This is a genomic window from Streptomyces alboflavus, assembly GCF_000716675.1.
In the GTDB taxonomy this organism is placed as follows: Bacteria; Actinomycetota; Actinomycetes; order Streptomycetales; family Streptomycetaceae; genus Streptomyces; species Streptomyces alboflavus.
Map to the genome: position 1 here is coordinate 1 of NZ_JNXT01000013.1, position 57,671 is coordinate 57,671.

At 72.3% G+C, this 57,671-nt stretch carries 38 protein-coding genes and 1 tRNA gene (1 of these 39 running past the window's edge); 20 read left to right on the forward strand and 19 right to left on the reverse strand.

The annotated features are described in order from the left end of the window. Positions 1-42: 42 nt before the first annotated feature. Both OO63_RS11875 and OO63_RS11880 read right to left on the reverse strand, forming a co-directional pair. The gene (locus OO63_RS11875) at positions 43-2,109 is read right to left on the reverse strand and encodes a YfjP family GTPase (protein WP_078619086.1); all 2,067 of its coding nucleotides are present in this window, start codon (positions 2,107-2,109) and stop codon (positions 43-45) included. Further along, positions 2,106-3,821, reverse strand: coding sequence for an ATP-binding protein (locus OO63_RS11880; RefSeq protein WP_428835926.1), 1,716 nt, complete (start codon positions 3,819-3,821; stop codon positions 2,106-2,108). Before OO63_RS11880 ends, OO63_RS11875 begins: the two co-directional genes overlap by 4 nt. A gap of 288 nt (positions 3,822-4,109) precedes the next feature. On the opposite strand from OO63_RS11880, the gene OO63_RS11885 reads away from it, so the two are divergent. After that, positions 4,110-4,182, forward strand: a tRNA-Arg gene (locus OO63_RS11885). Positions 4,183-4,402: 220 nt separating this feature from the next. Here OO63_RS11885 and OO63_RS11890 read toward each other — a convergent pair. After that, positions 4,403-6,286, reverse strand: coding sequence for a toll/interleukin-1 receptor domain-containing protein (locus OO63_RS11890; RefSeq protein ID WP_030359920.1), 1,884 nt, complete (start codon positions 6,284-6,286; stop codon positions 4,403-4,405). A 38-nt stretch (positions 6,287-6,324) separates the two neighbouring features. Between OO63_RS11890 and OO63_RS11895 the strand changes: the two genes are divergently transcribed. The 3 genes from OO63_RS11895 (at position 6,325) to OO63_RS11905 (ending at position 11,626) form a co-directional block, all read left to right on the forward strand. After that, complete coding sequence (locus OO63_RS11895; protein ID WP_063750395.1) at positions 6,325-6,999, forward strand: hypothetical protein; 675 nt, start codon at positions 6,325-6,327, stop codon at positions 6,997-6,999. Positions 7,000-7,285: 286 nt separating this feature from the next. Continuing rightward, a complete protein-coding gene (locus OO63_RS11900; protein WP_033264054.1) occupies positions 7,286-9,016 on the forward strand; it encodes a hypothetical protein in 1,731 nt (576 codons plus the stop codon). Positions 9,017-9,139: 123 nt separating this feature from the next. After that, entirely contained in the window at positions 9,140-11,626 is a 2,487-nt protein-coding gene (locus tag OO63_RS11905; protein ID WP_106983409.1) for an NB-ARC domain-containing protein, read from the forward strand. Positions 11,627-11,756: 130 nt separating this feature from the next. Here OO63_RS11905 and OO63_RS11910 read toward each other — a convergent pair whose 3' ends face one another. The 4 genes from OO63_RS11910 to OO63_RS11925 form a co-directional block, all read right to left on the reverse strand. Beyond that, positions 11,757-12,617 (reverse strand): hypothetical protein, encoded by an 861-nt coding sequence (locus OO63_RS11910; protein WP_030359924.1) that lies wholly within the window; start codon positions 12,615-12,617, stop codon positions 11,757-11,759. Continuing rightward, positions 12,614-17,854: a caspase family protein gene (locus OO63_RS11915; protein ID WP_051810775.1), complete on the reverse strand. Its 5,241-nt coding sequence runs from the start codon at positions 17,852-17,854 to the stop codon at positions 12,614-12,616. Before OO63_RS11915 ends, OO63_RS11910 begins: the two co-directional genes overlap by 4 nt. Positions 17,855-17,978: 124 nt before the next feature. After that, positions 17,979-18,458, reverse strand: coding sequence for a hypothetical protein (locus tag OO63_RS11920; RefSeq protein WP_234311259.1), 480 nt, complete (start codon positions 18,456-18,458; stop codon positions 17,979-17,981). A 168-nt stretch (positions 18,459-18,626) separates the two neighbouring features. Next, a complete protein-coding gene (locus tag OO63_RS11925; RefSeq protein WP_030359927.1) occupies positions 18,627-20,543 on the reverse strand; it encodes an AMP-dependent synthetase/ligase in 1,917 nt (638 codons plus the stop codon). Positions 20,544-20,819: 276 nt separating this feature from the next. Between OO63_RS11925 and OO63_RS11930 the strand changes: the two genes are divergently transcribed. Then, entirely contained in the window at positions 20,820-21,578 is a 759-nt protein-coding gene (locus OO63_RS11930) for a class I SAM-dependent methyltransferase (RefSeq protein WP_030359928.1), read from the forward strand. A 77-nt stretch (positions 21,579-21,655) separates the two neighbouring features. Beyond that, the gene (locus OO63_RS11935) at positions 21,656-23,443 is read left to right on the forward strand and encodes an arabinofuranosyltransferase AftB family protein (RefSeq protein ID WP_030359929.1); all 1,788 of its coding nucleotides are present in this window, start codon (positions 21,656-21,658) and stop codon (positions 23,441-23,443) included. Between the two features lie 172 nt (positions 23,444-23,615). Here the strand turns inward: OO63_RS11935 and OO63_RS11940 are convergent, their stop codons facing one another. The 3 genes from OO63_RS11940 to OO63_RS11950 form a co-directional block, all read right to left on the reverse strand. Then, a complete protein-coding gene (locus OO63_RS11940; RefSeq protein WP_030359930.1) occupies positions 23,616-25,196 on the reverse strand; it encodes a vWA domain-containing protein in 1,581 nt (526 codons plus the stop codon). Between the two features lie 335 nt (positions 25,197-25,531). Beyond that, a complete protein-coding gene (locus OO63_RS11945) occupies positions 25,532-26,479 on the reverse strand; it encodes an ABC transporter permease (protein WP_234311260.1) in 948 nt (315 codons plus the stop codon). Next, on the reverse strand, positions 26,476-29,193 hold the full coding sequence (locus OO63_RS11950) for an alpha/beta fold hydrolase (RefSeq protein ID WP_031192599.1): 2,718 nt from the start codon (positions 29,191-29,193) through the stop codon (positions 26,476-26,478). Before OO63_RS11950 ends, OO63_RS11945 begins: the two co-directional genes overlap by 4 nt. Before the next feature lie 157 nt (positions 29,194-29,350). Between OO63_RS11950 and OO63_RS11955 the strand changes: the two genes are divergently transcribed. Next, a complete protein-coding gene (locus OO63_RS11955; RefSeq protein WP_030359933.1) occupies positions 29,351-30,577 on the forward strand; it encodes a threonine synthase in 1,227 nt (408 codons plus the stop codon). Positions 30,578-30,593: 16 nt separating this feature from the next. On the opposite strand, the gene OO63_RS11960 is transcribed toward OO63_RS11955, so the two are convergent. The 6 genes from OO63_RS11960 to iolC all read right to left on the reverse strand — a co-directional run bounded on the left by OO63_RS11960 (position 30,594) and on the right by iolC (position 38,608). Then, complete coding sequence (locus OO63_RS11960; RefSeq protein WP_030359934.1) at positions 30,594-32,033, reverse strand: APC family permease; 1,440 nt, start codon at positions 32,031-32,033, stop codon at positions 30,594-30,596. Between the two features lie 320 nt (positions 32,034-32,353). Beyond that, the gene (gene mmsA, locus OO63_RS11965; protein WP_030359935.1) at positions 32,354-33,856 is read right to left on the reverse strand and encodes a CoA-acylating methylmalonate-semialdehyde dehydrogenase; all 1,503 of its coding nucleotides are present in this window, start codon (positions 33,854-33,856) and stop codon (positions 32,354-32,356) included. Between the two features lie 23 nt (positions 33,857-33,879). After that, complete coding sequence (gene iolD / locus OO63_RS11970) at positions 33,880-35,787, reverse strand: 3D-(3,5/4)-trihydroxycyclohexane-1,2-dione acylhydrolase (decyclizing) (protein ID WP_051810776.1); 1,908 nt, start codon at positions 35,785-35,787, stop codon at positions 33,880-33,882. After that, the gene (gene iolB / locus OO63_RS11975) at positions 35,784-36,587 is read right to left on the reverse strand and encodes a 5-deoxy-glucuronate isomerase (RefSeq protein WP_030359937.1); all 804 of its coding nucleotides are present in this window, start codon (positions 36,585-36,587) and stop codon (positions 35,784-35,786) included. Before iolB ends, iolD begins: the two co-directional genes overlap by 4 nt. Before the next feature lie 31 nt (positions 36,588-36,618). Next, complete coding sequence (locus tag OO63_RS11980) at positions 36,619-37,494, reverse strand: Cgl0159 family (beta/alpha)8-fold protein (RefSeq protein ID WP_087884174.1); 876 nt, start codon at positions 37,492-37,494, stop codon at positions 36,619-36,621. Between the two features lie 139 nt (positions 37,495-37,633). Continuing rightward, positions 37,634-38,608, reverse strand: coding sequence for a 5-dehydro-2-deoxygluconokinase (gene iolC, locus OO63_RS11985; protein ID WP_267885478.1), 975 nt, complete (start codon positions 38,606-38,608; stop codon positions 37,634-37,636). Positions 38,609-38,744: 136 nt separating this feature from the next. On the opposite strand from iolC, the gene OO63_RS11990 reads away from it, so the two are divergent. From OO63_RS11990 to OO63_RS12010, 5 genes are all read left to right on the forward strand, one after another. Further along, positions 38,745-39,668: a sugar phosphate isomerase/epimerase family protein gene (locus OO63_RS11990; RefSeq protein WP_078619087.1), complete on the forward strand. Its 924-nt coding sequence runs from the start codon at positions 38,745-38,747 to the stop codon at positions 39,666-39,668. A gap of 111 nt (positions 39,669-39,779) precedes the next feature. After that, positions 39,780-40,787 (forward strand): helix-turn-helix domain-containing protein, encoded by a 1,008-nt coding sequence (locus OO63_RS11995; protein WP_030359941.1) that lies wholly within the window; start codon positions 39,780-39,782, stop codon positions 40,785-40,787. 292 nt (positions 40,788-41,079) lie between these two features. Then, a complete protein-coding gene (locus OO63_RS12000; protein ID WP_030359942.1) occupies positions 41,080-41,280 on the forward strand; it encodes a helix-turn-helix transcriptional regulator in 201 nt (66 codons plus the stop codon). 137 nt (positions 41,281-41,417) lie between these two features. Continuing rightward, positions 41,418-41,663, forward strand: a complete 246-nt coding sequence (locus OO63_RS12005; RefSeq protein WP_030359943.1) for a heavy-metal-associated domain-containing protein — start codon at positions 41,418-41,420, stop codon at positions 41,661-41,663. A gap of 78 nt (positions 41,664-41,741) precedes the next feature. Then, on the forward strand, positions 41,742-44,006 hold the full coding sequence (locus tag OO63_RS12010; protein WP_030359944.1) for a heavy metal translocating P-type ATPase: 2,265 nt from the start codon (positions 41,742-41,744) through the stop codon (positions 44,004-44,006). A 627-nt stretch (positions 44,007-44,633) separates the two neighbouring features. Here the strand turns inward: OO63_RS12010 and OO63_RS12015 are convergent. Both OO63_RS12015 and recD2 read right to left on the reverse strand, forming a co-directional pair. Continuing rightward, positions 44,634-45,932 (reverse strand): citrate synthase, encoded by a 1,299-nt coding sequence (locus OO63_RS12015; RefSeq protein WP_030359945.1) that lies wholly within the window; start codon positions 45,930-45,932, stop codon positions 44,634-44,636. Positions 45,933-46,160: 228 nt separating this feature from the next. Then, on the reverse strand, positions 46,161-48,416 hold the full coding sequence (gene recD2, locus OO63_RS12020; protein WP_234311261.1) for an SF1B family DNA helicase RecD2: 2,256 nt from the start codon (positions 48,414-48,416) through the stop codon (positions 46,161-46,163). 379 nt (positions 48,417-48,795) lie between these two features. Here recD2 and OO63_RS12025 point away from each other — a divergent pair, with 379 nt between their 5' ends. From OO63_RS12025 to OO63_RS12060, 8 genes are all read left to right on the forward strand, one after another. Continuing rightward, the gene (locus OO63_RS12025; protein WP_234311262.1) at positions 48,796-49,881 is read left to right on the forward strand and encodes a LacI family DNA-binding transcriptional regulator; all 1,086 of its coding nucleotides are present in this window, start codon (positions 48,796-48,798) and stop codon (positions 49,879-49,881) included. After that, positions 49,878-51,557, forward strand: coding sequence for a sugar ABC transporter ATP-binding protein (locus OO63_RS12030; protein WP_051810779.1), 1,680 nt, complete (start codon positions 49,878-49,880; stop codon positions 51,555-51,557). The genes OO63_RS12025 and OO63_RS12030 overlap by 4 nt, the downstream gene beginning before the upstream one ends. Continuing rightward, a complete protein-coding gene (locus OO63_RS12035; RefSeq protein ID WP_030359949.1) occupies positions 51,544-53,517 on the forward strand; it encodes an ABC transporter permease/substrate-binding protein in 1,974 nt (657 codons plus the stop codon). Before OO63_RS12030 ends, OO63_RS12035 begins: the two co-directional genes overlap by 14 nt. A 60-nt stretch (positions 53,518-53,577) precedes the next feature. Next, complete coding sequence (locus OO63_RS12040) at positions 53,578-54,486, forward strand: ribokinase (RefSeq protein ID WP_030359950.1); 909 nt, start codon at positions 53,578-53,580, stop codon at positions 54,484-54,486. Further along, positions 54,483-54,878, forward strand: coding sequence for a D-ribose pyranase (gene rbsD / locus OO63_RS12045; RefSeq protein WP_030359951.1), 396 nt, complete (start codon positions 54,483-54,485; stop codon positions 54,876-54,878). The genes OO63_RS12040 and rbsD overlap by 4 nt, the downstream gene beginning before the upstream one ends. 306 nt (positions 54,879-55,184) lie before the next feature. Beyond that, a complete protein-coding gene (locus OO63_RS12050) occupies positions 55,185-55,718 on the forward strand; it encodes a DUF937 domain-containing protein (protein ID WP_033264055.1) in 534 nt (177 codons plus the stop codon). Between the two features lie 43 nt (positions 55,719-55,761). Continuing rightward, positions 55,762-56,676 (forward strand): DNA-processing protein DprA, encoded by a 915-nt coding sequence (locus OO63_RS12055; protein ID WP_033264056.1) that lies wholly within the window; start codon positions 55,762-55,764, stop codon positions 56,674-56,676. A 161-nt stretch (positions 56,677-56,837) separates the two neighbouring features. Continuing rightward, the gene (locus OO63_RS12060; protein WP_030359954.1) at positions 56,838-57,461 is read left to right on the forward strand and encodes a hypothetical protein; all 624 of its coding nucleotides are present in this window, start codon (positions 56,838-56,840) and stop codon (positions 57,459-57,461) included. A gap of 2 nt (positions 57,462-57,463) precedes the next feature. On the opposite strand, the gene OO63_RS12065 is transcribed toward OO63_RS12060, so the two are convergent. Further along, positions 57,464-57,671, reverse strand: the final stretch of a protein-coding gene (locus OO63_RS12065) for a UvrD-helicase domain-containing protein (RefSeq protein WP_051810780.1). The gene runs 1,727 nt beyond the window's last position; 208 of the gene's 1,935 nt are visible here — the last part of the coding sequence; its start codon lies off the right edge, out of view; its stop codon occupies positions 57,464-57,466.

Below are 57,671 nucleotides of genomic sequence, written 5' to 3' on the forward strand. Positions count from 1 at the left end.
CCGCCTGCCCCACCCGCCTCGCCCGCGCCCCCCCTCCCGCCCTCACCCCCGCTGAGCCACCCGCACGTACTGCTCCCGCACCTCCCGGTACCGCAACAGCTCCGCCGCCACCGGATCGAGCACCCGCGCCCGCCCGCACCCCGCGGCCGCCTCCCGCAGCCGCCGCTCGGCCTCGAAGCCGTACCGCCGGGCCGGACCGCGCGCCGCCATCCCGCTGGCCCACTCCACGCACGGCCCGCCGACGATGCCCAGGGCCATCAGGAGCACCGGCACGCCCAGGTTCGGCTCCGCGACGCCGACGATCTGCCCCACCAGCCACAGCCCGCCGACGACTTGGAGCAGCGTCATGGCCGCCTGCGCGAGGACGGCCACCGGCCACCAGCCGGGCCGCGGCGGCCGCCCGTCCGGCAGTGCCGCCCGCAGCGCCAGCTCGTCGAGCGCCTCGGGCAGCCCCTGGGCCCCGCGCGCCGCCGCCTCCCGCACGGCCTGCCCCCACGGCGTGGGCAGCCCGGTGGCCGCCTCGTCCGCGACGGTCCGCACGGCGTGCTCCACGCGCGCGCGTGCCGTCGACTCCTCGTCCGCGGGGGGCGCCACGGTGTGCCTGCCCGTGCTGTGCGGGAAGCGCTGCGCCTCGTACCAGCGCCACAGCCGCAGCCACGGCGAGGAGCACGCCCGGCCCGCATGCCTGCGCCAGGCCCGCTCGGCGGCCTGGCCGGCGGCCGCCGCGCCGACGGCCTCCCCGAGCCGTTCGGAGAACTCCTCGCGCGCCTCCTCGCTCAGCCCGATCGCGCCCCGCGCGGACGCCGACCCCGCCCCGGCCGCGTACACCGGCCGCAGGTGTGCCGCCGCCGCGTCCAGGTCCGCCTCGATGCGTCGCGCCGCGGCTCCCCGTTCGCGGGTGAACTGGCCGAGGGCCTCCCGCAGATCGCCGACACCCTCTCCGGTGAGGGCGGAGAGGGCGAGCACCGTGGCGCCCGGTTCGCCGTGCTCGCCGAGCGCGATGCCGTCCTCGTCGAGGAGCCGCCGCAGATCGTCGAGCACCTGGTCGGCGGCGTCTCCGGGGAGCCGGTCCACTTGGTTGAGCACGACGAACATGACCTCGGCGTGCCCGGCGAGCGGTCGCAGGTAGCGCTCGTGCAGCATCGCGTCCGCGTACTTCTCGGGGTCGACGACCCAGATGACCGCGTCGACGAGCCCGAGGATCCGGTCGACGTGCTCGCGGTGGTCCCCCGCGGCCGAGTCGTGGTCGGGCAGGTCCACGAGGACGAGGCCCTGGAGGGTCTGCGCGTCGGCCCCCTGGAGCGGCCGCCTGCGCAGCCTCCCGGGGATGCCGAGCCGGTCGAGCAGCCCCGCGGCGCCGTCCGTCCAGCTGCACCCGATGGGTGCGGCGGTGGTCGGTCTGCGTACGCCCGTCTCCGAGATCATCACGCCCGCCAGGGCGTTGAAGAGGGTCGACTTGCCGCTGCCCGTGGCGCCCGCGAGGGCGACGACGGTGTGCCGGTCGGAGAGCCGGCGCCGCGCCGCGGCCTCGTCGAGCACGCGCCCGGCCTCGGCGAGCGTCGCGCTGTCGAGCCGCGTACGGGACAGGCCGATCAGCTCACGCAACGCGTCGAGACGCCCCCGCAGCGGTCCTTCGTAGACGACGGTGGTGTCCTGCGCGGGGGCGCTGTTCTCGTACGGCACGCTCGGGGTGCGGGTGTCGTACGCGGCTGCGTCCCCGTACGCGGACGGCCTCCCCGGGGACGCGATCGAGGGCGAACCGGAGGCCACCGATCCGGCGAGCACCTCGGCCACCGTCCGGGAGGGCCCGTTCGCCGGGGACGTGCCGGGCACCACGCGCCGCGCGATGAGCCCGTCGTCCCAGACGCCGTCGCCCTCGCGCGCGTGGTCGCCGTTTTCGTCGCTCTGACCGGCGTGTTCGGCACGCCCCGCGCCCGGGGCGCTCTCGGCACTGTCGACGCCGCCCGCAGTGGCATCCGTACCGTCAGCACTGTCGACGGTGTCTGCGCTGCCAGCGCTTTCCGTACGTTCCGCGTGTTCCGTGCGTTCCGTGCGTTCCAGATCGCCGGTGTGATCGGTGTGGCCCGTGACGGCGGTCACCGCGGTCACCTCTCCTTCTGCAGTACGGACAGCGCGGCGATGAGTTCGGCCTGGGGTTCCGGGTTGACGTCGAGTGCGTCGAGGGGGGCGAGGCGCCGCTCGCGCTCCGTGCCGAGGACCTTGTCCAGGTAGTCGGTGAGCAGTCGGCCGCCGCGGTCGCGCAGGCGCAGCGCCCCGTGGGCACCGATGCGCTCGGCCAGAGTCTCTCCGGCGGTGCGTGCCCGCCGCCCGCCGAGCAGGGCGGTGGCGAGCAGGGCAGCGACGACTTCGGCGTCGGGCAGGGTGTTCTTCTCGGCGCGGTCGAGGGCGCGGACCTCTTCCTCGGCGTACTCCTCCAGTTCGCGCCGCCAGCGGCGGACGGCCATGCCGATGCGGTGCTCGGGGCTGTCGCCGTCTTCGTAGGGGGCCCTTTCGTACCGTCCACCGCTGCGGGCGAGCGCGGGGGCCCGGGCGGCGGGCTCGCGCCGCCACGCGTCGTCGATGTGTTCGTCGGCGGCGGTGACCGCGCACAGCAGGAGCGCTTCGAGGCTTTCGGCGATGGCGTCGAGGAGCTCTCCGGGGCCGCAGTCGAGCGGGTAGGCGCGCCAGCGCTTCAGGGCGTCCCCGGCGAGCGCGGCGCCTGCCTGGAGGCGGGTGCGCACGCGCGTGTGCTCGCTCTCGTAGGCCTCGTCGACGGCAGACGTGAGGCGCAGGGCGGCGGCGTACTGGGCGGCGACGGCACCGGCGAGTTCCGGCATCCGGGAGTTCAGCGAACCGAGGACTCCGTAGGCGGTGCGTTCGATGGCCTGTCTACGGGAGGCGGGTTCCTGGGCGCGGTGGGCGAGCCAGCTGCGCAGGGGTTCCACGGCGGTGGCGGGCAGGAGTCCACCGCCGCCCGCGGACTCGGGCAGTTCGGGGACGGTGAAGCGGGGTACGTCGCCGAGGCCGGCCTTGGCGAGGAGGGCGCCGTACTGCCGCGACACCTCGCCGACGACCTGGTGGGGGACGCGGTCGAGGACGGTGACGAGGGTGGCGTCCTGTTCCTTGGCGGTACGCAGCAGGTGCCAGGGCACGGCGTCGGCGTACCGGGAGGCCGTGGTCACCATGACCCACACGTCGGCCGCGCAGATCAGCTCGGCGGCGAGCACGCGGTTGTCGGCGACGAGGGAGTCGATGTCGGGGGCGTCGAGGAGGGCGAGGCCGCAGGGCAGGGTGTCGGCGGTCTCGACGCGCAGGACGCGCTCGCTCTCGCCGCCCGCCCCCCGGCCCGGCCCGTCACCGCCCGCCCCCCGGCCCGCCCCGTCGTCGCCCGCACCGCCCTGCCGGGGCGCCCACGCGCGCGTGAGGTGCGGCAGGACACGCATCCCGGCGAACCAGTGCTGGTCCTCCGGGTGGCACACCAGGACGGGCGTGCGGGTCGTGGGCCGCAGGACGCCCGCCTCGCTGACCTGACGGCCCACCAGAGAGTTCACGAGCGTGGACTTGCCGGCGCCGGTGGAGCCGCCCACAACGGCCAGCAAGGGTGCTTCGGGGGCCCGTAGCCGGGGCACCAGATAGTCGTCGAGCTGTGCGAGAAGCTCGTCCCGGTTGGCCCGCGCGCGTGGCGCCCCCGCGAGGGGGAGCGGAAAGCGTGCGGCGGCGACACGCTCACGCAGGGCGGAGAGTGCGTCAAGCAGTTGAGGCCGTACGTCCAAGGTCACCACATGCGAAGAATGCCCAATTTTGGCGCCTTTCTGAAGCATATGGGCACCCCTGCGCGCCGATCGGACACCCGCGACGGAAGGGACGACTGGGGCGCAGGCATAACGAGTGCACAACACCCGGGGCGACAGACGCCAAAAGCGATGCGAGATTCGCACCTGCCTGCGATTATCAGGACCGCTTCACCGAACCTCCACATCGCCTGGCGGAGGTGAAGCACCAGGGACAAGCCACCAGGAGCCCTATCCTTGTCCCCGGTCCATGGTCCACGGCCCCCGGCAAGGCCACGGACCACCCACACCGGGCTCCAGGCCACCGGCCACCACCCGGCCCCCGTAGCTCAGTGGATAGAGCAGGTGCCTTCTAAGCACTTGGCCGCAGGTTCGAGTCCTGCCGGGGGCGCTCCAGATCATGCGGCGTCGGCCCTCCGCCCCGGAGGGCATGTCGGCCAGGGGGATGCCGGCCCAGGGGATGCCAGCGAGTACGGCGGAGCGACAGGGCTCCGCTCACGTCGGCAGATGGACGTACCGCGCCTTCACTCACCCTGGCCACACCGCTGAGCGGTTCGACTGCCGGGGCGGGTCCACGTTCCGTGGTGACGCGCCTCGCGCACGGCGAAGGCTCAACCCGTCGCCGACAGGCCGAAGTCCGCGCCCGAGATCGCGGCGAGCGCGCTCGCCAGGTCCTGGAGGGGGCGCCGCAGGTCGTCCAGGGCGGCGCGCAGGGCCGGGGCGTGGTCCCAGGCGCGTTCGTGGTCGAGTGCGCTGACGTCCGGTCGGCGTTGCGCCTCCCAGTTCAGGAGTCGCGGATGCCAGTCGGTGGTGAAGGGGCGCAGCACCTCGTTGAGCAGGCGGTCCGCGAGGGACTGCACCGAATCGGGGGCGTCCGCCGACGACTGCAGGCCGATGCTGTAGCGGCGGAGGGTGTCGCGGGTGAAGGCGAACAGGCTGTGCAAGGAGGTGAGGGCCTCGCGGAGGCTGCCGCTGTCGATCGGCAGTTGCTGCACGCCGATCCGGCTGACCAGCTCGACCTGCAGGTCGAACGCCGCCATCCGTTCCGCCTCGCTGACGGCCATCGGCGCGACCTCCCTCCGTCCGCCGGGAACCGGCACGCCCAGGTCGGGTGCCGCTCCCAGCGTAGTGCCGCCGGCGCCGAGGATGGAGAGCACAGTACGGCGCAGCGTCTCCGCGCGAGCGGCGTCGGTTTCGTGGTGCCGCCAGGCGTGGTCGGTCACCGGATGCAGCCGGTAGCCGTCCGGCGCGGGTTCCAGCAGGCCCCGAGCAGTGAGCTCGGCCAAGCCGACGGCGGCACGGCGGCGGGCGACGGCCGGCGGCAGCCCGTCGGCCGCGGTGAACGCGGCGGCCACGTCGTCCTCGGCCACCGGCAGCGGAAAGCGCGCGCCCGCGCAGCGCAGCGCTTCGCGGGCCTCGGCGGGGGCAGTCAGTACGTCACGTACGTACTCGGCGGTGATGTCATCGCCGGCCAGGACGTCCAGCAGCGAGCGGCCCGGCTCGTACAGTCTGGCCAGCAGGCCGGCGCGGTCCTCCCCGGCCCGTACCGCGCGGCCGAGCAGCCGAAGCGCTCCGGGGTGCCCTTCGACGCCGTGGGCCAGCTCCTCGTCCCCCACGAGTTCGGCGGCGGCCTCCTGCGGCAGAGGGCCCAGGTCGAGGTGTTCGCCGAGCCCCTCGTACGAACGGCTCCGGGTGAGCAGCAGGGTGCGTACGGACGGGTGCGCGGCGGTGAGCTCCGCCACCGTGCGGGGTGTCAGGCCGCAGGGCACGTCGTCCACGACGTACAGGCAGGGGCCGTCTCCGAGGTGCCGGCTGTCCGGCGGGTGGGGCGCCGGTGTCCGCGCCCAGTGCACGCCGCCGGGGAAGGCGGCCCCGAAGCGGAGGGCGTATTCCTGGGCGAGGCGGGTCTTGCCGATGCCCGGCATCCCGCGCAGCTGTACCGGCCGGGCCATGGTGCGGCCGGTGACCAGCGGCGCCTCCTGCTCGTGCAACGCGGAGTGCAGACGCCACAGTTCGGGGAGCCTGCCGGTGAACTCCCCCATGACGGGCGGCATCGTTCCGTGCACCCTGGGCGGTGCGGCCTCCAGCGGCATGGGCCCTGTCACCTGCCGCAGATGCCGGATCACGTCCGAGGCGAGGTCCGCCGCTCGACCGTGCCGCGTGTCGCGCAGTTCCACCGGGTGAATGTGGCCGGTGCCCGGCTCGGGGTTGACCACCAGGACGCGTCGGCGCGGGTCGCCTTCGCTGAGCCCGGCGAGGAACGCCGCGGTCAGCTCCCACTGGCAGGCGGGACGTTCCGGGTAGCCGGAGGAGTAGTACGCCAGCAGGACACGGGAGTCGGCGAGCGCGCGCCGGATGGAATCGCTGATGCCGGCGAAGCCCGCGACGGCGGACTCGTCGACGAACACCTTCAGGCCGGCCGCGGTGAGCGCCTCGTGCAGCGGCCGGACCCGGTCGGCGTCCCTGCGGCTGTAGCTAAGGAAGATGTCCCACACGGTCCTCTACCCTACTGTGGGGACTCGGGGAGGCGATCATGGCGCAGTCCGGCGAGACGCCACGGCGGGGGCGCACCGCACCGTCACAGGTGACGGCGACGCTGACGATTCCGTTCGTCGGCGAGGTGACGGGCCTGTGGGAGCCCGCGGACGCGGAGCGCACGGCCGCGTGGCAGCTGTACTTCCAACTGGCCAGTCGGGTGGCGGTGGTCCCGCTGGAGCGGGACGAGGGGGTGCTGCGCGAGGCGCTGAGTTCTCTCTACTCGCTCTACGACGTCACCCGCGGCATCCTTCACGAGCACGGTCCCGCGGTCGCCCCTCCCGTACCGCCCGGCCGACTCACGTTCGGCGTCCTCGCCATGGTGACCCTCAACCGGGTGCTGCGGCCGCTGCTGACGGTGTGGCACCCCAAACTCTCGGCGTACGAAGCGCTGCGGCCGGACGACCAGGACCCGGTGACGTACGAGCGGGCGTGGCCCGAAGCCGACGAGCTGCGCCGCCAACTGGACGCCACCCGTGAGGCGCTGCGCTCCCTCGCCCGCACCCTCCAGCAGGTCGCGGGCGTGGGCGACCTGATCGACCTGCCGGTACCTCGGCCTCCGCAGCTGCCGCCGCAGTTGCCGCCGCAGCTGCGACCGGGCTCGGGCGAGGGGGGCTCTGACGGCACCCCCCCCCGGCTGACGGGGGGTCATCTGCTTGAGCTTGCGGCCTGAGCCGTGGAGGGGGCGGTGCCTCGTCCGACACGCTCCAGATCCCTTCCGAGCCCAGCCGGACCTCCGTGTTCACCTCGGCTCACCCCTTACGGTTGTCACGGACATCCGTGTCCACAGCCACAGCTGAAGGGTTGCGAGACAGCTTGAAGTGCGCTATCGACCATAAACCGCGAACCGCGAACCGCGAACCGCGAACCGCGAACCGCGAACCGCGAACCGCGAACCGCGAACCGCGAACCGCGAACCGCGAACCGCGTAACCAGCGCCCGACGCTCGGGAGGTCGGGATGGCTGCTGCGCGCTTCGCTGACATCCCGTTCCTGCGGGTTCCCGTAGGCGAGGACGCCCATCGCTGGCGTACCTTCCCCGGTGAGCGCACCCTCGTCGTCGCAGCCCGCACGCTCACCTCGACCATCCGCGTCCTGGAGGTACTGCCCGCCCTGCTGCGCGGCGATGCCCGGATCACCGTGGTCTTCGCGCACGACCCCGGTTCCGCCTTCGGCGACGGCTCGATCGATCTCCTGCACGACGCGGGCTGCCGCGTCATGCCCTGGGAGCAACTTCCCCAGGTCGAGCCCGACTTGATTCTGAGCGCCAGCGAGCACATCGACCTTCCGGCTGGGCGCTGCCCGGTCCTGGTCCTCCCCCACGGGGTCGGCTTCCAGAAGTACGTTCCGGACTCCCGCGCCCCGCGCGACCGCCTCTCCGGCGTCGTACCGGACGAACTGCTCGAAGCGGGGCGGGCCTGGATGGCCGTCTCCCACCCCGATCAGGAACGGCAGCTCATCGCCGCCCACCCGAAGACCGCCGGACGCACGCTGCTCGTCGGTGACCCCTGCCTCGACGAGCTGCTCGTGAGCGAGGACCGGCGGGAAGACTACCGGCTCGCTCTGGACGTCCAGGGCAACCAGCGCTTGGTGATGATCAGTTCGACGTGGGGACCGACCTCGCTCATCGCCGAGAACCCCGAACTGCCCGCACGACTCCTCAGCCAGCTTCCTTGGGACACCCACCGAGTCGGCCTGATTCTGCACCCGAACGTCTGGTCGGCGCACGGAGCATGGCACATCCGGACGCTGCAGGCCGCCGCCCTCGACGCGGGCCTGCTGCTCATGCCACCCGTGCACGACTGGCGGCCCGCGCTCGTCGCCGCGGACGCGGTGATCGGCGACCACGGATCAGTCACCCTCTACGGAGCCGCGCTCGGCAGGCCCGTGGCCCTGGCCGCGCACGGGAGCGAGGCCGTGCCCGGCACCGCGAGCGCCGATCTGGCCCGGCTCGCGCCGCGGCTCGACACCGACGGCCGGCTCTTGGCACAGATCGACGACCTCGTACAGGCCCATGCGGGGCGTCGTGATCAGTACGCGGAGGTAGCGGCCCGCGCCGTCGAGCGACCGGGTGAGTCGGTCGCCCGCTTGCGTGCGGCCGTCTACGACCTGCTCGGCCTCTCGCTTCCACCGACCCACGCGCCGCGCCCTCGCGTCCTCGCCGCTCCGGCCAATCCCGCGGGTCCGGTCACCTCGTGGATCGTCGGCACCCGCCTCCGCGCCGAGGCCACTGCCCGCGCCCCTCTCACCATCGACGTCACCCGCTTCCCCTCCGCTGTCACCCGGGACCGGCCCGAGACCGAACGATCCTTCTGGCACCTCGCGGTCGAACCAGCCGAGGAACGCGACCGAGGCCTGACCGAGAGCGCCTCCGTCCTGCTCGGCCCCACTCCCGCCCCGGACCTCGCCACCGCACGGCACTGGGCCCGCGACACCTTGGCATGCTGGCCCGGCAGCCTCCTCGCCGTGAGAGCACTGCGCTCCGGGGTGTGCCTGGTGGAACTCCGCGACGGGAACGCCGTGGAAGTGTCCTCCACCGACGCGCCCGTCACCGATCCCGCACTGGCCGCCTCCGCCGTCTACGCCTGCCTGCGTGCCGATGTCCCTCCGTACGAGATCGAAGTGGCGCTGCGCCTCGACGGTACGGACGCCCATGAGAAGCGGCTGCATCTGTGTACTGTCACGCCCTGAAACCCACCGCCCCGACGTTCTTCAGCGACCTGCCATCAGTGCGACCGTGATCCCTTTACGGTGGTCATCGGCACAAGAGGCACGAGTGGTTCGGCAGCTCCGCCGGTATGCGAAGGGGGCCCCGTGGGGATCGAGGTTGCGGCACTCGCCGCGTCGGGTGCGACGAGCACGGTGATCGGACTTGCCGTGACCGAGGCGTGGACCCAGGTGCGCACTCGCCTCACACGCCTGTTCAGCCGACGTCGTCCCGAGGGTGCTCCGACCGATGACGACGAGCAACTTCGTGCCGCGATCGAGCAGTTGGCGGCATCGCTGCAGTCGGACAGCGCGCACGCCGTCGGTGACTGTGCCGATCAGCTGCGGCGGCGGCTGCGCCACTCCTTGCGGCAGGGTTCCGAGACCGCTCGGGAACTGGTGGATCTCTTAGGCGAAATGAGCGACGTGAGCGGCTCGGAAGGCGAACCCCTCTCGGGGGACGCCAGATCGCAGGGAGCGGTGCCCCCGGCGCCCCCCTCCGCCGACTCCTCGATCACCTACCACGTGCCCGAAGCCCTCCGGTGCCAAGGGCCGCCCTCACAAGTACCGGCCCTCCGCCATCGCTTCATCAACCGCTCGGCCGAACTGGCCGTTCTGGACAGGCAGCTCGACCGCGACACCGAGCCCTCACACGTGGACGTGCGTGTCCTCGCCGGCCCGCCAGGAGTCGGGAAGTCGGCGCTGGCCCACTACTGGGCGCACGCACACCAGACACGCGAGCGCTTCTCCGATGGTCGGCTCTACGTGGACTTCGCGGCGCTCCGCCGTCACACGGACGCGGGCGCGGACGTCACGGAAGCCGTCGGCCACTGTCTGCGGTCCCTCGGAGTGGCCGATGCGCTGCTGCCCCCGTCTCTCGGCGAACGCACCGCACTCTTCCGTGACCGGACCTCCGGCCTGCGCCTCCTGCTCGTACTCGACGACGTGTCAGCCCCCGCGCAGGTGCGGGCCCTGATCCCGAACGGTCCGGGCAGCGCCGTACTCGCGACGAGCACGTCCAGGCTGGGCGAACTCTCCCTCGACGGCGCCCACCCCTTGCCCCTCGAACCGCTCACCGAGGCCGCCGGACTCCTGCTCCTGACCGACCGCTGCGGCGAGGAGCGAGTGAACGCCGATCCCGAAGCGGCCAAGAAGGTGGTCAGCCTGTGTTCCGGCCTGCCTGTCGCGCTGCAGGTGGCCGCGGCCCGGCTGGTGAACGATCCCCGCCTCACGCTGGGCGCTCTCGCCGCGGAACTCCAGGACGACGGACGGCGACTGTCCGCGCTCAGCGTGGGCGGCGAGTCTCCGGTGTCCGCGGTCCTCGACTCCGCCTACCGGCAGCTGCCGGACGACCTGGCCCACGGCTACCGACTCCTCGGCTGGATCCCCGGCCCGTCCTTCGACGCGGCAACCGCTGCGGCTGCCCTCGGCCGGGACCTGGAATCGGCCCAGGTGCTGCTCGACGTCCTTGATGACATGAGCCTGCTGGAGCTCACGGAGGATCGTCGTTACCGGTTCCACGGACTCGTCCGTCTTCACGCACGCGACCGCGCGGATGCCGAGGAGCAGTCCGGCACCCGGCTCACGGTGACGGAGCGCGTACTGACCCACTACCTGGTCCTGACGGCACTCGCGGATCACTCGGTGCGTGCGGACCGCCTGCGCGTCGCCGATCTGCGCGGCGTGACGGCAGGACGACCGGATCCGTTCGCCGCGCAGTACGGGCCACGCCCGCTGGACTGGCTGGAGGCCGAGCGGGCGAACATCATGGCCGTCCTGCGCGCGGCGGACGCCCCCTCGCTGCACACCCCCGGCTGGCAGCTGGCCGAGAGTTTCACCGTCCTGTTCCTGCACCACCGGCACCTGGGCGACTGGCGCGAATCCCTGGAACTGGGTGCGCGCTACGCCGCCGCCGCGGTGTCTCCGGCCGCTGAGGCGCGGCTGCGCAGCCTGCTCTCCCGCCCGCTGCTGGACATCGGCGAACACGACCGGGCCCACCGGGAGCTGTCGTCGGCGATCTCCTGCGCGGAGATCGCCGACGAGCCGGTGCTGCTCGCCTCGGTCCTTGAGTTCTCCGGCCGGTACTGGGACCGCTTCGACCCGGACCGGGCCGTAGCGGCGTACCGGCGTTCCATGGAACTCAACACGCGGGGCCGGGAGCCACGCGGAGCGGCCATCGCCGCGTTCTTCCTCGGCCGTGCCCTGGACGCACGCGGCGACCACGACCAGGCCCTCGGCACTCTTCGCCAGGCCCGCGCGGATCTGCTCTCCCTGCCCGCACCCGACCGTCGCATGGCCGCCCGGGCCACCGCCGCGCTCGGACGAGCCCTCGACAACCTGGGCCGAACCGGCGAAGCCGTGCCGACCCTGCGCGAGGCGGCGCGCACGCTGGAGCAGCTCGAGGCGTACGCCTACGCGGCCGAGGCCCTCCTCGACCTCGTCACCATCGCCGAACGTCCCGGCCACGACCGCTCCACCCTGCGGGACGACCTGACGAGGGCCGTCACCATCCATGCGGACATGGGAAGCCCGCTGACGGAGAGCCTGCGGGAGCGTCTGCGCTCTTTGGAGGGTCCGAGGCCGAATACGGACTGACACAGCCTCTGACGGCTTCATATCGGCGGCTGCACGTGACATCGCGGCGTTCGGCAGAAGGTTGGCATCCGCGTCCACGGCGACTGCCGAAAAGTCTCTGGGCGGTCGTGCGCCGGATGTTGGTCCTCCCTCACCCGTCCCCTGTCTTCAGCAGTCCGGCGATGGCCTGCCCGGTGTCTCGGGCCGTGAGATATGGACGCACGTCATGCGCCTTCGTTCCGTTGTGAACGGAGATGTCCCTGACGCGTGGACCGAACCTGGGAGCGAGCTCTTTCACCGGACACACGGCGTCGCCCTTGTCGGCGATGTTGGCCCACCGTGTCACGGGCGCCGGCCAGCGGGCGTGACCGTCGGCCGGTGGTGGGACGAGGCGGTCGAAGACGAGGTTACGGATGGCCAAGGGGGATCCCAGCGTCACGAGTGCCAGATCGTTCCATTGCGGATGGGCACAGAGCGCCTCATAGGCGACGATCGTGCCGAGCGAGTGCGCCACGATCAGCCGGGTCTCCGAGGTCACCTTCTCGGCCAGGCGGCGTTGGACGCCGAGACGTATCTCGGGCTGGGTGAAGTACATGCGTACCTGCCTGGCGCTGAAGATCAGCATGCGTTCGCTCAGTCCGGCGAAGAAGGAGGAGTGGCTGAGCGCGTTCAAGGCCCGCTGCACCAGGGCGGGGGTGCGCAGTCGCGCCGGTGCGTCCGGGCCCGGCACTCGGTCTTCTTGCGCCGCCGCAGCCTGCCACCACTCCAGGAGCAGGTCGCGTTCGAGGCCGTCCCGCACATCGGACGCGTCCAGGTCGGGGATACCGATTCCCCGGTGCCCCGAGGGCCGGAAGAGGTCCCCGTAGAAGGCCATGGAGACCTGGTGCGACGCGATGCGTTCACCTGATCCCAGGGTGATGCCGTCGCTGAGTGCCGGATACCAGTCGGCGAGCAGTGAGTCCGGGCCTTTGAACTGCTGGGCTATGCCGTGGACAAGGACTATACGTGTCATGGGGAATCCTGTTTCTGGCTGCCGGTGGCACCGCTGGTGTTGAGGCGCAGCGCGACCAGCCCCATATCGGTCGCGACGCAGACCTGGCCCTCCTCGACCGCGATCCCTTTGATCGCGCTCCCGATATCCAGTTCGGCGGTCCAGTCGCCGGCGACCAGGTCCCAGATCCGCAACAACCCATAGCCATCCGCAGCGACCATGGCCGCAGTGCCGTCGATATCCGTCATGCGGATCGCGTGGACCACCGAAGGGAAGGGCCGGAGGTCCACACCGATGTCGCTGCCGTCGGCCAAGTCCCAGAACCGCAGTCGTCCGCTTCCCGCTCCGGAGATGATGACGTCGCGATCCAGACGGCCGAGTTCCACCCCGCTCGCTCCCATTTCGTGGCCGCCGAGCGGCTCACAGAACGTGGCACCTGTGTCCAAGTCCCACACGCGCACGGTCCCGTCACGCGAGGCACTCGCCACCACATCGACGCCCCCGACCGTGCCCGAGCACATCGACATGACGTCGGCCGTGTGGCCGGACATCGGAGGACAAACAGGAGCCTGGGTGTGCAGGTCCCAGGCATGCAGGGAGTTGTCGCCCGCCACCGAAACCACCACTGTTCGGTCGCCGATCGTGTGCACGCAAGCCCTCCAGGACGCACCAGAACGCTTGGCGAGCAGTCGCTGGGTTTCCAGGCTTCGTACTTCCGCCTCCATCCAACCTCCGCGCACGACCACGTTGTCGTTCCGCCAGCGACCTGTAGCCGCATACTGGATCGACTGATGGCCCGATGTCAGATGCGCGGCCACCTGACGTCCGTCCTTCAAGTCGTGTGTACGAACAACGCCGTCGGTACTCCCCGTGACGACGACGGTCCTGTCGGCCGTGCCCTGAAGGATGTCGACCGACACCAGACTCCGCACACCGCCGCACAGAGCCTCGCCGATCGGACGCATTGCGCCCACGTCCCAGATCCGCACATCACGGGAGTTGGCAACGGCCACAACCGGGGAGCCGTCGAGTCGGCCGAACACCGGCGCGGCCCGATCGAAATGCGCACGCATTCTCGTGAATCCCACCAGAGGCGGCCCCAGTGCTTCGGCCGTCTCCAGGTCCCACAGTCGTACTGTGTCGTCGGACGCCATGGAAGCCACCACATTTCTGCGGTCGACCCGCCCGAGGGTGGCGACGAACACGAACGAAATGTGGCCGCGGAACGGCCCGCCGATCGCGGCGCGCGTCATTACGTCGTGCACGAAGACGTTGTTGCCTTCGAGCGCGCTCAGGACGACGGGACGAGCCCCCTGGAACGACACCCCCACAGCTCGCGCCGACGGGGTGAGATCCTCAACGTTGAAGTGCCCTTGCCGCCGCGCCTCACACGCGTTCTCACGGCCCTGCACCCGCCAGACGTAGGCGTGGTCCAATGCGGTGGACAGGACGATGTCCAGGTCCTTTCCCGACGAGCGCACAGCGAGATGCTCAACGCCGCCGAGATGGCCTACCAGCGGTTGACCAACGAGGTCCCCGGAGGCCACGTCCCACACCCTGACGGTGCCGTCCTCACTGCCGCTCACCAGGACCGGTTCCCCGTCCAACTGGCCGAAAGCCAGGCAACGCACCGCGTTGGTGTGACCGGTGAGCGGCTCCCCCAGCGCCGCGCCGAGGAACGGATCCCACAGCCGAACCGTCGTGTCGGAGCCCGCCGTCGCCACCACCGTCCGTCCTTGCACGGCAACGCAGGCGACAGCCAGAACGCTGTCCGAGTGCCCCTCCATCGGACTGCTGACCTGCTTGCGTGTGCGCAGGTCCCACAGCCGGGCGGTGCCGTCCTCGCTTCCGGTGACCAGCATGGAGTTGCCCTGGTGCTCGAACAGCGCGAGGGAACACACCGGGCGGGCATGTTCCGCCTGGGGCTGGTCCGCTGTCAGGTCCCAAATCCGCGCCGTACGGTCCAGGCTGACCGTGACCGCCAGTGAGGCGTCTTCCCGACTGGTGAGGGCCACAGACTTGATGGCCTCGACATGCCCTCGGAGTGGGTGACCGAGTTGCTCAAGCGTATGTAGGTCCCAGAGGCGCGCGTCCCACCGGCCGCTCGTCAACACCACCGGCCTGCCGTCGAACTCTCCCATCACTGCCGATCTGACGCCGCTCATCGCGTGGTAGACGTGCGCCATGACCGGCTCGCCGATCTGCCGACGCTCCCTCAGGTCCCAGCGGCTGAGCATGCCGGTCGCGTCTCCGACCAGGGCCACGGTCCGGCCCTGCAACCGGGCCAGGCAAACAGCAGTGACCGCCCCCGCAGGGCCGATGAGCGGGCTGCCGTCGAGCCGAGCGGTGCCGCCGGTAAGCACATCGCTCAAGTCCCAGACGTGGACAGATTTGTCGTCGCCACCGGTGATCGCGACGGGGCGCCCGTCCAGCTCTCCCAGATCGGCGTCCCAGACCGTGCGCCTGTGGGCGCTGAGGTCGCCGCCGAGCTGGCGGCGGGTGACGAGGTCCCAGATGCGGGCGGTGCCGTCGGCGCTCGCCGTGATGACCACGGGCCGCTGGTCGATGGCGCTGATGACGATGCTCTCGACCTGGTTGGTGTGCCCGGTGAGCGCCGCCCCGTACTCCTGCCCGGCGGAGAGGTCCCAGATCCGTACGGTGCCGTCCTGCGCCCCCGTGAGAGCGACGGTGTAGTCCTCGAGGTCACCGATGGCGACGGCGTTCACGGCGGTACCCACCGGCAGCGGCTCACCGATCTGCCGCTGCGAGGCGAGGTCCCACACCCGGGCCGTCCCGTCTCCACTGCCGGTCACCGCGATGGGGCGACCGTCGAGATCGCCCACGGCCACACAGCCGATCCCCTTGGTGTGGCCACTGAGCAACCGATGCACACCACTGGTGGACCACCACGCCCAGGACGCCGACCAGGGAAGCCCGACACCGAGTTCCCCGACGCGGTCCGCGAGGCTGTCCGCCTCACAACGGCGGGCGGAGAGCTGCAGGTCCGCGGCGCGCTGTCCCAAGGGCCGGTCGATCGTCAGCCGGTGCGCCACCTGCTCGTACGCGCCACGGATGCGGCGCGGCGCCTCGCCCTCGATCGAGGCGAACGCCCGTAACAGCGAAAGGGGTTCACTGGCGAGCAGAAATCCAGGGTCCTCGATGAATCGGTCGAGCACCCCCGCGGCTGCCGCGTGCGTGGCCAGGTGTTGACCTACGTAGGGCGGGGCCGCGAACCAGTCGAGCGTCCCGCTCGGCGCGCGGGGTACCAGTGAGGCCAGCGCGTCGACGACCGAGTGCTGAATGTCCTCGGGCGGGCGGTCCGTGGTCGCCCGCAGATGCTCGGCGAGCGCCTTGTGGTAGAGCCGGTACGCCGAACGCCGGTCGTCGTCGATGACTTCGGCGATGTACGCCTCGGCGACATCCAGCGCCCAGGAGACGTCCTCCTCCGTACAGGGCACCCCGGAGATCACTGAGCTCAGAACCGTCCAGACGCGGCCCCGCGGCAGCCCCTTGCCTTCGGAGAAAGCCAGGGCCAGCAGCATGCGCCGCACCCGGGGCTCGTCCGGGCCGAACCGTGCCAGATAGTCGTCGAAGGCCTCGCCGACCTCGCTCGGCAGTTCCTGCGCCCATCCGGGGCACGTCACGTCCACGGCGACCCGGTCCGAGCGCAGGGTGCGGGCGGTGGTCCTGGCGTAGAGGTACACCCCTGCCGCCTTCTCGGCCACGCCTGCGGCGACCGTTCCGGCGAGGTCGGGCCGGTCCCGGTACGGAGTGGGTACGCCGGGTTCCTCCGTGGCGAGCAGGACCCGGGTGACGTATCCGGCGACGTCGGCCGTGCCCGCGCGGTACTCGGGCCGGTCCAGGTCGATGCAGGTGAACGTGGGACCGAGTGGGGCGACCAACTCGTGGCGGGTGCCGACCAGGAGCCGTACGCCCTGGATCTCCGACATGGGGCGCAGCAGTTCCCGGGTGATCCGGCGTGGCTCGCCATGGCCCCCGGCGTCGGCAGCCGTGTCCGACCCGGCCTCGTCCACGGCGTCGACGACGATCACCAGGGGTGCGCCCTGCCGACCACGCCTGGTGAGTTCCTGGAGCAGTGCGGCCGCGCCGTCCGCCTTCGTGCCGAGGGCGACGGCGATGCGCTCGACCACCTCTTCGAGGCGCTTGTGGCGGGCGTGCACGGCCGCCGTCACGCAGCTTTCGGGGACGACGGTCTCCGGGTCGATCAGCGCGAGGTCGAGTTTCTCGCGGTACCGCACGTCCGAGAGAGCGACGATCCGGCCCAGGACCGCCGATTTGCCGCACCCGGGGCTGCCGGTGACGACGCGGCCTCTGCCGTCGCCGTTCCCCTCGGTCAGCCATCTGACCAGTTCGGACAGGACGGTGACGCGTCCGCTGAAGTACAGCCCCTGTTCGGACTCGAACTCCACTCCGCGAGACCGGGGGCCGAAGTGCTCCGCGAGGTCGCGTTCCGCCACCCGGCGCTGGACTTCGAGGTCCGTGCCGACGGGCGGAAGTTCCTCCCGGTAGCCGGAGTTGCGCAGGAAGGGGGCGAGTCCGGTGACCAGCCCGCTGGCCAGTTCGGCGCGCTGGCCCCTGCCGTCGGCGTCGAAGCGTTCGTTGACGGCCTTCACCAGCTCGGTGAGGTCGAGGAACTGCTGGCGCTGTCCCGTGCGCCCGGTCGTCGTCTCCACGGCCTCAGGCAGGGCCGCCACGAACGCCCCGTCTTCGGCTATGTCCTTGCGGCGGGCGGAGGCCAGGAACCACAGTCCCGTGGACGCGTCACCGGCTACGTTCCGGTACGCGATGGCCTGCAGCGCGACCGCTGACGCCTCGGCGCTGCCCGCACCCGCCGCGCAGGTGTCAAGGATCAGCAGGAGGTGCCGCAGGCCTCCACGACACAGGATCCGCACCAGATCCTCGGTCGCCAGAGCCGTGGTGGCGAGGTCCTCGTCGTGTGAGTCCCAGCAGAGGAGATAGTGCCGGTCCCGCTCCTCCACGGAGCCGTGACCCGCGAAATAGACCACGACCACGTCGTCGGCGGCCAGGTCGGTGTCCGCCGACCAGTGCCGCAGCTTCTGCCGGATCTGTTCGGCGCCGTCGTACTCCCCGAGGCCGGGCAGCTCCGCCTGGTAGCCGAAGCCGCTGAACAGCTCCGACATCGCACGGATGTCGTTCGGCACGGACCGCAGTTGTTCATCCTCGGGGAGGTGGCGGTATCGGCCGCTCCCCAACCCGATGAAGAATCTCCGGCCCACCCAACCACCCCGTAGACACGCATCAGTTGCTCGCCGTCAGCTCACGAAAACTCTAGCGACACGATCGCGTACTGGGTGGCGTATGCGGCGAGAGGCCGGCTTCGTCGCGCAGCCGCGCGGCAGCTCAGCCCGCGCTCCCCGGGCCGGTCCTCCGCAGCCGCCCCGACGCCACCCACTGCACCCCCGCGAACCCCGCGACCACCAACGCCTGCAGGACCGCCCACACCGTCCCCGCAGTCGTGGCCGACAGGGCGTCCGTGGACGCGAGGGTGAGGCTGAGGAGGGTCCAGAGGAGGTTCACGGTGATGATCGCCGTGAGGGCGGGGCGGTTGATCCGGGGGCGGGTGGCCGTGAACTGGACGGCTGCCGCGTAGAGCAGGAGGAAGGCGCCCAAGGGGTGGAGGAGTGCCGCTTCGACGCCGAGGAAGGAGTCGAGGAGCTGGGCCAGGGCCAGGTACGCGAGGCCGTTGGAGCCGGTGACGGCCGCGTCCAGTTTCAGGGACAGGCGGGCCAGGGAGTCCTCTCTCCCCGCCCACGCCGTGTCGCGTCCCGCCTGCGCCTCGTCCGTCGTCGTGAAGGGTCCGGAGTGCTTCGCCGATGTCATCTTCCGCTTCCTCCCGCTCGTCTTCCCGGTCGTCCTCCCGGCCTGTTTCCGGCCTGTTCCGGGTGGCTCCAGACTCGTTCGGCGGGTGGAGTGCGGCAATTACCTGTGAGGTAAGCCCGGCCGCGCGGACGCGACCGGGCTTGCGGGCGGCGACCCATCGAACAGGCCCTAGTCGTACAGCTTCTCGATCTCCTTCGCGTACGCCGCCGCCACCGCCGACCGCTTGATCTTCAGGGACGGTGTGAGCAGGCCGTTCGCCTCGGTGAACTCGCCCTCGGCGACCACGAAGCGGCGGATGGACTCCGCGCGGGAGACCGCCTCGTTGGTGTAGTCCACCGCTTTCTGGAGGTCCGCGATCAGCTGCGGGTCGTGGCACAGCTCGGACAGGGGCGTGTCCTTGGGGCGCTTGCGCACGGTCAGCCAGTGGGCGACGGCTTCCGGTTCGAGGGTGATGAGCGCGGCCACGTAGGGGCGGTTGTCGCCGACGACGAGGCACTGGCCGACCAGGGGGCGGCCGCGCAGGCGGTCCTCCAGGACGGCGGGTGAGACGTTCTTGCCTCCGGAGGTGACGATGAGGTCCTTCTTGCGGCCGGTGATGGTGAGGTAGCCGTCGTCGTCGAGCGACCCGAGGTCCCCGGTCGCCAGCCAGTCGTCGCCGAGGACGGCGTCGGTGGCTTCCTTGTTGTTCCAGTACGAGCTGAAGACGATGCCGCCCTTGATGAGGACCTCGCCGTCGTCCGCGATGCGGATCGCGGTGCCGGGCACGGGCGTGCCGACGGTGCCCGGGCGCGGGCCGAGCGGCGGCACGATGGTCGCGGCCGCGGTGGTCTCGGTGAGGCCGTAGCCCTCGTAGATGAGGATCCCGGCGGCGTAGAAGAAGAGGTTGAGGCGTTTGTCGAGGGGCGAGCCGCCGCTGATCGCGTAGCGGAGGCGGCCGCCGACCTCCTTGCGGACGCGGCGGTAGACGAGGAGTTCGTAGAGCGCCCAGCCGAGGTAGAGGCCCGGTGAGGGGCCGCGGCCCCGGCCCTGGAACTTGCTCAGGTACGCCTCGGCGAAGCGCACCGCGATGCGGTCCGCGCGCTCGAAGGAGGCGCCGCGGCCCATGCGTTCGGCGGTCGCGCGCCCGGTGTCGTGGATCCGCTCGAAGAGGTACGGGACGCCGACGACGAACGTCGGCCTGAAGGCGCGCAGTTCGGGGCGCAGCTCGTCCGGTTTGACGCTCGGGAAGTGGCCCAGTTCGATGCGGGCGAGCATGCAGGCGATCTGGATGGAGCGGCCCAGGATGTGGGCCAGCGGCAGGAACAGCAGGGTCGACGCGGTCTGGCCCGTGACCTCCTTGAAGACCGGGTGCATCAGTTCGACGGTGTTCGCGGCCTCCGCGTGCAGATTGCCGTGCGTGAGGACGCAGCCCTTGGGTCTGCCGGTGGTGCCGGAGGTGTAGCAGACGGTCGCGACGGAGTCGGGGGTGAGGGCCGCGCGGCGCGCGGTGACCTCCTCGTCGCCCACCTCGTGGCCGCGCTCGGCCAGTTCGAGGACCGCGCCGTCGTCGAGGACCGACACGGCGGGCGGCACGGGGTGTCCGGCGACCGCGCGGCGCGCCGTCGCCGCGTTCTCCGCGGTCTCGGCGATGAGGAGGGTGGCGCCGGAATCGCGCACGATCCACTCGATCTGGTCGGCGGACGACGTCGGGTAGACGGGCACGGTCTGGCCGCCCGCCGCCCAGATCGCGAAGTCGAGGACCGCCCACTCGTAGCGCGTACGGGACATCAGGGCGACCCGGCCGCCCGGTTCGAGGCCGGACGCGATCAGGCCCTTGGCGGCCGCGGTGACCTCGCGGGCGAAGGCGGAGGCCGTGACGGGGCGCCACTGGCCCGCCTCCCTGCGGCGCAGGACGACGGCGTCGGGGGCCTCCGCGGCGTTGGTGAAGGGGATGTCGGCGGCGCTGCCGCGGGTGGCCGCCGCCGCGAGGGCGGGGGTGCGGGCCTCCCGTACGACGCCGTGCTCGTCCCTGACGGTCTCGACCTTGGCTCGATCCGCCAGATCGGTGCGGCGGCGCGCCTGTTTCAGGTCCTTGCGTACGCCCATGACGGCTCCCGTTCGTTCGCTCGGCGCGGGTGCGGGGGTGCGGTGCGGGGGGGGTGAGGGCTGTGCGAGGTGCGGGGGTGCGGTGTCGTGCGAGGGTGCGGGGGGTGCGGCGGAGACGTGAGGGGGCGCCTGCGCGGCGGATTCCGACGCTTACTTGAGGGTCAACTTACCGACGCGTAAGGGAAATTCAATGGTTCGCGCAGAAGAACTCCGGACCACCCGCGGGGCGCAAAACGCACCCTGGCAGCGGGCCCGCCCGCTCGCTACGGTCCGCCCATGGTCAACTCGTACACGGAACTCTCAAGCCACTACGACCAGATCATGACGTCGGGCTACTACGACTATGGCGCCTACGCCCGGACCCTCCGCGCACTCCTGCCGGACCACCCCCGCCTCCTGGAGCTCGGCACCGGCACCGGCCTGGTCGTCGAGAGGATCCTGGAACTCGCGGACGCCGACCCCGAGGGACCGCCCGCGCCGGACATCACCGGCATCGACCACACGGAGAGCATGCTGGCCCAGGCGCGCACCAGGGTGGGCGAACGGGCCCGCTTCGTACGGCAGGACATCCTGCACATGGACCTGCCGTCGGCCTTCGACGCCGCCTTCTCCGTGGGCGGCATCTGGTACCACACGCCGGACCCGGGCGACGCCGACGAGGGCGCCTTCCTGCTGTGCAGCCACCTCCTGGACGACGAGGACAACATCAAGGCGCTCCGGAACGTGCATGCCTCGCTGAAGCCCGGCGGCGTCCTCGTGCTGGCCGAGCAGGCCGCCCACCGCGACCACGAGCGCGATCTGCCCGGCGGTCTCGTCTACGCCCAGACGATCCAGCGGGCCGACGGACCCGCGGGCGAGGACCGGTTCGACAAGGACTACTACGTCCGGCGGCCGGACGGGCACGTCGTGGCCCACCAGCGCAGCACCTACCGCGCCTACGCGCGGGAGCAGGGCATCGCCCTGCTCAAGGAGTGCGGTTTCCAGGCGGAGCACGTGAGCGACGACGGCCTCTTCCGCCTGTACGCGCGGCTGTAGCCCACCTGTACGCGCGGCGGCGGTCCACCCGTACAGGGCCGCTCAAGGCCCGGCTGACCTGCGCCGAAGTACGCTGCATGACCTCTACACGCACCCCGGTCCGCAGGCGCGGCACGCTGGGCGCCCTCATCGCCCTGACCGGCACGGCCACCGCGCGGCCGGGCGGCGGCCGACTCGCCGCCGCCCGGCCTCGGCTGCGGGCCGCGCTCTGTCTCGCGCCCGCCCTGCTGATCCTCGTCGCCGGGTACCAGCGGCGCTGGATGTCCGACGACGGGCACATCTACGTCCGCACGGTCCGGCAGATCCTCGCCGGGCACGGGCCCGTGTTCAACGCGGGCGAGCGCGCCGAGTCGTCCACGGGGACGCTGTGGCAGTGGCTGCTCGTGGTCGCGGGGCTGCCGGGCGCGGACGTCGCGAGCGCCGCTGTGTACGGCGGGCTGCTGCTGACCGGGGCGGGGTTCGCGCTCGCCGCGTGGGGTGCGGTCCGGCTGTACGACGGCGGCGCGGGCGGCAGCGGTGACGGCGCGCGCGGCGGCCGTGCGCTGCTCCCCCTCGGCGTCCTGGTGCCCCTCGCCCTGCCGCCCGTCTGGGACTTCGCCACCTCCGGCCTGGAGACGGGGCTCGCCACCTGCTGGCTCGGCGGCGCCTGGCTGCTGCTCGTCGCGCGGCCCCGCTCCCTCGCGACCGCGTTCGTCATCGGGCTCGGCCCGCTCGTACGGCCCGATCTGGCGCTGGTCTCCGCCGTGTTCCTGGGCGCGCAGTGGCTGAGCGCGCGCCCCTCCCGGCGCGCCGCGCTCGCCGGCGCGGGGGCGGCGGGGGCGCTGCCCGTCGCGTACGAGATCTTCCGGATCGGGTACTACGGGCATCTGGTGCCGCTGCCCGGCGTCACCAAGGAGGCCTCGCAGAGCCTGTGGGGGCGGGGCCTCGGCTACCTCGGCGACTTCGCAGGGCCCTATCTCCTGTGGGTGCCCGCCCTGTTCGTGGTCGCGGCCGTGCTGCCGTCGGGGCGCGCGCGGCTGTCCGGGTCCACCAGGGTGTCCGTGCCGCTCGCCCCCGCCCTCGCCCCCGTCCTCGCGGGCGCCCTCTGCTGGGCGTACGTCATCAAGGTCGGCGGCGACTTCATGCACGCGCGGATGTTCCTGCCGGGGCTCTTCCTGATGGTCCTGCCGGTGTTCCTGGTGCCCGCCACGCGCGCGTGGGCGCTTGCCGCCGCGGGGGTCTGCGTGTGGGCCGTGGTGTGTGCCGCCGTGCTGCGGATCGGGTACGAGGGGCGGATCGGGCCCGGCGGCATCGCGGACGAACGCGGGGTGTACGTACGGCAGAACGCCGCCGCCCACCCCGTTCACCACAGCTTCGGCGGCTACCGCGAGAACGCCGCCTACGCGCGCGAGGTGCGCGCGGCCGGGCGCGGCCAAGAGGCGGCGCTGTTCCTCTCGCGCACCCGCGTGGCCGCCGCCACCCCCACCGTGACCGGCTTCTACGCCACCCTCGGCCTCAACGGCACCGCCGTCCCCCTCGACGGCGCCGCCCTCGACCCCATCGGCCTGGCCTACCCCCTGGCCGCCCACTCCCAGCGCATCGACCACGCGCGCGTGGGGCACGACAAGTGGCTGCCCGACGAGTGGGTCGTCGCCGACCGCGGCACCGCCGACCTGCCGTCCGGGCTCGACCCGGCCCGGGTGGCCGCCGCCCGCCGCGCGCTCTCCTGCGGGCCGCTCGCCGAACTGCGCGCCGCCACGCGCGCCCCCCTCACGCCGGGGCGCTTCCTGCGCAACGCGGCCGGTGCCCTGGAGCGGACGGCGTTCCGCTTCCCGAACGACCCGGTGCGGGCGGAACGGGAGTTGTGCGGTACCCGCGCCCCCTAGGGGGCGCGGGGCTCGTTCCGGCATGCGGCTCCGCCGCGTGGGGGCGCCCGAGGCGGGAAGAGTGGGGCCCACCAGGGCGGGAAGAGGGGGGAAGCCGCAGACGCGTCTGCCGGATCGCTGAGCGGACGCGTCTGCGGCTTCGTTGTGGCTGGTCGCGCAGTTCCCCGCGCCCCTACGGGGCACTGCCCCGCAGGTCGTTCGCCTCGCTGATGCTCTCCGCGAGCTCGCTCACGTCCTTGTCGCCCGTCGTGTACGCGAGGCCGCGCGCCCACTCCTCCAGGCGGTCCGGCGTCGGGGCGCCCGGCAGCGGGGCCGTGCTGTGGTCCTCGCCCCGGCCGCCGCGCTCGTCCTGCCCGTCCTGCCCGTCCTGCCGCCGTGGTTCGGCGTCGGCGAAGCGGTCGTACGCGCGCAGCCCGTCGGCGAAATAGGCGGCGGTCGCGGCGACTTGGAAGCGCGGCTCGGCCTCGTCCAGCGTGCCGTCCAGGTCGCCGGTGCGCAGGTCGGCCGACTCCTCGCGCGGGGCGCGGCTCCCGGGGTCGAGCCAGCGGACGCGCGCCGTGGCCACGGGACCGCTCGCGCCGGGCCGGGTGCGCACGGCGTACAGGGCCGTCACCGTGTGCCCCGGCCCGACCTCGCCGCCGTCCACGCGGTCGTCGCGGAAGTCGTCGTCGGCGACGCGCCGGTTGTCGTAGCCGATGAGCCGGAACCGCTCGACGGTCTCCGGGTCGAAGGTCACCTGGGACTTGGCGTCGCGGGCGCGCAGGTCGATGTTCGCGGGCAGCCGCTCGCAGAACACCTCGCGGGCGTCGTCCTCGTCCGCCACGTACGTGGTGTGGCCGTCGCCCCGGTCGGCGAGCCGCTCCATCAGGGCGTCCCCGTAGTCGCTGCCGACGCCCACGCCGAACAGCGTGATGCCGTGCGCGCGGCGGGCGTCCTCGACGCGCCGCAGGATGCCGTCGGCGCTGGTGTCGCCGGTGTTGGCGAGGGCGTCGGAGAGCAGCACGACGCGGTTGGTGGCGCCCTCGCGCAGGCCCCGGGACGCGGTGTCGTAGCCGGTGGTGATGCCCGCCTCGACGTTCGTGGACGCGGTGGGGCGCAGGTCGTCGACGGCGGCGTGCACCCGGTCGCGGCTGTCGCCGAGCCGGGTCATGGGCAGCACGGTCTCGGCGCGGTCGCTGAAGGTCACGAGGGCGACCAAGTCGTCGTCGCGCAGCCGGTCGGTCATCACGCCGAGGGACTTCCTGACCAGGTCCAGGCGGCCCGGCTCGGCCATGGAACCGGAGATGTCGATCACGAAGGTGAGCGCGGCGGGCGGTCGGCGGCGCTCCTCGTCGTCCGGGCGGGTGGCGAGGCCGACGCGCATCAGGGACCAGCCGTCGGCGCCGGTGCGGGCGCCGTCCACGCTCACGGAGAAGCCGTCGCCGTCGGGCTTCGGGTAGTCCTGCCGGAAGCTGTTGACGAACTCCTCGGGGCGCACCGCCGCCGGGTCGGGAAGGCGGCCCTGGTCCAGGGTGCGGCGCGCGAAGCCGTACGAGGCGGTGTCCACGTCCAGGGCGAAGGTGGAGCGCATGTCGGCGGGGGCGGGGCTCGGGGCGATGTCGCGGCTCAGGCCGTTCTCGCGCTGCCGCGAGTCCTGTGCCCCGTCGGGCGGCGGGGCGGGCGCGGGCAGGGCGTCGGACCCGCGTTCCTTGCTCGACGCCCGGCGCTTGTCGCCGCTGTCGTCCCCGCCGCCGCTGCATCCCGCGAGCAGCATGCCGCCCGCGAGGAGTGCGGCGGCCAGGGCGGTGCGGCGGTCACGTGGACGGGTTCGCGTGCGGGTGCGGTCTCGGGTGTGCTCGTGGTCTCGGGTGTGCTCGCGGTCTCGTGCGCGGTCACGGGTCCGTGTGCGTTCGGACAGGGTGTGTCGCATGGGTCGGCCCCCCGGTTCGTCTCGTCGGCGTTCGTGACTGTGACGGCCGGGGGGCCGAGGACGATCGGTCCCGTACGTTGCGGAAGGGTCTCAAGTCGGCCACGGAGAGCGGAAGTCGGGGCTCCGCAGCCGCGGCCGGGCCGATCCGTCGGACGGGCCCAGGGCCTGTCCGACGGGCCCTAGGACACCACGTCCTTCCGCGAGAACCCGCGGAACGCGAGCGCGAAGAGCACCAGGGCGTACGTCACGGAGATCGCCGAGCCCTGGATCATGCCGCCCCACTCCGGTGTCGGCTGGAACACGTCCGCCCAGGCGAACTGCCAGTGCGCGGGCAGGAAGTCGCGCCAGCTGCCGAGGGCCGTCACGGCGTCCAGGACGTTCCCGGCGATGGTGAGGCCGACGGCGCCGCCGACCGCGCCGAGGGGGGCGTCGGTCTTCGTCGACAGCCAGAAGGCGAGGCCCGCGGTGACCAGTTGGGACACGAAGACGTACGCCACGACGATCGCGAGGCGCCGCGCGGCCGTGCCCGCGTCGAGCGTGCCGCCGGTCGGGATCTCCAGCGGCCCCCAGCCGTACGCCGCCGCGCCCACCGCGAGCGCGACCACCGGGAGCAGCAGCATCGCGGCGGCGCTCAGGCCGAGCGCCACGGCGAGCTTGGACCACAGGAGCCGGGCGCGCGGCACGGGTGCCGCGAGCAGATAGCGCAGGCTGGACCAGCCCGCCTCGGAGGCGACGGTGTCCCCGCAGAACAGCGCGACGGGGATCACGAGCAGGAACCCGGCGGACACGAACAGGCAGGTCGCGGCGAAGTTCACGCCGGACGCCGTGGCCGTGTCCATGAGGGTGACCTGGTCGTTCCGCCCGCCCGGTGATCCGGCGACGGTGAAGGCGATCCACAGCACGAACGGCAGCAGGGCGAGGATGCCGCCCATCACCAGGGTGCGCCGCCGCTTCAGCTGGCGGATCGCCTCGACGCGCAGGGGCAGGGTGCGCCCCGCGCGGTATCCGGGTGCGGTGGCGCGCTCGGCGGGGCCGTCCCCGGGGGCCGCGGCCACCGGGTCGAGCGCGGTCGCCACGTCCGCCACGTCCGCGTCCGGCGCGTCCGGGGTGCTCTCGGTCGCCGTCATGCGGTGCCTCCGATCAGGGTCAGGAACGCGTCCTCCAGGCGGCGGTGCGGTCCGACGGACTCCACGGGGACCTCCAGGCGGACGAGTTCGACGAGCAGCCGGGACGCCGGGGAGCCGTCCCCGGTGCCCGCTCCTTCGAGGCGCACCAGGAGCCCGCCGTCGGCGCGCGTCGCCGACGCCACGCCCGGCAGCGACGCCACCTTCTCCACCAGCGGGTCCGCGACGTCGGCGGCGAGGCCGACGAGCAGCGTGTCCCCGGAGCCGACGATCTCGTCGACGGGGCCCGCCTGGACGAGGCGGCCGCGGTCCATGACGACGAGGTGCGTGCAGGACTGCTCGACCTCGGCGAGGAGGTGGCTGGAGACGATGACGGTGCGCCCGCCCTCGGCGTACCGGATCATCACCTCGCGCATCTCGCGGATCTGGGGCGGGTCGAGGCCGTTGGTCGGCTCGTCGAGGATGAGCAGGTCCGGCAGGCCGAGCATGGCCTGGGCGATGGCGAGGCGCTGCCGCATGCCCTGGGAGTACGTCCGCACGGCGCGGGCGAGGGCGTCGCCGAGCCCGGCGATCTCCAGGGCCTCGTCGAGGTGGGCGTCATCGGCGGGGCGTCCGGTGGCCGCCCAGTACAGCTCCAGGTTCTCCCGGCCGGAGAGGTGCGGCAGGAATCCCGCGCCCTCGACGAACGCGCCGACCCGGGACAGGACGGGCGCGCCGGGCCTGATCGCGCGGCCGAAGACGCGGATCTCGCCCGCGTCGGGGCGGATGAGGCCCATGAGCATGCGCAGGGTCGTCGTCTTGCCCGCGCCGTTCGGCCCGAGGAGGCCGAGGACCTGGCCCTTCTCGACACGGAAGGACAGGTCCTTGACCGCGTACCGGTCGCTGGACTTCGCGTACCGCTTGCTCAGGTCCGTGATCTGGAGCGGGACCTCGGCGAGCGCCGGGTCGGGCGCGGGCGCCGTGGTGCGCCTGCGGCCGAGGGCGAGGAGGGCCACCGCGAGCACGGCGCCGGTGACCGGCAGCCACCACACCCAGGCGGGCAGCGGCGCGGCGGCGGTCTCCACGCCCGGGGCGGTCGGGACCTTCAGGCCGCTCTTCAGCGACACCGTGTACGCGGCGGGGCGGGCCGGTGAGGCATAGCCGAGGTCGGTCGAGGCGAGCACGAGGCGCAGCCGGTGGCCCTTCTTCAGCTCGTGGTCGACGGCGGGCAGCGTCAGGTCGACGTCCGCGCCGTCGACGGCACCGGGCACCCGCACGGGGGCGACGAGCTGGGCGGGCAGGACCCGCTGGTCGCCGCCGGGCCCGACGTCATACACCTTCCCGAACAGGACCGTGTCCTCGCTGTCGGACTTCACGTGCGCCCGCACGGTGGGCGCGCCGGTGACGCGCAGGTCCTTGGAGACCGGCTTCGACTCGAACGCCGCGTACTGGCCCGGGAAGTCGAGGGAGACGCCGATGCCGAGCGAGGAGAGCTGGGCGAGGCCGCCGCCGCCCCGGCCGCCGCCACCGGCGGCCGAGCCGATGCCGGGCAGCGCGGACACGGCGGGCGGGGACGCGCCCGCGGGGTTGTCGAAGGTCTGCGGGCGCCCGGCGAGCGGCACTTCGCGCACGCCGCTCGCCAGGCCCGGGTAGCGGTCGTCGCTCGCGCCGCGCAGGGTGGCCGCGCCGTCCGTGGAGTCGATGCCGCCGGTGCGCGTGACGCGGAAGGCGGGCCCGGTGTCGACGGCCTTGTCGTCCTTCAGATAGCGGTCGAACCACGTGCCGACGCGGCCCTCGACCCGGTCGGTCTCCATGTCGCCGCCGTCGTGCCCGCCCGCGATCCAGTCGACCGAGACGGGGGCGTGGTTGCCGCGGATCGCCCGGGCCATGGCGTCGGACTGGTTCAGGGTGAACAGCGAGTCGGTCTGGCCCTGCACGATCAGCGCGGGCACCTTGATGCGGTCGCCGACGGCGGAGGGGCTGCGCGCGGACAGCAGCTCGCGCGCCTTCGCGTCCGGCTTCCCGGCCACCGCCACCCGGTCGTACATCTCGCACAGCCGCTTCTCGAACCGGTCGCAGCCGCCGCCCGCGCTGAGGAACATCCCGGCCCACAGCTTCTTGAACACGCCCTGCGGGAACAGCGCGTCCGCCAGGTTCCAGTACGTGATGACCGGGGCGATGGCGTCGACCCGCTGGTCGTACCCGGCGGCGAGCAGGGCCGCCGCGCCGCCGTACGAGGCGCCGGTGACGCCCACGCGCGGGTCGCCCGCCTTGTCCAGGCGCACCTCGGGGCGCTTCGCCAGCCAATCGATGAGCCGGGAGACGTCGGCGACCTCGCCCTTGGGGTCGTTCAGGCCGATCCGTCCGGTGGACCTGCCGAAGCCGCGGGCGGACCAGGTCATGACCGCGTAGCCCTCGCGGGCCAGCTTCTCGGCCTGGTCGCGCACGTCGCTCTTGCTGCCGCCGAAGCCGTGGCCGATGAGGACGGCGGGCCGCTTGGCGTCGGGGTCGCCCGCCGTGAAGTACGACGTGTCGATCCGCACCTCGTGGCCGTCGGCCCCCTTGCCCATGGCGAGCGTCTGGTCCGAGCGCCGCACACTGGGGCTCTCGTCCGACGCCAACGCCGTCCACGTACCCGCCCCGGCGAGCACCACAAAGGCGGCCCCGGCGGCGAAAAGACGCCGCGGCCCGCGCAGCGCGGCCTTCCAGGCTCCGGCCTTGGGCCGTCGTAGATCCATGGCGTCAACCGTACGGGGACCCGCCGACAACCAATGCCCCCACCGGTCGGAACCCGGACGCCTCCCCGGGAAGTACGGCGGCCCCCCGGCGTACCACCGACGCGGTAGGGCGCGGCCCCTGCCCTCCAACTGTCAGGGGCGCCTACCCTGTTGACCTATGACATCTCCGCTCGCTGCCCCCTCGGACTCCCTGGCCGTCGGCCAGCGCTCGCTCGGCGACCCCGACGTCCGGTTCCCGCTGTGGCCGCCGCTCACCGAGGGCTGCCCGGTCACGAGCACGGAGTCCGTCGCGTACCCCGTAGAGGTCGACTACGCCTACGACAAGGTGCCCGCCGACCTCTTCGCGACGGCCGCCGCTCGGCCGCGCGGGCACGAGCGCTGGGCGCCGCTGCTGCCGCCCCTGCACGCCCCCGGGCTCGCGGAGGGCGGTACTCCGCTGCTGCCCCTCGCGGACGACGTGTGGATCAAGGACGAGTCCCGCAACCCGACGTGGAGCCACAAGGACCGGCTGAACCGGATCACGGTGAGCGCGGCCGTCGGCGCGGGCGCGGCGGGCGTCGTCGTCGCCTCGTCCGGCAACCACGGCGCCTCGGCGGCCGCGTACGCCGCGCGGGCCGGGCTGCGGTGCGCCGTCGTCACCTCGGCGGAGGTGCCGCCCGCCGTCGACGCGTTCCTGCGCGGGTACGGGGCCGCCGTCCTTCCGGTGCCCGCCGAGCAGCGGTGGCCGCTGCTGCGCCGGATCGTCGAGCGGACCGGCTACCACCCCGTCAGCAACCTCACGCCCGCCGCGCACACCGGGCACGGCTTCGGGCCCGAGGGCTACAAGACCCTCGCCTACGAGATCTTCACCGACCTCGGCACCGTCCCGCGCGCGGTGTTCGTGCCCACCGGCTACGGAGAGATGCTGTTCGGCCTCTGGAAGGGGTTCGCCGAGCTGGTGCGGCTCGGGCACGCGGAGGCGGTGCCCCGGTTGTACGGGTGCGAGCCCGCCGCCGGGGGGCCGCTCGCCGCGGCCGTGCGGGACGGGGTGCCCGCGGCGCACGTCCCGCTCGGGCCCACCGCCGCGTACGCCATCGCCTGCCCCGTCGGCGGGTATCGCGGGGTCGTCGCCGTCCGGGAGAGCGAGGGGGGCGCTGTCCTCGTCACCGACGCGGAGCTGGCCGCCGCCCGCGCGGAGCTGGCCCGAAACGGGGTGTGGGCGGAGCTGTCCGCCGCCGCGGGCCTCGCCGGGCTCCGGCAGCTCGGCCGCCCGGAGGAAGGGCCCGTGGTGTGCGTGTCCACGTCCAGCGGCTTCAAGGACCAGGACCTGCTGGCCGCCGATCCTTCCGCGGCGGTCGACCCGGAGGACTGGGACGCGGTGGAGCGGCGGCTGCGGCGGGCGTGACGGCACGGGGCCGGTCCTACTCCCGCACGTCCTCCGGGAGCGTCACCAGCCACCGGCTGTCCCTGCGCGGACGCAGATAGAGCAGCCAGTACAGCGTCGCCACGCCCACGATCCCGCCGGTCCACAGCAGGTACGCCGTCTCCTGCCGGCTCAGCACGTACGCGAGCACCGCGACGAGCACCACCGGCACCCCGGGCCACAGCGGCATCCGCCAGGCGGGCGCGTGCCGGTGGCTCCCGCGCCGGGCGAGCAGCGCGGCCACGGCGACCAGCAGGTACATGCCCGTCACGGAGACCCCGGTCACGCCGTAGAGGGTGTCCAGGTTGACGAAGCAGAGCGCGGCTCCGGGCACGCCCACGAGGAGCGTGGCGACCCAGGGCGAGCCGAAGCGGCCGCCGAGCCGTGCGAGGACCTTGTTCACGGGTGCGGGCCACGCCTTGTCCCGAGCGGAGGCGAACAGGACCCGGGAGTTCTGGATGACCATCACGATGCCCGCGTTGATGATGGCGAGGGCCACGCACAGGCTGATGAAGGTGCCGACGCCGGAGCTGGACCAGGCGGCGACCATGCCGCTGATGTCGCCGCTGGTGAGGGCGGCGAGGTCCGGGGCGCCCATGGTGATGGCGGCGACCGGCACGAGGAGCACGACCGCAGAGATGCCGAGGGTGAGCAGGACGGTGCGGGCGACGTTCTTGCGCGGGTTCTCCATCTCCTCGGAGAGGTAGACGGCGGTGGAGAAGCCCTGGGTGACGAAGAGGGCGATGGCGAGCCCGGAGACGATCAGCATCGCGGTGACGGTCTTCGTGCCGTCGCCGGAGCCGGAGCCCGCCGCCACGCTGAGGTCGGTGAGGCTGGAGACCCCCCGCTCGGTGTGCGCGAACCCGAGCACCGCGACGACGCCCGCCGCGACCACCTCCAGAACCAGGAAGATCCCGGTGATCCAGGCGTTCGCGCGCAGGTCGAGCAGGCCCGCGAGGGTGGCGAGGAGCATCACGGCGGCGCCCGCGTAGGACGGGTCGAGGTGGACGACGGGCGCGAGGTAGTCGGCCGTGCCCATGGCGATGACGGGCGGCACGATCATCACGACGAGCAGGGAGAGGACGAAGACGAGCCAGCCCGCGAGCCGTCCGGCCATCGTCGAAACCATCGCGTACTCGCCGCCCGCGCTGGGGATGAGGGTGCCCAGCTCCGAGTAGCAGAACGCGACGCCCACGCACAGGAGCGCGCCGATGGCGATGGTGAGGGCGGTGGCGGTGCCGAGCGTGGAGAACAGGTCGGGCACGACCACGAACAGCGTGGAGGCGGGGGTGACGCAGGACAGCGTGAGCAGGGTGCCGCCGACGACGCCGATGGAACGCTTCAGCTGGCGCGGCGCCTTGTCCGGTTCCTGCGCGGGCGCGGTGACCGGCCCGATGACCGCGGACTCGGGCGGCGGCGTGTGAAGCGTTTCGGTCATACGGCGGTTCCGATCGGCTCGTACCAAAGGGGAGGCAGAGCCGTCATGGAAACCCCGGCGTAAGGAGAACGTCAATGGCCGATTACCTACGGAATCCGCAGCTCAAGCGATCATCAACTCACCATTGAATCCCAGACGTTGGCGACTAGTAGGTGACACTGGCCAGCCACTTCATCACCACACCTTCAATAACAAGGTCAAACTCGTGAATCACCTTCCTCACCCGATTTGAGCGATCAGTGCGGGAACCGCAGCCGAGCACCGAAAAATAAACGAGACCGTCCGCAGTGCGGACGGTCTCGTTCGGTGCGCTCGGGCACTCAGTGGTTACGCGGGAACCCCAGGTCGACCCCCGCCGGGGCGTCCGACGGGTCCGGCCAGCGGGTCGTGACGACCTTGCCGCGGGTGTAGAAGTGCGTCCCGTCGTTGCCGTAGATGTGGTGGTCGCCGAAGAGCGAGTCCTTCCAGCCGCCGAAGGAGTGGTAGCCCACCGGCACCGGGATCGGCACGTTCACGCCGACCATGCCCGCCTCCACCTCCAGCTGGAAGCGCCGCGCGGCGCCGCCGTCCCGGGTGAAGATCGCGGTGCCGTTGCCGAACGGCGAGGCGTTGATGAGGGCGAGGCCCTCCTCGTACGTCTCCACGCGCAGCACGCACAGGACCGGGCCGAAGATCTCGTCCTTGTACGCGTCCGCCGTCACCGGCACCCGGTCGAGCAGCGAGAGCCCGATCCAGTGGCCGTCCTCGTAGCCCTCGACGGTGTAGCCGGTGCCGTCCAGAACGACCTCGCTGCCCTGCGCGGCGGCGCCCGTCACGTACGACGCGACCTTGTCGCGGTGGGCGGCGGTGATGAGCGGGCCCATCTCGGAGGCCGGGTCGTCGCCGGGGCCGATCTTGATCTTCTCGGCGCGCTCCTTGATCTTCGCGACGAGCTCGTCGCCGACCGCGCCGACCGCCACGACCGCCGAGATGGCCATGCAGCGCTCGCCCGCCGAGCCGTACGCGGCCGAGACGGCGGCGTCGGCGGCCGCGTCCAGGTCGGCGTCCGGCAGGACCAGCATGTGGTTCTTGGCGCCGCCGAGCGCCTGGACGCGCTTGCCGTTGGCGGAGGCGGTGGTGTGGATGTAGCGGGCGATCGGGGTGGAGCCCACGAAGGACACGGCCGCGACGTCCGGGTGCTCCAGGAGGCGGTCCACGGCCACCTTGTCGCCGTGCACGACGTTGAACACACCGTCCGGCAGACCGGCCTCGGCGAGCAGCTCCGCGACGCGCATCGACGCCGACGGGTCCTTCTCGCTGGGCTTCAGGACGAAGGTGTTGCCGCACGCGATGGCGAGCGGGAACATCCACATCGGCACCATGGCGGGGAAGTTGAAGGGCGTGATGCCCGCGACGACGCCGAGCGGCTGGCGGATCGAGGAGACGTCCACGCGGCTCGCGACCTGCGTGGACAGCTCGCCCTTGAGCTGCACGTTGATGCCGCACGCCAGGTCGACGACCTCCAGGCCGCGGGCGACCTCGCCGAGGGCGTCGGAGTGCACCTTGCCGTGCTCGGCGGTGATCAGCTCGGCGATCTCGTCGCGGTGCGCGTCGAGCAGCGCCCGGAACTTGAACAGGACCGAGGTGCGCTGCGCGAGCGAGGACTGGCCCCAGGTCGTGTACGCGGCCTTCGCGGCGGCCACGGCCGCGTCCACCTCGTCCACCGAGGCGAAGGCGACGCGGGTCGTCACGGCACCGGTCGCCGGGTCGGTGACGGGGCCGTACGTACCGGACGCACCCTCGACGGTCTTGCCGCCGATCCAGTGGTCGACGGTCTTCGTCATGCTCGTCATGCCGAGATATCCCTTCACAGATGGCGGCGCCGGGCGGACACGTGCCGGTCGTACTCCTCGCGTGCCTTGACCGCCGACGGACGCGTCGCGGTCTCGGCCACGGGCACATCCCACCACGCCTGTGCGGGGGGCGGGCCCGACACTGTGTCTGCCGTTTCCGTCTCCACGTAGACACATGTGGGGCCGTCCGCTTCGCGTGCTTCGCGCAGGGCCTCGCGCAGGTCGCGGACGGTCTTCGCGCGCCGCACCGGCAGTCCGAGCGAGGCCGCGTTGGCGGCGAGGTCGACGGGCAGCGGGGCACCCGTGTAGGTGCCGTCGGACGCCCGGTGGCGGTAGGCGGTGCCGAAGCGCTCGCCGCCCACGGACTCCGAGAGGCCCCCGATGGAGGCGTACCCGTGGTTCTGCAGGATCACGACCTTGATCGGGATGTTCTCCTGCACGGCCGTGACGATCTCGGTGGGCATCATCAGATACGTCCCGTCGCCGACGAGCGCCCACACGGGCCGCTCGGGCGAGGCGAGCGAGACGCCGATCGCGGCCGGGATCTCGTAGCCCATGCAGGAGTAGCCGTACTCCACGTGGTACTGCCGGGGCGAGCGCGCCCGCCACAGCTTGTGCAGGTCGCCGGGGAGCGAACCGGCCGCGTTGATGAGGACGTCGGCGTCGGTGACCAGCTCGTCGAGCAGGCCGAGCACCTGCGCCTGGGTGGGCCGCACATCGGGCTCGTCCGCCGCGTAGGCCGCGTCGACACGGTGCTCCCAGCGCTCCTTGTCGTCGCCGTACTCCCCCGCGTACGCGGGGTCGACGCGATGGCCCGCCAGCATGTCCCGCAGCCCTTCGAGGGCGGCGCGGGCGTCGGCGACGACGGTGGCGCCCGCCATCTTGTGGGCGTCGAACGCGGCCACGTTGAGGTTGAGGAAGCGCACGCCGGGGGCGGTGAAGAGGGTGCCGGACGCGGTGGTGAAGTCGGTGTAGCGGGTGCCGACGCCGATCACGAGGTCGGCGGTGCGCGCCAGTTCGTCGGCGGTCGCGGTGCCGGTGTGGCCGATGCCGCCGACGTCGGCGGGGTGGTCGTGGCGCAGCGAGCCCTTGCCGGCCTGGGTCGAGGCGACGGGGATGCCGGTGGCGGCGGCGAGGTCGGCGAGCGCCTGCTCGGCGGCGCTGTGGTGGACGCCGCCGCCCGCGACGATCAGGGGTCGGTCGCTGCCCCGCACCAGGCTCGCGGCGGCGGCGAGTTCGGCGGGGTCGGGGGCCTGGCGGCGCACGGACCACACCCGCTCGACGAAGAACTCCTCCGGCCAGTCGAAGGCCTCCGCCTGCGCGTCCTGCGGCAGCGCGAGGGTCACCGCGCCCGTGTCGACGGGGTCGGTGAGCACCCGCATCGCCTGGAGCGCGGCCGGGATCAGCGCCTCGGGGCGGGTGATCCGGTCGAAGTAGCGCGAGACGGGCCGCAGGCAGTCGTTCACGGACACGTCGCCCGCGTACGGCACTTCGAGCTGCTGGAGGACCGGGTCGGCGGGGCGGGTCGCGAAGGTGTCGCCGGGCAGCAGGAGCACCGGCAGGTGGTTGACCGTCGCGAGCGCGGCGCCCGTGACGAGGTTGGTGGCGCCGGGTCCGATGGACGTCGTGACGGCGTGGGTGGAGAGCCGTCCGCACTGCCGGGCGTACCCGACCGCCGCGTGCACCATGGACTGTTCGTTGCGCCCCTGGTGGAACGGCATCCGCTCGCCGTACTCCACGAGCGCCTGGCCGAGTCCGGCCACGTTGCCGTGCCCGAAGATGCCCCAGGTCGCGCCGATGAGGCGGCGGCGCTCGCCGTCCCGCTCGGTGAACTGCCGGGCCAGGAAGCGCACCAGGGCCTGGGCCGTCGTGAGCCGGATCGTGCCGGGCGCGCCGCGCGTGCCCCCCTGCGTCTCGCTCATCGGTAACCCTCCGTGTGGTCGGGGTGGAAGCAGATCTTCCACTCCCGTTCGTCGCCCGGTCCCGCCATGACGTTCAGGTAGTACATGGTGTGCCCCGGCTGGGCGATGGAAGGACCGTGCCAGCCGTCGGGCACGAGCACCGCGTCACCGGAGCGCACCTCGGCGAGCACGTCGGTGCCGCCCTCCCGCGAGGGAGAGACCCGCTGGTAGCCGAAGCCGTGCTCGCCCTCGATCTCGAAGTAGTAGATCTCTTCGAGGACCGACTCCACACCGGGCCGGTGCTCGTCGTGCTTGTGCGGCGGGTACGAGGACCAGTTGCCGCCCGGCGTGATCACCTCCACGGCGATGAGACGGTCGCAGTCGAAGGCGTCCGCGGACGCGAAGTTGCGGACCTGGCGCGCGCAGCTTCCGCTGCCGCGCGCTTCGACGGGGACCTCCGGCGCGGGGCCGTAGCGGGCGGGGAGTCGGCGCTCGCACTTCGCTCCTGCCAGGGCGAAGCGGCCTCCCACGCCGGAGGCGATCTGGATGTGGGCGTCACGGGGAACGTAAGCGAAGTCGGTGGCTCCGCTGAACACGCTCTCGCGGCCCAGGAGTTCGATGATCTCGCCCTCCGCGTGCACCGTACAGCCGCCGGTCAGCGGGAGCACGATCCATTCACTCTCACCGGTGGCGAAGGAGTGCGTCCCACCGGCCGGAATCTCGACGACACGCAGCCCGGCATGCGCCCACCCTGCGGTTTTCGGGTCGATGGCGACGGCGTAGGTGTCGTCGGCCGCACTTCCTTTTGGTACGTACGTCATGCGGGGCTCCTCCTGATTGCGTACGTCACGGCTACAGCAGGCCGACCGCGGTGTCGACGGCGCCCGCGACATCGCCGTCCGCCGGGTAGAGCAGCGTCCGGCCCGCGACCAGGCCCTGCACGGTGGGCAGGCGCAGGGCGCCGCGCCACTTCTCGTACGCGGCGTCCGCGTCGCCCGCGAGGTCGCCGCCGAGCAGCACGGCGGGCAGCGTCGAGGTCTCCATGACGCGGGCCATGTCGTCGGGGTTCTCGGTGACGGGGACCTTCAGCCAGGTGTACGCGGAGGTGCCGCCGAGTCCCGCGGCGATGGCGATGGACCGGGTGACGGCCGCCGCGCTCAGGTCGTTGCGCAGCACACCGTCGTCGGACCTGCGGCACAGGAACGGCTCGACGAAGACGGGCAGGCGGCGCGCGGCCATGGCGTCCACGGCGCGGGCGGTGGCCTCCAGGGTGGTGAGGGAGCCGGGGTCGGCGTAGTCGACGCGGAGGAGCAGCTTGCCCGCGTCGAAGCCGAGGCGGCGGAGGTCCCGGGGGCGGTAGCCGGTGAAGCGGTCGTCCAGCTCGAACGCGGCGCCGGCGAGGCCGCCCCGGTTCATGGAGCCCATGACGACCTTGCCTTCCAGGGCGCCGAGCAGGAGCAGGTCGTCCAGGATGTCGGCGGTGGCGAGGACGCCGTCCACGCCGGGGCGCGAGAGGGCGAGGCAGAGCCGTTCGAGGAGATCGGCGCGGTCGGCCATGGCCATCGGGTCGCTCCCGACGCCGAGGGCACCCCGTGCCGGATGATCGGCCGCGATGATCATCAGCCGCCCGGAGTCGCCGACCAACTCCCGCCGCCTGCGCTTGGCAGCGGCCTCGGCGATGGCCTCGGGCTCCCGCACCCGGGTCCGCACGAGCTGGGCCACATCCACAGCATTCACGCAACTACCCCTTTACCGCTGTGGGCAATCGTGCCGCAGGGCGACAGGGGTCTCCCCTGCTCGAGCGAAGCCGAGAGCTTGGGAAAGGGTGGGCACAGCCCACGGTTCCGGGTGCTCCTGGGCCAACGGTTCACAGGACGGCCCCCGCAGCCAATGCGGCGTCGACCTCGTCGGCGTACGGCATCGCCGACGAGCACTCAAGGCGAGAGGCGACAATCGCTCCCGCCGCGTTGGCGTACCGGATCACCCGCTCCAACTCCCACCCGGCGAGCAGCCCATGACACAGCGCCCCGCCGAACGCGTCCCCGGCCCCGAGCCCGTTGAGGACGGTCACCGGCAGCGGCGGCACCTCGACGGTGTCCCCCGCCTGGTTCATGGCGAGCACCCCCTTGGGCCCCTGCTTGACCACGGCCAGCTCGACCCCGGCCGCGAGCAGCGCGCCCGCCGCGGCCCGCGGCTCCCGCACGCCCGTGGCGATCTCCACCTCGTCCACGTTGCCGACGGCGACGCTCGCGTGCCGCAGCGCGGTGGCGTAGTGCGGCCGTGCCTCGTCGGGGTCGCTCCAGAACATGGGCCGCCAGTCGAGGTCGAAGACGGTGATACCGCCGGAGCGCGCCCCGAGCGCGGCGACGGTCGCTGTCCGGCTCGGCTCCGCGCAGAGCCCGGTCCCGGTCATCCAGAAGATGCTGGCCTCGGCGATCGCGTCGAGGTCGAGGTCGGCCGCGGCGAGCTCCAGGTCGGGCGCCTTGGGCTGACGGTAGAAGTACAGCGGGAAGTCGTCGGGCGGGAAGATCTCGCAGAACGTCACGGGCGTGGGGAGACCGGCGACCTCGCCGACCCACCGGTCGTCGACGCCGAACTCCCGCAACTGCTTCCGCAGATACGTGCCGAAGGGGTCCTGTCCCGTCCGCGTGACGACGCCCACACGCCGTCCGAGGCGCGCCGCCGCGACCGCCACGTTCGTGGCCGAGCCGCCGAGGAACTTCCCGAAGGTCGTGACCTCGGAGAGCGGCACCCCGGTCTGCAGGGGGTAGAGGTCCACCCCGATCCGGCCCATCGTGATGACGTCGTACGGGTCGTACGGACCGGTGTTCGGATCGCTCACCCTGCACATCCCTTCCTGGAGGCAGCCTGTCGCCTCCCCCAGGTCTAATCCCGTCCCAGGAGCCCTGTCAACATTTTGTCCTTACATTCGGACTACTCCTTGACACTCTTCTCGGCCGCCGTGGAGGCTGACGCCCATGGCGAAGACCTCCTTGACCCCATCGTCGGCTTTGTCCCGCATGCGCGTCGGCTCGGCCCCCGACTCGTGGGGCGTGTGGTTCCCCGAAGATCCCCAGCAGGTCCCCTGGACGCGCTTCCTGGACGAGGTCGCCGACTCCGGTTACGAGTGGATCGAGCTGGGCCCGTACGGCTATCTGCCGACCGACCCGGCGCGGCTGACCGCCGAGACGGAGCGCCGGGGCCTGAAGGTGTCCGCGGGGACGGTCTTCACGGGCCTGCACCACGGCCCGGACGTCTGGGAGAAGACCTGGGACCACGTCTCGGCCATCGCCGAGCTGACCCGGGCCACGGGCGCGCGGCACCTGGTCGTCATCCCGTCCTTCTGGCGGGACGACAAGACCGGCGAGGTCCTGGAGGACTCCTCCCTCACCCCGGAGCAGTGGCGGCACCTGACCACCCAGACCGAGCGCCTGGGCCGCGAGGTGCGCGAGCGGTACGGCCTGACGATCGTCGTCCACCCGCACGCCGACACCCACATCGACACCGAGGAGAACGTCACCCGCTTCCTGGACGGGACGGACCCCGACCTGGTCTCGCTGTGCCTGGACACCGGGCACTACGCCTACTGCGGCGGCGACAGCGTCAAGCTCATCGAGACGTACGGCGAGCGCCTCGGCTATCTGCATCTCAAGCAGGTCGATCCGGCGGTGCTCGCCGAAGTGCGGGCGCAGGACATGCCGTTCGGCCCCGCCGTCGCGCGTGGCGTGATGTGTGAGCCGCCGACCGGGGTGCCCGCGCTCGAACCCGTGCTCGCGGCGGCGGCGAAGCTGGACGTCGATCTCTTCGCCATCGTCGAGCAGGACATGTATCCGTGCGAGCCGGACAAGCCGCTGCCGATCGCCCGGCGGACGCGGTCGTTCCTGCGCTCCTGCGGAGCGTGACGCTTCGCTTTGACGGGCGGCGGTTCTCCCTGCGGGTCCGTGGAGGCTGAGCGCGCAGTTCCCCGCGCCCCTTACGGGGCGCGGCCGGGTCGACGACGAGCGGGAGGTCGGATGAGCGCGGGCCGCTGGTACGACGCACGTACGCACACCGCGGTGCGCTCCCTGCACGGGCCCGATGGTCTCTGGGAGGTCGCCCTGGCGCGGCCGCACCCCCGGCTGCGGCCCGGCGTCATCAGCTATCGCGGCTTCCGGCTCGCCCTCGGCACGCCCCGGCGGCGGCTCGAAGTGCCCATCGGTGCCGTCACGTTGCTGCTCGGCTTCGGCGACCGGCTGCGCATCCGGGGCCTCACGGGCTCCGCGCGCCCGCCGGTGTCCCTGGTCTCGGTGGTCTCCGGGCTCACCACGCGGCCGGTGATCGGTGAGCACGACGGGCGGCTCGCGGGCGTCGAGGTGCTGCTGACGCCGTGGGCCTCGTTCACGCTCCTCGCCACGGAGCAGCACGAGCTGGCCGAGCGCGCCCTGGACCCGGACGCGCTCGGCGCCCGGGCCGGGGCCGGGCGGGGCCGCTGGGACCGGGTCGGGGACCTCGCGTCGGCGCTCGGCTCGCTGCCCCGCTGGAGCGACCGCTTCGGCTTCCTCGACGACGTCCTCACGCGCTGGTCCGATGACGGGCCGCCGTGCTCGCCGCGGATCGTGCGGGCCTGGGACGCGCTGGTGCGCCGCCGGGGCCGGGCGTCCGTGGCGCGGATCGCGGAGGAGGTCGGCTGGAGCGTGCGGCAGCTGGAGAACCGGTTCCGCGAACAGATCGGCGTCGGCCCGAAGGCGGCGGGCCGGATCCTGCGCCTGCAGCACGCGCGCCGACTGCTCGCCGCGGGCCGCGGCCAGGCGGAGACGGCGGCGCTCTGCGGCTTCTACGACCAGGCGCACCTCAGCGGCGAGTTCAAGGCGATGACGGGCTGCACCCCGCGCCGGTTCGCGCTCGCCGGGGCCGCGCCGCTCCCGGCGCACAGCGGGCCGCCGTCCGCGGCGCGGCTGGCGGGCGAGCAGACGAGCCTGGTCCTCGCGCCGCGCCCGCCGGGACAGCGGACGGTGTTCGCGAAGGCGGAACGCCGCCGCTGACACCGACGGTGTTCGCGAGAGCGAGACGCCGCTGACACCACTACCCGTCATCACGCGCCCCCGACACGCCCCACGTCCACGCCCCTCACCGGCGACACTTCCGTCATAAACACCCCTTTTCTGTCACACATGTCCCGTGTACGCGGGTCTTGCGTCACAGCCAGTCGACAGAGGCGCCCGCGCGGTCACTCTGCGTCGTTCACGGGGCACAGGCTGAGTGATCGCCAGTGCCGTGCCCAGCTCCCCCGTCGGCCGTACCGGCCGCCCTGGGCGCGCACAGGGAGGAGCCACCATGACCGACCGAAGGCTCTGGTCGTACAAGGACATCGCGGCGCACATCCGGGTCCAGCCCGACACCGTGCGCTCCTACCGCAAACACGGTCTGCTGCCCGAGCCCGACCACGTCGAGGGCGGCAAGCCCTACTGGTACGCCGACACCATCCGCGCCTGGGTCGCCTCACGCCCCGGCAACCGCACCCGCAGGGACGGCTGAAACAGGAGTGGCACCCCCCTTGGATGAGTACCCCCTAGGGGTATAGTGTGAAGCACGTCAGGGGTTCCCTGGAACCAACGGGACCCCACGCGTGCGCAGACGTCCACCACGTCCACACCTTCACCGAGGAGAACGACATGACCGCCAACGCCCAGACCTCGCAGACCGACTCCGTCACCACGGTGTTCGACGTGAAGGGCATGACGTGCGGCCACTGCGAGGGCGCCGTGTCCAGCGAGATCAGCGAGCTCGCGGGCGTCAGCTCGGTCCAGGCGGTGGCGGCCACCGGCAAGGTGACCGTGGTCTCCGCCGCCGCGCTGGACGAGGAAGCGGTCCGCGCGGCCGTCGACGAGGCCGGCTACGAGCTCGTCGGCAAGGCCTGACCGCCACCCCGCCCCTCCGGGCCCCGCGGCACGCCACCCACGCCGCGGGGCCCGGCGCCTTTTCGCGAAAGAGCCGCCATGAACACCTCCGAGGTCGAACTCGCCATCGGCGGAATGACCTGCGCCTCCTGCTCGGCCCGCATCGAGAAGAAGCTGAACCGGATCGAGGGCGTGACCGCGTCGGTCAACCTCGCCACCGAGAAGGCCAAGGTCGCCTACGCGGACGGGGTGGAGGTCGGCCAGCTCGTCGCCACGGTCGAGAGACTCGGCTATTCGGCGCACGAGATCGTGCCGCCCCCGCCGGACGCGGGGCCGGGCGACGACAGCGCCGACCGGCCCGTCACCACCGACCTCACCGAGGCCGACCGACTGCTCCAGCGGCTCCTGGTCTCCGCCGCCCTCGCGCTGCCCGTCGTGGTGCTCGCGATGGTGCCCTCGCTCCAGTTCGAGTACTGGCAGTGGCTGTCCCTGACGCTCGCCGCGCCGGTCGTCGTGTGGGGCGGGCTGCCCTTCCACAAGGCGGCGCTCACCAACGCCCGGCACGGCGCGGCCACCATGGACACCCTGGTGTCGCTCGGCACGCTCGCCGCGTTCGGCTGGTCGGTGTGGGCGCTGTTCCTCGGCACGGCGGGCGAGCCGGGGATGCGGCACGGCTTCGAGTTCACGATCGCGCGCGGCGACAGCTCGTCGGCGCTCTACCTCGAAGTGGCCGCGGGCGTCGTCACGTTCATCCTGCTCGGCCGCTATCTGGAGGCCCGCTCCAAGCGGAAGGCGGGCGCGGCGCTGCGGGCGCTGCTCGACCTCGGCGCCAAGGACGTGTCCGTGCTCGGCCCCGACGGCGCGGAGACGCGGATCCCGGTGGGGCGGCTCGCCGTCGGTGACCGCTTCGTCGTCCGGCCCGGGGAGACCGTCGCCACCGACGGCACCGTCGTCGAGGGCGCGTCCGCCGTCGACGTGTCGATGCTGACCGGCGAGTCCGTGCCCGCCGACGTCACGGCCGGGGACGCGGTGACCGGCGCGACCGTGAACGCCGGCGGGCGCCTGGTCGTCGAGGCCACACGCGTCGGCGCCGACACCCAACTCGCCCGCATGGCCCGGCTCGTCGAGGACGCGCAGAGCGGCAAGGCCGAGGTGCAGCGCCTCGCCGACCGGGTCGCCGCCGTGTTCGTCCCCGTCGTCATCGCGCTCGCCGTGGCCACCCTCGGCTTCTGGCTGGGCAACGGCGTGGGCGCGGCCGCGGCGTTCACTGCCGCCGTCGCCGTACTGATCATCGCCTGCCCGTGCGCGCTCGGCCTCGCCACGCCCACCGCCCTGCTCGTCGGCACCGGCCGCGGCGCCCAGCTCGGCATCCTCATCAAGGGCCCCGAGGTCCTGGAGTCCACCCGCCGCGTCGACACGATCGTGCTCGACAAGACCGGCACGGTGACGACGGGCCGCATGGCCCTCCAGGACGTGTACGCGGCCGAGTCGACCGACGAGAAGGAGCTGCTGCGGCTCGCGGGCGCCCTGGAGCACGCCTCCGAGCACCCCGTGGCGCGGGCGGTCGCGGCGGGCGCCGCCCAGCGGCTCGGGCTCGACGCGGGCGCCCTGCCGGTGCCGACGCGCTTCGAGAACGTCCCCGGGGCCGGGGTGCGCGGCACGGTGGACGGGCGCGAGGTGCTCGCCGGGCGCGAACGGCTGCTCGCGGAGGCCGGCGTGACCGGCCTCGCCGGCCTGGCCGCCGCCCGGGAGCGGGCCGAGGCCGACGGCCGCACCGCCGTCCTCGTCGCCCTGGACGGGGTGGCCGCGGGGCTGCTCTTGGTCGCCGACACGGTCAAGGACACCAGTCCCGAGGCCGTCCGCCGGCTGCGGGAACTGGGCCTCGACCCGGTCCTGTTGACCGGCGACAACCGGAGCGTGGCCGAGGCGGTCGCGGCGGCCGTCGGCATCGCCCCCGACGCCGTGCACGCCGAGGTGCTGCCCGAGGACAAGGCCGACGTGGTGCGCCGCCTCCAGGAGGAGGGCCGGGTCGTCGCCATGGTCGGCGACGGCGTGAACGACGCGGCGGCGCTGGCGACGGCCGACCTCGGGCTCGCCATGGGCACGGGCACCGACGCCGCCATCGAGGCGGGCGATCTCACCCTCGTCCGGGGCGACTTGCGGGTGGCCGCCGACGCGATCCGGCTGGCCCGCCGGACCCTCGCCACCATCAAGGGAAACCTCTGCTGGGCCTTCGGCTACAACGTCGCCGCGCTGCCCCTCGCGGCGGCCGGACTGCTCAATCCGATGATCGCCGGAGCGGCCATGGCGTTCTCCTCCGTGTTCGTCGTCACCAACAGCCTCCGCTTGCGGTCTTTCACATAGCCTCGCGATCCTTCACACTGTCTTCGCGGGACTCTCACGTCAGGCGAGAAATCCGCATTTGGGCCCCCTTGCGCGCGTTCGATGGCATATGCAAGAGACGTAGATCACAGCGATCGCAACGTAACCATCAGGGGGGCTCGCGAGTCTAAGAGGGCGACACCAGAGGGATCTTGGGGGATCCATCGGGCGTCGGGGGACATCTTGGGGGATGTCCCGGATGTGTTGGCCGGGGCACGTGCACCGGGGAGCTTTGAGCGGCCCTCCCGATCCCGTACGCGTCCCGGCAGAACGCAGACCACACAAACTCCCGGCCGGATCCCGTGGGGGGAATCCGCACCGGGGCACAGGAAAGCGCCCCGACCGTCGACCCGTGGGGGGATCGACGGCGGGGCGTTTTTCATGGCCGGGGCGCCTTGACCAGTGGGGCGCCTGTCCGGCCGACGCGCGCCCCGTCAGCCGCGGCCGACCTGGGCCCCGTCAGGGGCGCGGGGAACTGCGCGCTCAGCGCGCGAAAAGCCGCAGACGCGTCTGCCGGGATCTCGGCAGATGCGACTGCGGCTTTGCTGTGGCTGGTCGCGCAGTTCCCCGCGCCCCTTACGGGGCTCAGGTCGGCCCGACGGGCCTAGGTCAGCGAGACTCCACCGGGACGAAGTCCCGGATTACCTCGCCGGTGTAGATCTGGCGGGGGCGCCCGATACGCGAGCCGGGCTCCTTGATCATCTCGTGCCACTGGGCGATCCAGCCGGGCAGACGTCCCAGAGCGAAGAGCACCGTGAACATCTCCGTGGGGAAGCCCATGGCCCGGTAGATCAGACCGGTGTAGAAGTCCACGTTGGGGTAGAGCTTGCGCTCGACGAAGTAGTCGTCGGCCAGCGCGTGCTCCTCCAGCTTCAGGGCGATGTCGAGCAGCTCGTCGGACTTGCCGAGCGCCGAGAGGACATCGTGCGCCGCCGCCTTGATGATCTTCGCCCGGGGGTCGAAGTTCTTGTAGACGCGGTGCCCGAAGCCCATGAGCTTCACGCCGTCTTCCTTGTTCTTCACCTTGCGGATGAAGGTGTCGACGTCGCCGCCGGTCGCCTGGATGCCTTCCAGCATCTCCAGGACGGACTGGTTGGCGCCGCCGTGCAGCGGACCCCACAGGGCCGAGATGCCGGCGGAGATCGAGGCGAACATGTTCGCCTGCGAGGAGCCCACCAGACGGACCGTGGAGGTCGAACAGTTCTGCTCGTGGTCCGCGTGCAGGATCAGGAGCTTGTCGAGCGCGGAGACCACGACCGGGTCCAGCTCGTACTCGGCGGCGGGCACCGAGAAGGTCATGCGCAGGAAGTTCTCGACGTAGCCGAGGTCGTTGCGCGGGTAGACGACCGGGTGGCCCTGCGACTTCTTGTACGCGTACGCCGCGATCGTCGGGAGCTTGGCGAGCAGCCGGATCGTCGAGAGGTGGCGCTGCTTCTCGTCGAACGGGTTGTGGCTGTCCTGGTAGAACGTCGACAGCGCGCTGACCACGGAGGACAGCATCGCCATCGGGTGCGCGTCGCGCGGGAAGCCGTCGTAGAACCGCTTGACGTCCTCGTGCAGCAGGGTGTGCTGGGTGATCTCGTTCTTGAAGGTGGCGAGCTCGTCGACCTTCGGCAGCTCACCGTTGATCAGCAGGTACGCCACCTCGGTGAAGGTGGAGCGCTCCGCGAGCTGCTCGATCGGGTAGCCGCGGTAGCGCAGGATGCCCTGCTCGCCGTCGAGGTAGGTGATGGCGGATTTATAGGCGGCGGTGTTGCCATAGCCGCTGTCCAGGGTCACCAGACCGGTCTGGGCGCGGAGCTTGCCGATATCGAAGCCCTTGTCACCGACAGTGGACTCGATCACCGGGTAGGTGTACTCGCCATCGCCGTACCGCAGTACTACAGCCTTGTTAGCGTTCTCGCTCACGTCATCCCTCACCGACGTTGTGCCTCTTCTTCGAGGTGCCCTGACTGTCTCTACCATCCCCCATTTGGCCCTGGAGAGTGCACTCGGGGTCGACCATTGGGCCTATTGGCGGCACTCAGTGCCGCCAACCTGCTCATCCTGCCCCCTTCGCCCCAGTTCCGAAAGTGCTGTGTGACGTTTCCGACTCGTTTGATCGATCAAACGGCGGCAGTGCGTTGACGTCTACCCTCAACCGCCACGCCGAACCGCGAGCCGGTGATCCAGTGCCGTCCACCGGCGGCCCGCGGAGACCGTGCGGACCGCCTGCCCCAGAGCCTTGCGCGAACCGACCAGGACGACCAGCTTCCTGGCGCGGGTCACGGCCGTGTAGAGCAGATTGCGCTGGAGCATCATCCAGGCGCCGGTGGTGACCGGGATCACCACCGCTGGGTACTCACTTCCCTGCGAACGGTGGATTGTCACCGCGTAGGCATGGGCGAGTTCGTCGAGTTCGTCGAAGTCGTACGGAACTTCCTCGTCCTCGTCCGTGCGGACCGTCAGGCGCTGCTCGTCGGCGTCCAGGGCGGTGACCACGCCGACCGTGCCGTTGAAGACGCCGTTCGCGCCCTTCTCGTAGTTGTTGCGGATCTGGGTGACCTTGTCGCCGACGCGGAAGACGCGGCCGCCGAAGCGCTTCTCCGGCAGGTCGGGGCGGCCGGGGGTGATGGCCTGCTGGAGCAGGCCGTTCAGGTGACCCGCGCCCGCCGGGCCCCGGTGCATGGGGGCGAGGACCTGCACGTCCCTGCGCGGGTCGAGGCCGAACTTCGCGGGCAGACGGCGGGCGGCCACGTCGACGGTGAGCCGCCCGGCCTCCTCGGTGTCGTCCTCGACGAACAGGAAGAAGTCGTTCAGACCCTGGGTGAGGGGCGGCTGCCCGGCGTTGATGCGGTGGGCGTTGGTGACGACGCCGGACTGCTGCGCCTGGCGGAAGACCCGGGTGAGGCGGACCGCGGGGACGGGCCCGTCCTCGCTGAGCAGGTCCCGCAGGACCTCGCCCGCGCCGACGCTGGGCAGCTGGTCCACGTCGCCCACGAAGAGCAGATGGGCGCCCGGCGGGACGGCCTTCACCAGCTTGTTGGCGAGAAGCAGGTCGAGCATGGACGCTTCGTCGACGACCACGAGGTCGGCGTCCAGGGGCCGGTCCTTGTCGTACGCAGCGTCGCCGCCCGGCTTCAGCTCCAGGAGGCGGTGGACGGTGGAGGCCTCGGCGCCGGTCAGCTCGGCCAGGCGCTTCGCGGCGCGGCCCGTGGGCGCGGCGAGCAGCACCTTCGCCCTCTTGGCGCGGGCCAGCTCCACGATCGAGCGGACCGTGAAGGACTTGCCGCAGCCAGGACCGCCGGTGAGGACGGCGACCTTGCTGGTCAGGGCGAGCTTGACGGCCTCCTCCTGCTCGGGCGCGAGCTCTGCCCCCGTGCGCCCCTTGAGCCAGCCGAGCGCCTTGGCCCAGTCGACGTCCCCGAAGCCCGGCATCCGGTCCTCCGGGACCCGCAGGAGCCGCAGGACCTGCCCCGCGAGGGACAGCTCGGCACGGTGGAAGGGGATCAGATAGACGGCCGTGACGTCGCCGCCGCCGTCCGGTCCCGGGACGGACTCGCGCACCACCCCTTCGGGGTCCTGGGCCAGCTCGCCGAGGCAGTCGATGACGAGGCCCGTGTCGACCTGGAGGAGCTTGACCGCGTCGGCGATCAGGCGCTCCTCGGGCAGGAAGCAGTTGCCCTGGTCGGTGGACTGCGAGAGGGCGTACTGGAGACCGGCCTTGACCCGCTCCGGGCTGTCGTGCGGGATGCCGACGGACTGGGCGATGCGGTCGGCGGTGAGGAAGCCGATGCCCCACACGTCGGCAGCGAGGCGGTACGGCTGATTCCGCACTATCGAGATGGAGGCGTCCTCGTACTTCTTGTAGATCCGCACGGCGATGGACGTGGAGACGCCGACGCCCTGGAGGAAGACCATCACCTCCTTGATGGCCTTCTGCTCCTCCCACGCGGCGGCGATCTTCTTCGTCCGCTTGGGGCCGAGGCCGGGGACCTCGATGAGGCGCTTCGGCTCGGTCTCGATGACGTCGAGGGTGTCCACTCCGAAGTGCGTGGTGATGCGGTCGGCCATCACCGGGCCGATGCCCTTGATGAGGCCGGAGCCGAGGTAGCGCCGGATGCCCTGGATCGTGGCCGGGAGGACCGTCGTGTAGTTCTCGACGGTGAACTGCTTGCCGTACTGCGGGTGGGAGCCCCAACGCCCCTCCATCCGCAGCGACTCGCCGACCTGCGCGCCGAGCAGCGCGCCGACGACGGTGAGCAGGTCGCCGCCGCCGCGCCCCGTGTCCACGCGCGCGACCGTGTACCCGTTCTCCTCATTGGCATACGTCACCCGCTCCAGTACGCCCTCGACGACAGCCATACGGGGGGCGGGGACGCTGGCGCTGTTCGGGTGTGCGGCACTGGACATGGCCCGACGCTACCGCCGCCCACTGACAACTCCCCGTCGGGGGACGCGGGGACGTGCGCCCCGTCCGGGGCACGACCGGAGGCGCGGCCGACCTGGGCCCCGTCAGGGGCGCGGGGAACTGCGCGCTCAGCGCGCGAAAAGCCGCAGTCGCGTCTGCCGGGATCCCCGCAGATGCGACTGCGGCTTTGCGGGGGCTGGCCGCGCAGTTCCCCGCGCCCCTTACGGGGCTGAGGTCGGCCTCAGGGCACCCACTGGTCAAGGCGCCCCCGCCAGCGAAAGTCACGATCGAGTTTCAGCCACCACGCAAGGGGTTGTCACAAGCCCTGTAATCGATTCCAATCCCTCGTGTAATCGATTCCACGAGGAGGTGGCATCGGCAGTGGCAAGCGTCGGCATCAAAGACGTCGCGGCCCGCGCGGGCGTCTCCGTGGCCACGGTCTCGCGTGTCCTGAACGCGCACGCGTCCGTGAGTCCGGCCGCCCGGGAGCGCGTGCTCGCCGCGGTGGACGCGCTCGGCTACCGGCCCAACACGCTCGCCCGGTCCCTCAGGACGGACCAGACGCGCACGCTCGGCCTGGTCATCAGCGACGTGCTCAATCCGTACTTCACCGAACTGGCCCGCTCCGTCGAGGAGGAGGCCCGCGCGCTCGGCTACAGCATCATCTTCGGCAACGCCGACGAGCGGCCCGAGCTGCAGGACCACCACATCCGCACGCTCCTGGACCGCCGCATCGACGGCCTCCTCGTCTCCCCCGCCGACGGCGGCTCCCCGCTCGTCCTCGACGCCGCCCGCGCGGGCACCCCGATGGTCTTCGTCGACCGCTGGATCCCCGGCCTCGACGTGCCCGTGGTGCGGGCCGACGGCAGCTCCGCCGTGCGGGACCTGGTGGCGCATCTGCACGGCCTCGGCCACCGCAGGCTCGCGATCATCGCCGGGCCCGCGGCCACGACCACCGGCAGCGAGCGCGTGACGGCCTTCCGGGACGCGCTCGCCGCGTACGGGCTCGAACTGCCGGACGAGTACATCGGGCAGGGCGACTTCCAGGCCGCGAGCGGGCGGCGTGCCACCGAGCGGTTCCTTGAGCTGCCCGAGCCGCCCGAAGTCGTCTTCGCCGCCGACAACTTGATGGCGCTCGGCGCGCTCGACGCGATCCGCGCGCGCGGGCTCCGCATCCCGCACGACATCGCGCTCGCCGCGTTCGACGACATCCCCTGGTTCGTGCACACCGATCCGCCGATCACGGCGATCGCCCAGCCCACGGGCGACCTCGGCCGGGCCGCCGTGCGGGCGCTCACCGACCTGATCGAGGGCCGGACGCCGGAGTCCGTGACGCTCCCGGCCCGCCTCGTCGTACGCGGTTCGTGCGGCGAATCCCCCACGACCGGCACGGACAGCACGACCGGCACGGACAGCACGGACCGCACGACCGGCACACCCGGCACGACCCGAAGGAGTGACGCATGACTGGCCCCGCACCGGTGCGCGACGCCGTGCAGGACGCACCGGAACTGCTGCGCGTCGAGGGCATCCGCAAGGCCTTCCCCGGCGTCGTCGCCCTCGACGGCGTGGACTTCGACCTGCGCGGCGGGGAGGTGCACGTACTCCTCGGCGAGAACGGGGCGGGCAAGAGCACGCTCATCAAGATGTTCTCCGGCGCCAACCAGCCCGACGCGGGCCGGATCCTCGTCGGCGGCGAGGAGGTCCGCATCCACGGCGCGCAGGACGCCGAGCGGCTCGGGATCGCCACCATCTACCAGGAGTTCAACCTCGTCCCCGATCTGACGGTCGCCGAGAACATCTTCCTGGGCCGCCAGCCCCGCCGCTTCGGCCTCATCGACCGCAAGAAGATGGAGGCCGACGCGGCCGAGCTCCTCGCGCGTGTCGGCGTCGACGTGTCGCCGCGCGCCCGCTGCCGCGAACTGGGCATCGCCCGGCTCCAGATGGTGGAGATCGCCAAGGCGCTCAGCCTGCACGCGCGCGTGCTCGTCATGGACGAGCCGACGGCCGTGCTCACCTCCGAGGAGGTGGAAAAGCTCTTCACCCTCGTGCGGGGGCTGCGCGCGGACGGCGTCGGCGTCGTCTTCATCACCCACCACCTGGAGGAGATCGCCGCCCTCGGCGACCGCGTGAGCGTCCTGCGCGACGGCCGCAGCGTGGGCCAGGTGCCCGCGTCGACGCCGGAGGACGAACTCGTACGCCTCATGGTGGGCCGGTCCATCGAGCAGCAGTATCCGCGCGAGCGGAGCGACGCGTCCCCACAGGCGGACGGGGAAGCTCCGTTGCTGCGGGTCCGTGGGCTCACCCGGGGCGGGGTCTTCCACGACGTCGGCTTCGAGGTGCGCGCGGGCGAGGTCGTCGGCGTGGCCGGTCTGGTCGGGGCGGGGCGCACGGAGGTGGCGCGGGCCGTCTTCGGGGCGGATCCGTACGACGCGGGCACGGTGGAGGTCGGTGGCCGGGCGCTGCCCCGGCACGACGTGTACGCGGCGATGACCGCCGGGGTCGGGCTCGTGCCGGAGGACCGCAAGGGCCAGGGCCTCGTGCTCGACGCCTCCGTGGCGGAGAACCTCGGCCTGGTGACGCTGCGGGCGGCGACCCGCGCGGGCCTGGTCGACCGGGCCGGGCAGCGGGCCGCCGCCGAGCGGATCGCGGGCCAGCTGGGCGTCCGCATGGCGGGGCTCCACCAGCACGTGCGCACCCTCTCCGGCGGCAACCAGCAGAAGGTCGTCATCGGCAAGTGGCTCCTCGCCCAGGCGAAGGTGCTGATCCTCGACGAGCCGACGCGCGGCATCGACGTCGGCGCGAAGGTCGAGATCTACCAGCTCATCAACGAACTCACGGCCGCCGGGCACGCCGTCCTGATGATCTCCAGCGATCTGCCGGAGGTCCTCGGGATGAGCGACCGGGTCCTGGTCATGGCGCAGGGCCGGATCGCGGGTGAACTCGGCGCGGCCGAGGCGACGCAGGACGCGGTGATGGCCCTCGCCGTCAGCACGGGGGCCTCGACGGCACCTGCGGACTCCGGCACGGGGGCCGCGAAGGCGCCTGTGGACAACGGCGCCCCTGTGGACAACGACAACACCCCCGCGGGCGACGACGCCCCTGCGGGGGACGCGAAGGAGGACTCCCGTGGCAACCACTGACACCCGCCCTGACAAGACGGGCACCGGCGGCACGGGCGGCGGCCTGGACCTGCGCCGTGTCCTGCTCGACAACGGCGCGCTCAGCGCCCTCGTGGTCCTGGTGGTCGCGATGTCGCTGCTCTCCGGCGACTTCCTGACCACGCAGAACCTCCTCAACGTCGGCGTGCAGGCGGCCGTGACGGCGATCCTCGCGTTCGGTGTCACCTTCGTCATCGTCGCGGCGGGCATCGACCTGTCGGTGGGCTCGGTGGCGGCGCTTTCGGCGACGGTCCTCGCCTGGTCGGCGACGAAGGAGGGGGTGCCCGTCTGGATCGCGGTGCTCCTCGCGGTCGCCACGGGCATCGCCTGCGGTCTGGTCAACGGCGTGCTCGTCTCGTACGGGAAGCTGCCGCCGTTCATCGCGACGCTCGCGATGCTGTCGATCGGCCGCGGTCTGTCCCTGGTGATCTCGCAGGGCTCCCCCATCGCCTTCCCGGAGTCGGTCTCCAAGGTCGGTGACACCCTCGGCGGCTGGCTGCCGGTGCCGGTGCTCGTGATGGTGGCGATGGGCCTGGTCACGGCGCTGATCCTGTCGCGTACGTACATCGGCCGTTCCATGTACGCGATCGGCGGCAACGAGGAGGCGGCTCGCCTCTCCGGTCTGCGGGTGAAACGTCAGAAGATCGTCATCTACGCCCTGTCCGGTCTGTTCGCGGCCGTCGCGGGCATCGTGCTCGCGTCCCGTCTGGTGTCCGCGCAGCCGCAGGCCGCGCAGGGCTACGAGCTGGACGCGATCGCCGCGGTCGTCATCGGCGGCGCGAGCCTCGCGGGCGGTGTCGGCAAGGCGTCCGGGACGCTGATCGGCGCGCTGATCCTCGCGGTGCTGCGCAACGGCCTCAACCTCCTTTCCGTGTCGGCGTTCTGGCAGCAGGTCGTCATCGGCGTCGTGATCGCCCTCGCGGTGCTCCTCGACACGCTGCGCAGGAAGGCCGGGGCGGGCGCGGGCGGCGGCGGTGCCGTCGGCAGCACCTCGTCCGGGTCCGGGCGCAAGGGCCCGCAGGCCCTCAAGTACACGCTCGCGGCCGTGGTCGCGGCCGCCGTGATCGCCGCGGTGTCCGTCTTCAACTCCGGCTCCTCCGGTACGTCGACGAAGATCGGCCTGTCCCTCTCCACCCTCAACAACCCCTTCTTCGTCCAGATGAAGGAGGGCGCGCAGGCGGAGGCCGAGAAGGCGGGCGTCGACCTGACCGTCACCGACGCGCAGAACGACGCGTCCCAACAGGCCAACCAGCTCCAGAACTTCACCAGCGAGAGCATGAAGGCCGTCATCGTCAACCCGGTCGACTCCGACGCCGTCGGCCCGGCCGCGCGCGCCGCCAACAAGGCGGACATCCCGGTGATCGCCGCCGACCGCGGCGTGAACAAGGCGGACGTCGCCACCCTCGTGGCCTCCGACAACGTCGCCGGCGGCAGGCAGGCGGCGAAGGCCCTCGCCGACAAGCTCGGCGGGAAGGGCGAGGTCGTCGTGCTCCAGGGCACCGCGGGCACCTCCGCGAGCCGGGAGCGCGGGCAGGGCTTCGCCGAGGGCATCAAGGCGTTCCCCGGCATCAAGGTCGTCGCCAAGCAGCCCGCGGACTTCGACCGCACCAAGGGCCTGGACGTCATGACGAACCTGCTCCAGGGCAATCCGGGCGTCGACGGCGTCTTCGCGGAGAACGACGAGATGGCGCTCGGCGCGGTGAAGGCGCTCGGCGACAAGGCGGGCAGGTCGGTGTCGGTGGTCGGCTTCGACGGCACGCCCGACGGCCTGAAGGCGGTCGAGGCGGGGACGCTGTACGCGTCGGTGGCGCAGCAGCCCGCGGAGCTGGGCCGGATCGCGGTGCGCAACGCGATCCGCGCGGCGGACGACAAGAAGGTCGACTCCGTGGTGAAGGTGCCGGTGAAGGTGGTCACGGAGAAGAACGTGGCACGGTTCAAGTGAGGCGCCGTACGCGTACGGGTGTCGACACAGCACGGGGAACATGGGAAAGGCAGAACCACGATGCATGACTACGACCTGCTGGTCGTGGGCTCGGCCAACGCCGACCTGGTGACCGCAGTCGAGCGGCGGCCGGGTGCCGGTGAGACGGTGCTCGGCTCGGACCTGGCCGTCCATCCGGGCGGCAAGGGCGCGAACCAGGCGGTGGCGGCGGGCCGGCTCGGCGCGCGGACGGCGCTGCTCGCCCGGGTGGGCGACGACGCGTACGGCCGTCTCCTCCTGGAGTCGCAGCGGTCGGCGGGCGTGGACACGGTGGGGGTCCTGGTGGGCGGTGCGCCGACCGGGGTCGCCCTGATCACGGTGGATCCGTCGGGCGACAACAGCATCGTGGTGGCGCCGGGTGCGAACGCGCGCCTGACTCCCGAGGACGTACGGGCCGCCGGAAGCCTCTTCGCCGCCGCCCGGGTGGTGTCGGTGCAGTTGGAGATCCCCCTCGACACGGTCGCGGAGGTGGTGCGTGCCCTGCCCGAGGGCACGCGTCTGGTCCTGAATCCGTCGCCGCCCGCGCCGCTGCCGGGCGAGGTCCTCGCGGCCTGCGATCCGCTCGTGGTGAACGAGCACGAGGCGCGGGTGATCCTCGGGGGCGCCGGGGCGGACGTGCCGGATGCGCCGGAGGAGTGGGCGAAGGGGCTGCTCGCGCTCGGCCCGAGGTCGGTGGTGGTGACGCTCGGCGGCGATGGCGCGCTGGTGGCGGGCCCGGACGGGGTGGCGCGGGTGCCTTCGGTGAAGGTGGCGGCCGTGGACACGACGGGTGCCGGGGACGCGTTCACGGCGGCGCTGGCGTGGCGGCTCGGCGCGGGTGAGGACCTGGAGTCGGCGGCGCGGTACGCGGCGAAGGTGGGGGCGCTCGCGGTGACGCGGGCGGGGGCTCAGGTGTCGTATCCGTCGGGTGCCGAGGTGGCAGCGCTGTGAGGAAGGCCGGGATACTCAACCGCCATCTGTCGGGTGCGCTGGCCGAGCTGGGGCATGGCGACCGGGTCCTGGTGTGTGACGCGGGGATGCCGATTCCGGCGGGGCCGCGGGTGGTGGATCTGGCGTTCGTCGCCGGGGTGCCGTCGTTCGCGCAGGTCCTGGACGGGTTGCTCGCGGAGCTCGTGGTGGAGGGCGGGGTGGCGGCGCGGGAGGTGCGGGAGGCGAATCCGGGGACTGCGGCGTTGTTGGAGCGGCGGTTTCCGGGGGCGGCGCTGGGGTTGGTGCCGCATCAGGAGCTGAAGGAGCTGTCGGCGGGGGCGCGGCTTGTGGTGCGGACGGGGGAGGCGAGTCCGTACGCGAACGTGCTGCTGACGTGCGGGGTCTTTTTCTGAGCGGGTCCGTTCCGCTGAGCCGGGCTGTTCCGCCGGGGGCGGCCGAGGTGTGCTCCGGCCACGTCCTTGACGCCGGCCACGTCCCTGAACGCCCGGGAACGTTTCGAGGGGGCCCTGTCCGTCGACCGGGCCCCCTCGGTTTCCCTCCCCTTGTCAGTCGCCCTGCGGATCCCCCCAGATCCCCCCTCCAGAGCTTCTGACACCCAGTACGACACGCGTGGTGGCGGAAGGGTTGCACGACTTCGGCAAGTTCCCCCGGAAGATTTCGGCGTGCCGACAAACCCCCACGGACGTAGCGTTTCGCCCATGGGCGACGACACCTCATTCGAGCAGGACGTACTGACCGAGCTGGGCGACGACAGGCTCCAGGAGATCGCCGACGTGCTCGGCACGGACCCGGCCGGCGCGCAGGCCGTCGTGGGCCAGACGGTCTCGACGCTCTCGGGCACCCTGCAGGACAAGGCGCGCACGGCCGACCCGGCGGAGGCGGCCGAGGTCCGCCAGGCCTTCACGGAGGAGGCCCCCCTCCAGGGCGTGGCCACCCTGGGCGGCGGCCTCGGCGGACTGCTCGGCGGCGGCGTCATGGCGGGCATGCTCGGCAAGCTGAGCCGCCCGGTGGCGAACGCGGTCGCGAAGAAGACCGGCCTCCCCGTGGCGACGGTGACCCGCGCCGTGGAGCTCCTGATCCCGGTGGTCCTCGCGGTCCTCACGAAGCGGGCCCAGAAGGCCAAGTCGTCCGGGGCGGGGGCGGCACCGGGCGCGGCACCCACGGCGGAGCCGGCGGCCGGGGGCGGGCTCGGGGATCTGCTGGGGAGCATTCTGGGGGGCGGCAAGAAGTAGCGGCGCACCCCGTCTGTCGGTGGCGGGCGATAGCCTCACGCCTATGACGGAATGGGACTTCACAGAACGCACGGCCACGGTCGCGCTGCTGTGGCGTGCCCCCTCGGCGACCGCGCGGCGGCGGCTCACTCAGCGCGCGGTCGAGGCCGAAAGCGCGCTGGCTGTGCTCCGAGAGGAAGTGGGGCAGCCGACGCTGCTCGACGATCCCGTGGAAGGTGCGCTGGCGGCGGCGGGGGACCTGATCGCCTCGTGGGAGGCCGACGGCCTGTCCCTGACCACCTTCTTGGAGCGGAGCTACCCGGCACGCCTCCGTGGGGTTCATGACATGCCGGGGCTCCTGTTCACCGAAGGCACCGTCATCCCGGACGACCGGGGCATCGCCGTCGTGGGTTCACGTGCGGCCAGCGAGAGCGGACAGCGCAGGGCGTACCGCATCGCCCAGGAGCTCGTGGGTCGCGGCATCACGGTGGTCAGCGGGCTGGCCGCCGGCATCGACGGCGCGGCGCACCGAGGCGCCCTGGACGCCGGTGGACGCACGGTCGGCGTGATCGGCACCGGAATCCGCCAGGTCTATCCCCCGCAGCACCACCAACTGCACCGCCAGGTGGCCTCGTCAGGTCTGCTGCTCTCGCAGTTCTGGCCGGACACAGCACCCGACAAGCACACCTTCCCTGCCCGCAACGCCACGATGTCCGGCTATGCGCTCGCCACGGTCGTGGTCGAGGCCGGCGAGCAGAGCGGCGCCCGCATCCAGGCCAGGCAGGCGGTGGAGCACGGGCGGCCGGTGGTGCTCCTGCGTTCGGTGGTCGAAAGCACCCACTGGGGCGCGGAGTTCGCGCAGCGGCCGGACGTCCACGTGGCGCAGAGCGAGGAGAGCGTCCTGGCTCACGTGGACGAACTCATGGCACGACCTGGCCAACTGGAGGCGCTGCTCGGCAGACTGGCTGCCGGACGGTGACGGAGTCCGATCTGCACAAGCAGTTACGGCCCCTGATCCGTGACCGGCTCGGCGCCCTCATGCGCAATCCCGTGCGTGCCCCTGGCATCACCTGCACCACATGCCTCACCCCACTCCCCGCTCCCGACTGCCGAGTCTGCCGGGAGTGCCACCGCCAGAGCATGAGCGGCTGGCCGCTCGCCGACCGAGTCGTCCCTCTCACCTATTCCGCGCAGCGGCGGCAGGCGGACCGCGACATGTACGAGTACAAGAGCAGGGCGCCCGGTCAGCAGGCCTCGAACGACGCATGGCAGCGGCTCTCCCTGCTGATCGCGGGATTCACGTTGTGGCACACGGACTGTCTGGACGCCGTGTCCCACCACCCCGTCACCACCGCCGTGACCGTCCCCTCACTGCGGGGCCGACGAGGACCTCACCCTCTCGACGAACTCGCCGCGTACCTTCCCAGGACATGGCGGCCCACTGCCCTGAACGCCATACGGACGAGCGCCGACCACCGTGAGCGGCGGGCCCTGAACCCCGCGCACTTCAAGGTGGTCGAGTCGGCTGCGGTGCGCCGACGCCACGTCGTGGTCGTCGAGGACACCTGGGTGACCGGCGGCCACGCGCAGTCCGCGGCAGCAGCCCTGCGCCTGTCCGGAGCAGCCGAGGTGACCGTGCTGCCGCTGGCCCGTCGGCTCTCCGCGACGTTCCAGGACAACGTCTCCTTCCTGGCCGATCAGGTGGACGGCGGCCAGGAGTACACCATCGACATCTGCCCGGTCACCGGCGACGCCTGCCCCTGACGTCACCCGCCCCGAGAGACCTCTCCCAGCCACAGTGTGTCGCGTGCCCGTGTCATGGCGACGAACAGTCGGCTGCGGGCCAGGTCGTCGTCCATCGACTCGTTGTGGCCCGGCAGCAGGACGTGCTTGAAGTCCAGCCCCTTGGCCTTGACGTACGTGCCCACCTTGACGGCCTTCACGGGGTTGCCGACGTACTCGTCGAGCGGGCAC

What these genes read in the sequence shown, in the direction of transcription:
- OO63_RS12055 (WP_033264056.1), top strand. Translation starts at nt 55,762, where the DNA reads ATGACGGAATGGGACTTCACAGAACGCACGGCCACGGTCGCGCTGCTG.
- OO63_RS12005 (WP_030359943.1), top strand. Translation starts at nt 41,418, where the DNA reads ATGACCGCCAACGCCCAGACCTCGCAGACCGACTCCGTCACCACGGTG.
- OO63_RS11935 (WP_030359929.1), top strand. Translation starts at nt 21,656, where the DNA reads ATGACCTCTACACGCACCCCGGTCCGCAGGCGCGGCACGCTGGGCGCC.
- iolD (WP_051810776.1), bottom strand. Translation starts at nt 35,787, where the DNA reads ATGAGCGAGACGCAGGGGGGCACGCGCGGCGCGCCCGGCACGATCCGG.
- OO63_RS11960 (WP_030359934.1), bottom strand. Translation starts at nt 32,033, where the DNA reads ATGACCGAAACGCTTCACACGCCGCCGCCCGAGTCCGCGGTCATCGGG.
- OO63_RS12010 (WP_030359944.1), top strand. Translation starts at nt 41,742, where the DNA reads ATGAACACCTCCGAGGTCGAACTCGCCATCGGCGGAATGACCTGCGCC.
- OO63_RS12030 (WP_051810779.1), top strand. Translation starts at nt 49,878, where the DNA reads ATGACTGGCCCCGCACCGGTGCGCGACGCCGTGCAGGACGCACCGGAA.
- OO63_RS12060 (WP_030359954.1), top strand. Translation starts at nt 56,838, where the DNA reads ATGAGCGGCTGGCCGCTCGCCGACCGAGTCGTCCCTCTCACCTATTCC.
- OO63_RS11945 (WP_234311260.1), bottom strand. Translation starts at nt 26,479, where the DNA reads ATGACGGCGACCGAGAGCACCCCGGACGCGCCGGACGCGGACGTGGCG.
- OO63_RS11925 (WP_030359927.1), bottom strand. Translation starts at nt 20,543, where the DNA reads ATGGGCGTACGCAAGGACCTGAAACAGGCGCGCCGCCGCACCGATCTG.
- OO63_RS11930 (WP_030359928.1), top strand. Translation starts at nt 20,820, where the DNA reads ATGGTCAACTCGTACACGGAACTCTCAAGCCACTACGACCAGATCATG.
- OO63_RS11955 (WP_030359933.1), top strand. Translation starts at nt 29,351, where the DNA reads ATGACATCTCCGCTCGCTGCCCCCTCGGACTCCCTGGCCGTCGGCCAG.
- OO63_RS12040 (WP_030359950.1), top strand. Translation starts at nt 53,578, where the DNA reads ATGCATGACTACGACCTGCTGGTCGTGGGCTCGGCCAACGCCGACCTG.
- OO63_RS12000 (WP_030359942.1), top strand. Translation starts at nt 41,080, where the DNA reads ATGACCGACCGAAGGCTCTGGTCGTACAAGGACATCGCGGCGCACATC.
- OO63_RS12050 (WP_033264055.1), top strand. Translation starts at nt 55,185, where the DNA reads ATGGGCGACGACACCTCATTCGAGCAGGACGTACTGACCGAGCTGGGC.
- OO63_RS11920 (WP_234311259.1), bottom strand. Translation starts at nt 18,458, where the DNA reads ATGACATCGGCGAAGCACTCCGGACCCTTCACGACGACGGACGAGGCG.
- OO63_RS11880 (WP_428835926.1), bottom strand. Translation starts at nt 3,821, where the DNA reads ATGCTTCAGAAAGGCGCCAAAATTGGGCATTCTTCGCATGTGGTGACC.
- OO63_RS11950 (WP_031192599.1), bottom strand. Translation starts at nt 29,193, where the DNA reads ATGGATCTACGACGGCCCAAGGCCGGAGCCTGGAAGGCCGCGCTGCGC.
- OO63_RS11910 (WP_030359924.1), bottom strand. Translation starts at nt 12,617, where the DNA reads ATGACACGTATAGTCCTTGTCCACGGCATAGCCCAGCAGTTCAAAGGC.
- OO63_RS11990 (WP_078619087.1), top strand. Translation starts at nt 38,745, where the DNA reads ATGGCGAAGACCTCCTTGACCCCATCGTCGGCTTTGTCCCGCATGCGC.
- recD2 (WP_234311261.1), bottom strand. Translation starts at nt 48,416, where the DNA reads ATGTCCAGTGCCGCACACCCGAACAGCGCCAGCGTCCCCGCCCCCCGT.
- OO63_RS11995 (WP_030359941.1), top strand. Translation starts at nt 39,780, where the DNA reads ATGAGCGCGGGCCGCTGGTACGACGCACGTACGCACACCGCGGTGCGC.
- OO63_RS11900 (WP_033264054.1), top strand. Translation starts at nt 7,286, where the DNA reads ATGGCTGCTGCGCGCTTCGCTGACATCCCGTTCCTGCGGGTTCCCGTA.
- mmsA (WP_030359935.1), bottom strand. Translation starts at nt 33,856, where the DNA reads ATGACGAAGACCGTCGACCACTGGATCGGCGGCAAGACCGTCGAGGGT.
- iolB (WP_030359937.1), bottom strand. Translation starts at nt 36,587, where the DNA reads ATGACGTACGTACCAAAAGGAAGTGCGGCCGACGACACCTACGCCGTC.
- OO63_RS11940 (WP_030359930.1), bottom strand. Translation starts at nt 25,196, where the DNA reads ATGCTGCTCGCGGGATGCAGCGGCGGCGGGGACGACAGCGGCGACAAG.
- OO63_RS11895 (WP_063750395.1), top strand. Translation starts at nt 6,325, where the DNA reads ATGGCGCAGTCCGGCGAGACGCCACGGCGGGGGCGCACCGCACCGTCA.